This window comes from Rathayibacter sp. AY1F2 (assembly GCF_002930885.1).
Lineage (GTDB): Bacteria > Actinomycetota > Actinomycetes > Actinomycetales > Microbacteriaceae > Rathayibacter.
This window is the reverse complement of the sequence record NZ_PSVG01000023.1, coordinates 1-56,010: the sequence shown is the minus strand read 5'-3', so window position 1 is coordinate 56,010 and position 56,010 is coordinate 1. Positions and strand designations below refer to the sequence as shown.

Genomic DNA, 56,010 nt, shown 5'->3' with positions numbered 1-56,010 from the left:
CCGTTCCTCCGCGGACCGGCTCGGGACTCGCGAGCACCGGCGTCGAGACGGCTCCGGCCCTGCCGCGCCCGTCGCCCCGCAGGCGCCCTCCGAGAGCACCTCTCCCGACACCGAGGACGCCCCCACCGGAAGCTGACACCCGACCACCCGCCCCGCTCGCGCGGGGGAACGCCGACGGCCCGGGGGACACTGTCCCCCGGGCCGTCGGCGTTCGTCAGCGCGCGTCGCGGCGGCGGCGCGTGACTCCGAGCGCGAGCGCTCCGCCGGCGAGCAGGGCGAGGGCCGCCGCGGCGGTCCAGCCCGTCTCGACGCCGGTGCTCGCGAGTCCCGAGCCGGTCCGCGGAGGAACGGCGCCGGCCGGAGCGGGAGCCGGCGTGCGGCTCGGCTCGGCCGAGGGCTGCGCGGTCGGCGCCGTGGTCGGCTCAGTCGTCGGCGCGACCGTGGGCTGCGCGGTCGGCGCCGTTGTCGGCTCAGCCGTCGGCCCGGGAGTCGGTACCGTCCCCGTCCCGAACACGGACTCCGCGGAGCCGAGCGATGCGAGCACCGTCTCGCCGTTCGCGTCGTCCACGCCGTCGTTGTCGGTCACCGCGAACACCTCGCCGGAGCCGGTGATCCCGAGACCCTCGAGCTTCTCCTGGGTCCAGCCGTTCCCGGCCTGCAGCGCGGGCAGCACGTCGACCGCGAGCGTCTTCTCGAGCATCGGCAGCGTCTCGCCGACCGCCGCGCCGGCCTCCGTCGGCAGCGGCACCGTGTACACGGCCTTCAGCGCGGCGTCCGGCCCGTTGAGCTTGTCGCGCTCGATCACCGCGAGCGTGCCCGCCGGGGTGAGCGTGATCTCCGAGAGCCCGTTCCAGTCGCCGTCCGCCCCGGACACGGCCTCCAGCGGGTAGCCGAAGAAGCTCCAGCTGTCGGCGGCGACGTCGTAGCGCCCGATCCGGACCACTCCGTCGGCGTCGATCGAGGCCTCGCGCTGCAGCGCCGTCCAGACGATCTCACCGGCGGCACTGTCCTCGACGGTCACTCCCTCGAAGCCCTGCTTGCCCAGTGCGGAGGCGAGCTCCGCGGGCAGGGCGATCCGCTCGGTCACCGCGGCGTCCGCGTCGAGTCGCAGGAGTGCGTTGCCGTCGCCTGTCCCGCCCTCCGTCACGGCCCAGAAGCCGCCGTCGACGCGGGCGGCGATCCCCTCCAGATCCAGAGCGGCGGGCTCGCCGCCCTCGGTCACCGTGAGCGTCGAGTCGAGCAGCGCCGGCGAGACGGAGGTGTCGATCGAGTGGAGTGTGCTCGGCGCGTAGGCGCTGTCGCTCACCGCGTACAGGCGGTCGGGCGCCGCCGGGTCGGTCGAGAGGCCCGAGAGCGCGCCCCAGGGCAGCGGCGATCCGTCGACGTCGGCCGACAGCACGGTCGGGAACGCGGGGGCGGAGGCGCCGAGCGCGTAGAGCTGCACGCTCGCGCGGACGGCGGCCTCGGCGTCGTCGGTCTCGCTCGAGACGACCAGCAGGTCGCGCTCGGGCAGGGCGAGCAGCCCCTCCGGGCCGGGCGTCGACGGCAGCGCCTGCACGAAGCGCGGCGCGGTCGGCTCCGACACGTCGTAGACGGCCACGAAGTTGGCCCGCTCGGCGCCGACGAACACGTAGGGGACGCCGTCGAAGGTGGCCGAGAGCAGGCCCTCGGGCTCGGAGCCCTTCGCGTCGGAGCGCTTGTCCGGGTAGAGCCCGAGGCGCACCGCGAGGTGGTCGAACGAGTTCCCGGCGTCCCACTGCACGGCCCCGGTCGCGGCGTCGAGGATCGACCAGCCGCGCGTGCCGCCCTTCCAGTCGCCCTCGTTCGCGATCGCGACGTGGTCGTCGCCGACCCAGCCGATCGCGTCGGGCTCGCGCGGGACGTCGGTGATCGAGCCGGTCAGCGAGATCGAGTCGTCGTCGAGCGTGTCGATGCCGCTGACGGAGGCGGTGCCCGCGGTGTACGAGGCGGTGACGGAGCGGGTGGCCAGGTCGACGATCGCGACGGCGTTGTTCTCCTGCAGCGTCACGGCGACGGCCGTGTCGGCCGGGTTGATCGAGACGTACTCGGGCTCCGGGTCCGACGGGGTGTCGAGGCCGGCGAGACCGGTGAGGTCGACGTGCTCCGGCACCCAGGCGGAGGGGTCGCCCGCGAGGTCCATCACCACGAGCTCCCCGGCGGGCGCCTGCGGGAGGTCGCCCTCCTCGCCGCCCTCGGGGGCGAGGTCCTCGTCGCGCTGGTTCTCGATCGCGATGACCGCGGTCGAGCCGTCGGTGGTGACGTCGATGGAGTCGGGCTGGCCGCCGAGCTCGATGCTCGCGACGGGCGCGAGGTCGTCGGCGTGCAGCACGCTGACGTGGCCGGAGGGGTTCGCGAAGTCGCCGTCGCTCGTGTCGACCACCGCGAGCACGTACTCGCCGGTCGCGTAGACCGAGGTCGGCTCGCCGCCCACGCCGACGCCGCCGAGCGGCTCGGGGGCGTCGGGGTCGGAGATGTCGAGGACGTCGATGCGCTGCCCGGCGGAGTCCGTCGAGTAGACCAGGCGGCCGTCGGGCGACGCGCTCGAGATCTCGGCGACGGCGGAGTCGGCGGACGGGTCGGCCGCGTTGAGGTAGGCCGGCACCGTGGCGATGCGGGTGAAGAAGGAGTCGCCCGCGGCGGAGGCGGGCAGGGCCGCGGCTCCGAGGGTGCAGCCGGCGAGGGTGACGGTGAGGGCGAGGGCGGCGGTGCGGGTGCGGGTGTGACGAGAGGACACGGGTCTCCTGAGCGGCTTCGAAGGAACCCGCCCACGCTGGCCGCCCCCGGTGAACGCCCCGCCGCCCGCAGGTGTCCGCCCGGCGAACGCGCGGTGGCGGAGCCGCGACCGGGCGGGGGTCTCGAGACGCCGCGTGCCGCAGTCCGCCGCACGGACGCCTCGAGATCCGCCAGGCGGCGTGGTCAGCGCGCGAGGCCCTCCGCGGCCGAGCCCCAGGAGCCGAGGGCCGCGCGGACTCGCTCGTCGCGCGCGAGCGTCAGCGCCTCCGCGTACCCCTCCTCCAGCACGTCGTCGAGCCGCACCCGCGCACCCGTCTCGGAGGAGCGGACCGCCGCCTCCACCATCGCGAGGCTAAGCACGTTCGAGTGCACCTCGCCCGAGGGCACCGCCCCCGAGCCCAGCACACGCACGAACTCCGCGAGCGAGCCCGCGATCTCCTCGGGCACGGGCTCGAGCGCGGCGGTCCGCACCGCCTCCGACTCGCGCGACTGCCACTCCGGAGCGCCGTCGCCGTCCCAGTGCGCGGTGCCGCCGGCCCCGTTCACGCGCCAGTCGCCGTTCCACGAGGTCTCGAGGCCGTCGGCGCACCAGCTGCCGGTGTAGCTGAAGCGCACTCCGCCGGCGAACTCGAACACGGCGCTCGCCGCGGCTCCGTCGGCGTACCAGCTCCAGCCCGGGTTGTACTCCTCGCAGTAGACCGCGACCGGGTCGCTGTCGAGCAGGTACCGCGCCGCGTCGAAGGCGTGGATCGCCATGTCGACCAGGAGCACGTGGTCCATCTCGTCGCGGAAGCCGCCGAAGCGGGGCGCCTTCGCGAAGTGCACGGAGGCGGTGCCCAGCTGTCCGAGCCCGGCGATCTGCTCGCGGAAGGCGGTGATCGCCGAGTAGTAGCGGCGCGACTGGCTGGTCATCAAGAGCCGGCCCGAGGCCTCTGCCGTCGCCGCGAGCACCAGCGCCTCGGCGATGGTCGGCGCGATCGGCTTCTCGGAGAGCACGGGCAGCCCGGCGAACAGCGCCTCCGAGCTGACGGGGAGGTGCGCCCGCGGCACGGTCACGTTGACCACGGCGTCGGCGCCGGAGCGCGCGGCGACCTCGGCGACGGAGGTGCCGACCGCGACCGGGCCGACCCCCTCCTCCTCCGCGGCAGCCGTGGCGAGGTCGACGTCGAGGTCGACCAGGCCGACGAGCTCGGCGTCCGGGGAGTCGCGGATGGTGCGGATCCAGGCGCGGCCCATCGCGCCGGCGCCGACCTGGACGAGGCGGACCGTCATCGGACGAGCGCTCCCTCGTAGTCCTGGCCGTTGTGGAAGTCCTCGGTCTCGTAGCGCTGCAGCACCGGGAGGCGGCGCTCGGGGCGCGAGGAGCGCACCCACTCGACGCCGTTCGCGATCACGCGGCGCACCTCGGCCTGGTGGTAGACGGGGTAGTCCTGGTCGCCGGGGGAGAAGAAGAAGATGCGCCCGTGGCCGCGCTTCCAGGTCATGCCGGAGCGGAAGACCTCGCCGCCCGTGAAGGTCGAGAGGAACACGAGCTCGTCGGGCGCCGGCACGTCGAAGAACTCGCCGTACATCTCCTGCTGCGGGATCAGGAAGGGGTGCGGGATCCCCTGGGCGATGGGGTGCGTGGGGTCGACGGTCCAGACCAGCTCGCGGTCCTGCTCCGAGCGCCAGCGCAGCGTGCAGGTGGTGCCCATGAGCTTGCCGAAGATCTTCGACCAGTGGCCGGAGTGCAGGACGACGAGGCCCATGCCCGAGAGGACGTGACGCTGGACGCGCTCGACGATCTCGTCGGAGACGTCGCCGTGGGCCATGTGGCCCCACCAGACGAGCACGTCGGTGGCGTCGAGGACGTCCTCGGTGAGGCCGTGCTCGGGCTCGTCGAGCGTGGTGGTGGAGACGGTGGCGCGCTCGCCGAGGTTCTCGCGGATGCCGTCGGCGATCGTGCTGTGCATGCCGTCGGGGTAGATCGCGCGGACCTTCTCCTCGATCTGCTCATGGCGGTTCTCGCCCCAGACGAGGACGCGGACGGGGGAGGAGGGTGTGGTCACGGTGTTCCTTCTTCGACGGTGGAGACGGTGCGGCGGTGGGCGGCCCGACACGGGGTTAACCGCTTTACCGGCCGCGTCTCCTAGGATGCGGGAGACGTCCGCCCCGCGTCAACCACGGCCGGGCGGCGCGAGCGGAGGAGGCGCGGTGGCCACGATGAGGGATGTCGCGCGCCTCGCGGGGGTCTCGATCGCGACGGTGTCGTTCGTGGTCAACGACACCAAGCCCGTCTCGCCCGAGACCCGCGAGCGGGTGCGGGCGGCGATGCACGAGCTCGGCTTCCGGCCGCACGCCCTGGCCCGCGCCCTCGCGCGGCGCCGCTCGGGGATCGTCGCGGTCGTCTATCCGCTCGTGTCGAGCCGGCCGCTCAACACCGCCACCTCGTTCCTGCTCGGAGCCGCCGAGGCCGCGGCGGAGCAGGACCACTCGATCGTCCTGTGGCCGACGGTCGGCGGCTCCGACCGCCTCGCCGACCTGCGCGCCGACGGCCTGATCGACGGCGTCGTGCTGATGCAGGTCACCAGCGAGGACGAGCGCGTGCCGGTCCTGCGGGACTCCGGCACGCCCTTCGCCCTCATCGGGCGCACCCGCGACCCGTCCGCCCTCGACTGGGTCGACATCGACTTCGAGGGCATGGTCGAGGAGGCGCTCGGTCGGCTCGCCGGCCTGGGGCACGCGCGGGTGGCGCTCGTGCTCGGCCCGGACCGCGACGCCGCGGCCGACTTCGGCCCCTACGCGCGCACCCAGGAGGCGTTCGCACTCGCCTGCGCGGCCCGCGGCGTCGAGGGCGTGCTGCTGCGCTGCGAGGAGTCGCCCGCCGGCGGCCGCACCCTCGCCCGCTCGTTCGACCCCGCCTCCGCGACCGCCGTGGTGATCGTCAACGGGGGCGCCGCCGTCGGGTTCGCGCACGAGGTGCGGCACCGCGGGCTGCGCGTGCCCGAGGACCTCTCGATCGTCCTGCTCGCCTCCGACCCCGACGTCGCCGACCTGGCCGACCCGGCGCTCGACCTGCTCGTCGCGCCCGGCCGCGAGCTCGGCCGCCGCGGAGTGGAGGCGCTGCTCGCCCGCCTCGCCGACCCCGCGGCACCGCTCCTCCAGGAGCGCATCGGCGGCCCGTGGCGCCCCGGCGGCTCGGTCGCCCCTCCGCACTGACGGGCGCCCCGGGAAGCCCCGGGAGCGCGCGCTACGGCACGATCGAGTCGATGTAGCCGCCGTCGACGCGCACGGCTGCGCCCGTGGTGGCCGAGGCGAGCGGGGAGGCGAGGTACGCCACCATGTGGGCGATCTCCTCCGGCTCGATGAGGCGCTTCAGCAGCGACTGCGGCCGGTGCAGGCGCATGAACTCGCGCTGCGCCTCCTCCCACGGGAGCTCGCGGTCGACCAGCTCGTAGACGAAGTCCTCGACGCCGCCCGTGTGGGTCGGCCCGGCGAGCACGCTGTTCACCGTCACCCCGGTGCCGGCGGCGGCTTTGGCGAAGCCGCGCGAGACGCCCAGCAGCGCGGTCTTCGACACTCCGTAGTGGATCATCTCGGCGGGCGTGACGACGGCGGAGTCGCTGCCGATGTAGAGGACGCGGCCCCACTCGCGCTCCATCATCCCCGGGAGGTAGGCACGGGTGAGGCGCACGCCGGTGAGCACGTTGACCTCGAAGTAGCGGCGCCACTCGTCGTCGTCGATGGAGAGCGCATCGGCGGAGCCGAAGATCCCGAGGTTGTTGACGAGCACGTCCACCTCCGCGGCCGCGCGCAGGAGGGAGGCCGTGCCCTTCTCCGTCGACACGTCGGCCGCGACTCCGCGCACCCGCGCCTCCGGCACCGCCGCGCCGACCGCCTCGATCGCCCGGCGGATCGACCGCTCGGAGCGGGCGTTCACGATCACCTCGGCGCCCGCCTCCGCGAGCGTCGTCGCGATGGCCAGCCCGATGCCCTGCCCCGACCCCGTGACGAGGGCCGTGCGCCCGGTGAGATCCAACCCGATCATGCCGCTCCGCTCCGCGCCGCCGCCCGCCGGCCGCGCTCGGGGTCGAGCATGCCACCGAGCCCTGACATCCGGCCCGCTTCCGGCTGAGGACGCCCGCGGGTCGCCGCGGCATCGCTCGGAACGGCGGAGACCGTTGCCAACCGGACACTCGTGCGTTACGGTCTAATCAATCGGCAATACGTATTACCCGCGGGTAGTAGGCCGATGACCCAGACTGTCGACGAGGACGAGGCGGACGCGTGACCCCGATGCAAGCAGATGTCGCCGTGATCGGCGGCGGCCTCGGAGGAGTGGCGGCGGCGATCGCCCTCGCCCGCAACGGCCTCTCGGTCGTGCTGACCGAGCAGTACCCGTGGCTGGGCGGCCAGCTCACCTCGCAGGGCGTCCCGCCGGACGAGCACACCTGGGTCGAGCAGTTCGGCGTCACCGCCGACTACCGGCGCCTCCGGGACGGCATCCGCGGCTACTACCGCCGCAACTACCCCCTCACCGCCGAGGCGATGCGCGACGACCGCCTGAACCCCGGCCGCGGACTCGTGAGCCGGCTCTGCGCCGAGCCCCGCGTCGCCGTCGCCGTGCTCGACGAGATGCTCGCCCCCTACCGCTCGAGCGGAGCGATCCGCGTCGTCACCGGCGTCGTCCCCTTCGCCGTCGACGGCGGCCCGGGCCGGATCGAGCGCGTCCTGCTGCGCGACGCGGTCTCGGGCGAGGAGCTCGCCGTCTCCGGACGGTACGTGGTCGACGCGACCGAGACGGGGGAGCTGCTCCCCCTCGCGGAGGTCGACTACGTCACGGGGTCCGAGTCGCGCGACGAGCACGGCGAGCCCAGCGCTCCCGCCGTCGCCGACCCGATGAACGTGCAGGCCGTCACCTGGTGCTTCGGCTTCGACAGCGCGGACGGCGACCACACCATCGAGCGCCCGGCCGACTACGACTACTGGCACGAGTACGAGGTGCCGTTCTGGGGCGGGAAGCTCCTCTCCTTCACCGCGCCGAACCCGAGGACGCTGCGCCCCGAGACCCGCACGATGCACGTCAACGCCGTGGGCGACACCCGCACCGCCGACCAGCGCGCGCAGGGCGGGGACACCGACCTCTGGATGTTCCGCCGGATCCTCGCGACCGAGACCCTCCGGCCGGGCGCGCTCGACAGCGACATCGTGCTCGCGAACTGGCCGATGCTCGACTACCTCGACAGCTCGATCCTCGACGTTCCGGAGCCGGAGAAGCACCTCGCCGGCGCCCGCGCGCTCTCGCTGTCGTACTTCTACTGGCTCCAGACCGAGGCGCCCCGGCCCGACGGCGGCCGCGGCTGGCCCGGGCTCCGGCTCCGCGGCGACGTGATGGGCACCGCCGACGGCCTCGCGCAGGCCCCCTACATCCGCGAGTCCCGCCGGATCCGCGCGCTCACCACCGTGCGCGAGCAGGACGTCTCCGTCGCCGCCCGCGGGACGGGGAGCCCTGCGCGCTTCGACGACTCCGTCGGCGTGGGCATGTACCGGATCGACCTGCACCCGACCACCGGAGGCGACAACTACCTCGACGTGGAGTGCTCGCCGTTCGAGATCCCGCTCGGCGCCCTCGTGCCGCGCACCCCGACGAACCTGCTGCCCGGGGGCAAGAACATCGGGACGACGCACATCACCAACGGCGCGTACCGCCTCCACCCCGTGGAGTGGAACATCGGCGAGGCCGTCGGCGAGCTGGCGGCCCTCGCCCTTGCCGAGGACCTGTCGCCCCACGAGATCGCCGCCGACCCCGCCCTCGTCGCCCGCCTGCAGGCGAGGCTCGAGTCGCGCGGCGTAGAGACCCACTGGCCCGACGTCGTCGGGTACTGACCGGGAACACCGAGAAGACCATTGGAGAAAGAGAGACGATGAGACCAGCGAAGAAGCTGATGGCCTCGCTCGCCGCAGTCGGAGTGATCGCCGCCCTCTCGGGCTGCGGCGCCGCCGGCGGCGGGGACGACTCAGCACCCGTCGCTCTGAGGATGTCCGTCTGGACCTCCGACGAGAAGCAGCTCGCCCTGTTCGACTCGATGGCCGACGAGTACATCGCCGACCACCCCGAGATCGAGTCCGTGACCTTCGAGTCCCTCCCGTTCGCGGACTACAACTCGACCCTGACCACGCAGGCCGCGGGCGGCAACGCCCCCGACCTCGCCTGGGTCGGCGACATCGCGAAGGACCTGATCGACGCCGGAGCGCTCGCTCCGCTGACCGAGACCTTCGAGGGGACCGAGGGCTACGAGTACGACGACATCCTGCCCAGCGTGGCGCAGTCGTTCAGCCAGGACGGCGAGCTCTACGCGTACCCGTTCTCCAACTCGCCGTTCGCGCTGTACGTGAACCAGGACCTCATCGCGCAGGCCGGGCAGACCGTCGACCCCGCGACGCTCAGCTGGGAGGACGTCGACCGCATCGGCGCGGCCGTCAACGAGTCGACCGGCAAGGCCGGCTACATCATCCGCGACTTCGACTTCTCGGGCTGGCTGAGCCTCGCGAACCTCTGGGCGGGCTGGGGAGCCCAGCCGTGGAGCGACGACGGGACCCAGTGCACGATGGACTCGCCCGAGATGGTGGAGGCGTTCCAGTTCTTCCACGACTCGGTCTACGTCAGCGGCGCGACCCCCGGACCCGGCGTGACGGCGGACTTCTTCGCCGGCGACGCCGCGTTCACGACCGCGCAGGTCTCGCGCGCGAGCCTGCTCGACGGCTCGTTCCCGTTCGAGATCTACCCGCTGCCCGTCGGCCCCGCCGGCGAGTACGGCAACATCGGCCAGGCCGGCATGGCCGCGCTCGCAGGCGGCGACCACGTGGAGGAGGCGACCGGCTTCCTCTCGTTCATGACCAACCCGGAGAACTCCGCCAAGCTCGCGCAGTTCTTCCCGCCGCCCCGCGAGTCGCTGCTGTCCGGTGAGGAGCTGGCGAAGGTCAACACGCGCCTCAGCGCCGAGCAGCTCGACCGCGTCGTGGTCGACGAGCTCGCCGACGTGTCCGCCACCCCTCCGGTGACGAGCCCCGCCGAGATCACCTCGGTCGGCAAGACGGCGCTGGACCGCATGTGGTCGGCCGATGCCGACGTCGCCGAGGTGCTCGGAGGCGTCTGCGACGCCATCGCGCCCGTCCTCCAGGGGAAGTGATCCCGTGACCGCGACCTCGACGGACAGCCGCCGATCCGCTCCCGCCGGCGCCTACTGGAACCTCCGGCGCCGCGACGCGCTCGCCGGCTGGCTCTTCATCGCGCCCCAGCTGCTCGGTGTGATCGTGTTCGTGCTGCTGCCCGTCGGGCTCGCGGTCTGGTTCAGCCTCAACGAGTGGAACGTCTTCACCGGCTCCATGACCTTCGTGGGCGGCGAGAACTACGAGCGGGCGATCAACGACCCGAGCATCGGCGCGGTGCTCGGCACGACCGCGGTCTTCTCCGGGGGAGTGGTCGTCCTGAACCTCGCCCTCGGGCTGGGCCTGGCCGTGCTGCTCAACCGGAGGATCCCGGGCGGCGCCCTGTTCCGCACGCTCTTCTTCTCGCCCGTCGTCATCTCGGTGGTCGCCTGGACCCTCGTCTGGGGCTTCCTCCTCCAGGACAACGGCGCGATCAACGGCCTGCTCTCGCTGGTCGGCCTCGACGGGCCGAACTGGCTCCAGGAGGGGCCCACCGCGATGGCGAGCGTCATCGTCACGCAGGTCATCCGCAGCGTCGGCGTCAACATGGTGCTCTTCCTCGCCGCGCTGCAGGGAGTGCCGGGCGACCTCTACGAGGCGGCCCGCCTGGACGGCGCGAGCCCCCGCGCGATCTTCTTCCGGATCACGCTCCCGCTCATCTCGCCCACCCTGCTCCTCACCGCCATCCTCACGATCGTCGGCTCGCTGCAGGCGTTCGCGCAGGTCGCCGTCCTGACCGAGGGCGGGCCGGAGCTGTCGACGACAGTGCTCGTCTACTACGTGTTCCAACAGGCCTTCGAGTTCAGCGACATCGGCTACGGCGCGACGCTCTCGCTGATGCTGCTCCTCTTCGTCCTGATCCTCACGGTCGTGCAGTGGCAGCTGCGCAGGAAATGGGTCTTCTATGAGAACTGACGCCGTCGTCGAGCAGGGGACCCCGCTCACGCCACGCCTCGAAGCCGTCCCGGAGCCGCCCGTCAAGCGCCGCCGCGGCCGCAGCCCGCTCATGACCGCCCTGCTCGTCGTGACGCTGATCCTGCTCGTGCTGCCGTTCGCGGTGCCGACGTTCTGGATGATCGCCTCGTCGTTCAAGCCGGTGAACGAGATCTTCTCGAACCCGCCGACCCTGCTGCCGGACTCGCCGAGCCTGGCGGGCTACGCCGAGGCGTTCCGGTTCCAGCCGTTCGCGCTCCAGTACTGGAACAGCCTCTACATCGCGGTCACGGTCACCGTGGTGACGCTGCTGGTCTCGAGCCTGGCCGGCTACGCCTTCGCCCGGATCCCGTTCCCGGGCCGCAACGCGGTGTTCCTCGTCGTCCTGACCGGCCTGCTGGTGCCGACGGAGGTGACGATCATCCCGCTGTTCCAGATCTTCCGGCAGCTCGGCTTCATCGACACCCACGTGCCGCTGCTGCTGGTGCCGATGGTCGGAGCGCCGGCGGTGCTGGGCACGTTCATCATGCGGCAGTACTTCATCGCGATGCCCGGCGAGCTCGAGGAGGCCGCGCGCCTGGACGGCCTCGGCCGCTTCGGGATCTGGCGGCGCATCTTCCTGCCGCTGTCCAAGCCCGCGCTGTCGGCCGTCGCGATCCTGACCTTCCTCGGGTCCTGGAACATGTACCTCGAGCCGACGGTCTACCTGACCTCGCCCGAGCTCTTCACCCTGCCCCAGGCGCTCACCCGCTTCACCGACGCCTACGGCGGGGAGATGTGGGACGTGCAGCTCGCCGCGGCGACGATGACGGTCGTGCCCGTGCTGGCCGTGTTCCTCCTCGCTCAGCGGCAGTTCGTGGAAGGGCTCGCGCACTCCGGTCTGAAAGGCTGACCCGGTGTTCACGGATCGCCCCCTCGCCGCCCTCCGCGAGTTCCGTGCGGAGGTCGCGGAGCCCGACGACTTCGACGCCTTCTGGCGGGCCACCCTCGCGCTCGGGCGGGAGGGCGGCCCCGGCGTCAGCGCCGTGCCGGTCGACGCGGGCCTCCCGCTGGTGCGGGTGCGGGACGTGCGGTTCCCCGGCTTCGCGGGCGAGCCGATCGCCGCCTGGCTGGTGACCCCCGCGGTCGACCCGGGCGCCCCGCTCCCCGTGGTGATCGAGTACCCCGGGTACGGCAGCGGACGGGGCCGGCCGATCGAGCACCTCTGGATCGCCGCCGCCGGGTACGCGCACCTGGTCGTCGACGCGCGAGGCCAGGGAGCCGGCCGCCTCGCCCGCTCCGGAGCCACCCCCGACCCCCACGGCAGCGGCCCCGCCTACCCCGGGGTCACGACCCGCGGCATCGAGTCGCCCGAGACGTACTACTACCGGCGCCTGATCGCGGACGCGGCGCTCGCCGTCGACGCCGTGGAGGCGCTCCCCGGGCTGGACCCGGACCGGGTGTCGGTCTTCGGCGGCAGCCAGGGCGGAGCGCTCGCGACCGCCGCGGCGGCGCTGCGCCCCCGGATGCGCGCGGCGATCGCCCTGGTGCCCTTCCTCTCCGACGTCCTGCGCGCGACGACCGTCACGAACGAGGCGCCCTACGTCGAGATCGCCCGCTACCTGGCGACCCGCCCCGAGGACCTCGACGCCGTCGAGCGGACCCTCTCCTACGTCGACGGCGTCCACTTCTCGCGGCGCCTGCGCTGCCGGGTGCACCGCTCGGTCGGCCTGATGGACCCGATCTGCCCGCCCTCGACGGTCTTCGCCTCCCACAACGTCTCCGGCGGTGAGACGTCGATCGACGTGTGGCCGTACAGCGGGCACGAGGGCGGCGGGGTCGGCGACCGCGAGCGGGCGCTGGAGGTGCTGCGGGAGGTCCTCGGGTGACCGCGCGGGCGTGACCCCGCGTCTCAGGACGTCGGCGCCTCCTCCATCCCGAGCCGCATCGCCAGGTCCATGGCGCGCAGGCGGGCCGGCGAGACGTCGTAGGGCAGGCTCCGGATGATCTCGCCGGCGCTCCGGGCGCGGGAGCCCTGTGCGGGATCGGGGGCCGGCGCGGGGTCCTCGGGCGGGTGCGCCTCGTCCCACGCGTCGAAGATCGCCTCGTCCTCCTCGAGCTGACCGGACTCCTCGACGACGCGCATCAGCCGGGCCTCGAAGGCGTGCCGCTCCCGCGCCACCTGCTCCACCCGGGGGTCGTCCTCGGCGACCGTGTCGTCGAGGGCCTCCTCGGCGGCGTCGACGCGGTCGGCCTCCGCCCGCAGCGCCGGATCGGCGGCCAGGACGACGAAGCGGCCGGCCTGGGAGACGGCGCCCAGCGGGCCGAACATCCGCTCGGTGACCAGCAGGGTGTCGAGGTCGGCCTGGCGCAGCGAGCCCTCGGGTGCGCCCTCGAGGCGGCGCGAGACGATGTCGTCGAGCAGCCCAAGCCGGCCGCCGAGGGTCCGCATGCGCCGGACCGAGGCCCGCTTCCGCTGCAGCTCCTCCTCCTGCGCGGCGAGCGCGGCGTCCAGCCGCGCGAGGACGCCCGCGACCTCGTCCTCGCGGTCGGCGCTGTCCTCGGCGCCGACCGGGGCTGCGACGGCGAAGGCGTCCCGGATGTCCTCGAGTGCGACCCCGGCGTCGGCCAGGCGGCGGATCCAGAGCAGCCGGATGATGTCGTCGTAGCCGTAGCGCCGACGACCGTCTCCGCCCCGCTCGCGCTCGGGGAGCAGGCCGAGCCGGTGGTAGTGGCGGATCGCCCGCGGAGTGACGCCGGCGAATGCGGCGGCGTCGCCGATCTGCACCTGGCGGGGCGGGGCGGGGAACGACTGCATGGGGGACCTCTCCGATCGGGACGGTGCGCATCGAGCAGACCACATGACGCAGGGGCAGGAGCAAGCCGACCCGGCCTGCTCCCGCCCCCGCGTCCCCTCGCGCTCAGCGCGCCAGGCGCACCGTCGCGATCTCGAACGGGCGCAGCTCGAGCCGCACGTCGGCTGACTCCGCCTCGACGGAGCTCTCGATGCGGACCTGCTCGGTCGGGCGCTCCATCAGGTCGGTGCGGGTGACCGTCCGGACGGCGAAGGCGGCGCGGAGGGTCGCTGCGGCGCGGCGGCCGAGCGACTCGTAGAGCCGCACGATCACGTCGCCGCTCCCGTCGTCCGCCGCCTTCACGGCCTCGACGATCACCGAGGGGTCGTCGATCGACACCAGGGGAGCGACGGGCGCGGCGCCGGTGAGCCTGCGGACCGGGGTGTTCAGCGCGTAGCCGGCCTCGACGGCGTCGGGCAGCTCGGCGCCGACCACGAGCGACACTGCGAGGCGGTGGCGGCCCTGGTCGGCGTCCGGGTCGGGGAACAGCGGCGCGCGCAGGAGCGAGAGCCGGACCGTGGTCGTCGGTGTGCCGGCCGCGGCGCGGTCGCGGGTGATGTCGTGCCCGTAGGTGGAGTCGTTGACGACCGCGACGCCGAAGCCCGGCTCGCCGACGTGCACCCAGCGGTGCGCGACGGTCTCGAAGCGGGCGGCGTCCCACGTCGTGTTCACGTGGGTCGGGCGGTGCACGTGGCCGAACTGGATCTCGGACGTCGCCCGGTCCGAGAGCAGGTCGAGCGGGAAGGCGAGCTTGAGCAGCTTGCGGCGCTCGTACCAGTCGATGTCGAGGTCGAGGTCGACGGCCGCCCGGCCGATCTGCAGCGAGACGGTCTGCACGACTGTGGAGCCGCCGAACGAGCGGGTGATCACGACCGCCGGCACCTCGCGGCCGAGCGGGTCGCTCACGGTGCCGGCGCGGACCGAGTCGACGCCGACGAGGTCCTCCACCGTGCGGCGGTAGTTGTCGTCGAGGTCCCAGGCGTCCCACTTGTTCGGGGTGTCGCGGTGGAGCTGGAGGAGCCCCGCGGCGGCGCCGGCGGGCACGACCTCCCGGCCGCTCGCGAGGTCCACGACCGACTCGAGGAGCCCGGAGGCGCCGATCCGCACCCGGACGAGCCCGTTGTCGAGGACGTGGGCGTCGCCGTCGGAGCGGAGCGTCGGGGCCGAGTGCTCCGCGGCGGGGTCGGCCGCGGCCGCGCCGAGCGCCGGCACGCCCCCGACGGCGAAGGGGGAGGAGTTCACCAGCAGCTCCGCGGAGCCCTCGCCGGCGAGGGCCCGGACGGTCTCGGCGATCATCTCCTCGATCCGCTGCGCGATGCGGGCGTAGTTCTCCTCCGCCTCGCGGTGCACCCAGGCGATGGAGGTGCCGGGCAGGATGTCGTGGAACTGCTGCAGGAGGACCGTCCGCCACATCTCGCGCAGCTCGTCGGCCGGGTACGGGACCCCGGCGCGGACGAGGGCCGTGGTCGCCCACAGCTCGATCTCGCGGAGCAGGTGCTCGCTGCGGCGGTTGCCCTGCTTGGTGCGCGCCTGCGACGTGTAGGTGCCGCGGTGGAACTCGAGGTAGAGCTCGCCCGACCAGGTGGGCGCGTCCGGGTACTCGGCCTGCGCCTCCTCGAAGAAGCGGCGGGGCGTGGACAGCTCGACGGTCGGCGAGCCCTCGAGGCTGCGCGTGCGGCGGGCGGCCGCGATCATCTCGCGGTTGGGGCCTCCTCCGCCGTCGCCGTAGCCGAAGGGCACGAGCGACATGGTGCCGCTGCCCTTCTCGGCGTACTGGCGCTCGGCTCGGGCGAGGTCCTCGCCGGAGAGGTCGGAGTTGTAGAGGTCGACGGGCGGGAAGTGCGTGAACACGCGGGTGCCGTCGATGCCCTCCCACCAGAAGGTGTGGTGGGGCATCGTGTTGGTCTCGTTCCACGAGATCTTCTGCGTGAGGAACCAGCGCCCGCCCGCTCCGGCGATGATCTGCGGCAGCGCGGCGGAGTAGCCGAAGGAGTCCGGGAGCCAGACCTCCTCCGTGTCGATCCCGAACTCGTCGAGGAAGAAGCGCTTGCCCTCGAGCAGCTGGCGCACGAGCGCCTCGCCGCCGGGCATGTTCGTGTCCGACTCGACCCACATCCCGCCGACCGGCACGAAGCGGCCCGCGAGCACGTGGCCGCGGACGCGCTCGAACAGCTCCGGGTGGTCGCGCTTCAGCCACGCGTACTGCTGCGCGGAGGAGGCGGCGAAGACGAAGCCCTCCTCGCGCTCGATCAGGTCGCAGACGTTCGAGAAGGTGCGGGCCACCTTGCGGGCGGTCTCGCGGGCGGGCCAGAGCCAGGCGGAGTCGATGTGGGCGTGGCCGACGGCGTGCAGGTGGTGCGCGCTGGCCGAGGCGGGGCGCTCGAGGACCGTCCGCAGCGCCTCCCGGCCCGCGGCGGCGGTGCCGGACACGTCGTCCGGATCGAGGACGTCGACGGCGCGGTCGAGGGCGCGGACGATCTCGGCGCGGCGCTGGGAGGACTCGGGCAGCTGCCCGATCAGCCCGACGAGCACGGCCATGTCCTGCTCCAGCTCCCAGACCTCCCGGTCGAGCAGCCCGAGCTCGAGGCGGCGGAGGCGGTAGAGCGGGTCGGACGGCAGGGCGCCGTCGGCGGGGCGGCCGCCGAGCGCCGTGGGGGTGAAGGACCAGTCGCCGGTGATGTTCGGGTTGGCGGCGGCCTCGATGTAGAGCTCGACCGTGCGGTCGCCCGCCTCGCGGCCGGGCAGCCGGTCGAGCGGGACCGACTGGTTGAACGGCTCGACGGCCTTCACGACCGTGCCGGTCGCGGTGAAGACGAGCCCCTCCGCCTCGAAGCCGGACTGGGCGCCGGTGTAGCCGAGGTCGACGACGAGCTCGGGCTCGCAGCCGTCGACGCCGACCCAGGAGGCGGGGATCTCGCCGCGCACGTGGAACCACACGGTGCCCCAGGGGGCGCCCCACCGCTCCCCGATGCGGGCGGGCGCGTAGGACGCGGCCCGCGCCTGCTCGAAGGGGACCGGCTCGCCCGGAGCGGTCCACGACTCGATCCCGAGCGGCTCGACCGCCCGGTGGATCGCCGGCCGGAGGCTCTCGGCGCGGAAGCGGGCGATGCGGGCTTCGATGCGGGTGCTGTCGTCATGCATGCGTTCTAGTGCTCGTTCCGTGTGCGGTGGGGGAGGGCGGCGGCGCGGAGGGCGCCGCCGCCCGGGGTCAGGAGGCGATGACGACGCGGTGCCCGTCGGGGAAGACGGCCACCTTCCGCCAGGTGTCGCCGGAGCGCTCCCAGCCCTCGTTGACCTGCCCGGCCGGAGGGGTCGGGATGGTCTCGGGGGCGCGGGCGATCGTGGTGTAGCCGGCCGCGCGCTCCACCCGGCCGCGGCCGAGCTCGAACGAGGTCAGGCGTCCGTCGTCGACGATCAGCGAGCCCTCGTCCACTCCCGCGGCGCCGCGCTCGATGAACGGGTTCACGAGGCGCGTCTGCGAGGAGTCGCTGCCCAGCACGATCGCCTTCTGCTGCGGGAAGCGGCCGAGGCTGAGCCCGTAGAAGCCGCCGAGGACGGTGAGGTTGCGCACCTCGAAGTCCGCTCCGCCGTTCGTCAGGCCGACGCCGAGGCAGTTCGCGCCCGAGGTCGGGAAGAAGTTCGGGTTCACGATCATGTGGCTCGTGCCGGCCTCGATCAGCACCTCCCAGCCGTCGCGGGAGCCCTCCGAGCGGAAGTTGATCAGGGTCAGGCCGGAGTTGACCGAGCGCCGGTTCTCGTTGCGGATCGACCGGAGGCCGACCGTGCCGCCGATGGCCTGGCAGTCGAGTAGCGTCATGTTCGTCGGCGCGAGGAGGAAGCCGCCGAGGCCGGGGCTGATCGCCTCGACGTTGGTCATCGAGCCGCCGATGGAGGCCTTGCCCGAGTCCTCCACGCCCCAGCCCGCGGGGGCGACGATCTTGATCTTGTTCCAGGAGTTGGCGTACGAGTACTCGTCGTCGACGCCCGACACGAAGGTGGCGCGCTCGCGGAAGATGCCCGACTTGCCGGTCTTCTGGATCCACAGGTTGCGGAACTCGCAGTTGACCAGCGAGCGCAGCGACATCCCGTGGCCGCCGGAGGGCGTGCCCGTCATCTCGAAGTCGGCGAGGACGACGCCGGTGGCCTTGTTGTTGTTGGCGGGACCGGCCGCGTCGCCGGTCTGGCCGGAGACGGTGAAGATGTCGCGGGTCGAGCCCTCGATCTGGACGATCCTCGTCTGGCGCATGCCGGCGCCGACGATCTTCGGCCCGGCGTAGCCGTAGGGCGGCCCGTTCTCGGGCTGCACCGGGTAGCCGCGGTAGTCGACCGCGAGGCCCGTCACCCGGATCTCGCCGGCGGGCAGCGACACCTCGCCGCCCGGAGCGGTCATCGCCTTGTCGATGGCCGCCTGCACCGCGCGGGTGTTGTCGGCGCCGGCGCGGTCGTCCCAGCGGAACTCCTTGTCGAGCGGTGAGATCGGCCCCTCGGTGACGCTCAGGCGCTTCTTCTGCCCGGGAGCGTCGGCCGGGGGCGCGGCGGCGGCCGGAGTGGCGGCGCCGACGGCCCCTGCCGCGCCGGCGAGGGCGGCGGCGCCCCCGGCGAGGAAGAGGCGGCGCGAGTTGTCGGGCCTGCGCTGCGGATCGTGCTCGGGCTGCTGATCGGGCTTGTGCTGCCGATCGGGCCTCGGGGAGGCCGTGGTCTGGTTGTCTGGGTCTGCGGGATTCATCATCGTCGACGTTCCGCCCTCTCTCGCCCCGGATGGGCGTACGGCGATCCTTCGTCATCGGTAGCCTGAGGTCAAGACGTAATACCTATTACCAGGATGAAGCGGGGGTGTCCGGGTGCCGCGGATCACGCAGAAGGACATCGCGCGTCTCGCGGGAGTCAGCCAGACGACGGTGTCGTTCGTGCTCAACGACAAGGGCGAGCAGCTCGCCCGGGTCCCGGAGGCGACGCGGGCGCGGATCCTCAAGGCGATCCAGGAGACGGGGTACGTCGCCGACCCCATCGCGCGCCGCCTCAAGCAGGTCGGCACCGGCATGATCGGCGTCTACACCTACGAGAGCCTGTTCCCGCTCGACCGCGAGGACTTCTTCCACCCGTTCCTCGCCGGCATCGAGGAGGAGGCGCAGAACCGCGACATCGACCTCCTCCTGCTGACCAGCGGTCGCGTCGGCGGCCGTCGCGGCGGCCTCAGCGGCGGCACCACCCGGCTGCGCCTGGCCGACTCCTGCATCCTCCTCGGGCAGCGCATGCCCCGCGAGGAGCTCGAGTTCGTCAACGCGAGCGGCTTCTCGTTCGTCAGCATCGGCCGCCGCGACGACGCCGGCGGGCCCGTGCCCTACGTGGCCGCCGACTACGCGTCGATCGTCCGCGAGCTGATCTCCTGCGCGCGCGCCCTCGGCCACACACGCTTCGCCTACGCCGGCCACGGCGAGGGCGTCGAGTCGTACACCGACCGCATGGCCGGCGCGCGGGCCGAGCTCGGCGACGGCTTCCTCCACCTCGTGCCGGGGCCGGAGGCGTCGCCGCGGGAGTGGATCCGCCGGATCGCCACCGAGGGCGTCACGGTCGTCCTCGCCGAGCAGGAGGAGCAGTTCGTCCTCCTGCAGGAGGCCGCCGAGGCCGAGGGGGTGGCGGTGCCGGGCGACCTGTCGCTGGTGTCGCTCTCCGGATCGGCCGACCGCACCGGCTGGCAGGCCGGCTTCGAGCTGCCCCGGCGCGACATGGGCCGCCGCGCCGTGCAGATCCTGATCGAGGGCGACCCCGCGCGACGGGAGCAGCAGCTCCTCCGCTGCACGCTCGTCGACGGCGCCTCCCTGGCCGCGGCCCCGGCCTGACCGCTCAGTCTGACCGGCCGGGCTCAGCCCGAGTGGTGGCGCCCGATCGGCAGCACCAGCGGCGTCCGCGAGACCGGGTCCTCGATCACGCGCGACTCCATCCCGAACACCGCGCGCACCGTCTCCGGCGTCACCACCTCGGCGGGCGTGCCCGAGGCGTACAGGGCTCCGTCGCGCACGGCGACGAGGTGGTCGGCGTAGCGGGCGGCGAGGTTGAGGTCGTGCAGCACGATCACGATGGTCGTCCCGCGCGAGCGGTTGAGGTCGGTGAGCAGGTCGAGCACCTCGACCTGGTGCGACACGTCGAGGTAGGTCGTCGGCTCGTCCAGGAGGAGCACGTCGGTCCGCTGGGCGAGGGCCATCGCGATCCACACCCGCTGGCGCTGCCCGCCCGAGAGCTCGTCCACGGGGCGGTCGGCGAGCTCGAGCGTGCCGGTGTCGCGCAGCGCCTCCTCGACGATCGCGTCGTCGTCCGATCCGGAGCCGCGGCCGAAGAGGCCCCGGTGCGGGTAGCGGCCCCGGGCGACCAGGTCCGAGACGGCGATCCCCTCCGGGGCGATCGGGGTCTGCGGCAGCAGCCCCACCTGCTGCGCGACCTGGCGCGTCGGGAGCCGGTGGATCGCGCGCCCGTCGAGCAGGACGCTCCCCGAGCGCGGGGTGATCAGCCGCGCCATCGCGCGCAGGAGCGTCGACTTGCCGCAGGCGTTCGCGCCGACGATCACCGTGATCCGGCCGGGCGGCACGGCGAGCGAGAGCCCGTCGACCACGACGCGCTCGTCGTAGGCGAGGGTGACCGCGTCGGCGGCGAGGGTGGGCGGGGCGTCGGTCACAGGGAGCCTCCGGAGCGGTTGCGGCGGGCGAGGAGCCAGAGCAGGAAGGGCGCGCCGAGGGCGCCGGTGACGACGCCGACCGGGAAGCGCGCGCCCGAGAACAGCGCGCCGACGACGTACTGGGCGAGCAGGTCGGCGGCGAGCACCACGACCGCGCCGACCAGGGCGGAGGGGATCAGCAGCGTGCGCGCGCTCGGCAGGATCCGCCGCGCGATCGGCCCCGAGACGAAGGCGACGAACGCGATCGGGCCGGTGGCGGCGGTCGCGACGGCCACGAGGCCGACTCCGACCGCGAGCAGGGCCAGCCGGCTGCGCCGCACGTCGAGCCCGAGCGCGGTCGCCGACTCGTCGCCGAGCTGCAGCACGCCGAGCCGGCCCGAGAGCAGCAGCGCCAGCGGCACCAGCACGAGCATCGTCAGCGCGAGCGGCGGGACGGAGGGCCAGGCGGCCGAGTTGAGGCTGCCGGTCAGCCAGCGCAGCGACTCCTGGACGTCCTCGAAGTCGGCGCGGGTCTGCACGTAGGCGATCACGCTCTGGAACATCGCCGCGACGCCGATGCCGATGAGGATCAGCCGCGCCCCGATCACTCCGCCGCCCTCGGCCAGTCCGGCGATGATCAGGGCGGTCGCGAGCCCGGCCGCGACCGCGATCACCGAGACCGCGCCGCCCGAGAGCCCGAAGAACGCGATCGCGACGACGGCCGCCGCGCTCGCCCCCGAGGTGATGCCGATGATGTCGGGGCTGGCGAGGGCGTTGCGCAGCATCGTCTGGAAGATCACGCCGCCCATCCCGAAGCCCACGCCCACCAGGACGGCCGTGATGGTGCGCGGCAGCCGCAGCGTGCCCACGGTGAAGGAGGCGCCCGGCACGGTCTCGCCGAGGATCACGCGGACGACCTCCGGCACCGAGTAGACCGTGCTGCCGACCGTGAGCGAGACGACGACGAGCGCCAGCACGAGCACCGCGAGGACCGCGCAGCCGATGACCGTGCGCCGACGGCGCAGCGTGCGGCCGGCCGCGATGCCGACCGCGGCGGGCGCCTCCGCGGTCCTCACAGCGCCCGCACCTTCGAGCGGCGCACGATCGCGATGAGCACCGGGGCGCCGATCAGCGCGGTCACGATGCCAACCTCGACGTCGCTCGGCCGGGCGACCACGCGGCCGACCACGTCGGCGACGAGCAGCAGCAGGGCGCCGAGCAGAGCGGAGGAGGGCAGCAGCCAGGCGTGCGCGGGGCCGGTGACGCGGCGGGCGAGGTGCGGGACGACCAGGCCGATGAATCCGATCGGTCCGGCGATCGCGGTCGCGGCGCCGCAGAGCAGCACGGCCGCGAGCCCCGCGACCAGGCGGATGCGCCCCACGCGCCGGCCGAGGCCGGTCGCCAGGTCGTCGCCGAGCGCCAGGGCGTCGAGCCCTCGCGCGCTGGAGAGGGCCAGCACCGCGCCGACCGCGAGGAACGGGAGGACCTGCAGGATGCTCGCGGTCTCGGCGCCGCCGACTCCGCCGACCTGCCAGAAGCGGAAGCGGTTCAGCGTGGTCTCCTGGGTGAGCAGGACCGCGCTGATGAGGGAGGTGAGCGCGGCGGCGGTGGCGGCTCCGGCGAGGGCGAGCTTCAGCGGAGTGGCGCCCTCGCGGCCGAGCGACGCGACCGCGTAGACGCACGCCCCGGCGGCGGCGGCTCCGAGGAACGCGAGCCAGATGAACTGCGGCAGGCTCGTCGCGCCGACCCCGGCGATCCCGAGCACGACCGCGAGCGAGGCGCCCGAGTTGAGGCCGAGGATGCCCGGATCGGCGAGCGGGTTGCGGGTCAGGCCCTGCATCACGGCTCCGGCGAGCCCGAGCGCGGCGCCGACCAGGATCGCGAGGACCGTCCGCGGCACCCGCCCCTGCACCGCCGCGTCGACGATGGACGCCGGATCGGGCGAGGTCAGCGCCGGCCAGATCTCGCCGAGCGGGATCTCGCGGGAGCCGTACACGAGCGAGAGGACCGAGGCGACGGCCAGCGCGACGAGGGCGACCGCCAGCGCGGTCGCCCTCGTCTTCCGGGTGGGTGCGGTGCGGGTCACGACACCTTGTCGGCGGCCTCGGCGAGGCCGGCGGTGTACTCGTCGAGCACCCACGGGATGCTGAGCAGGTTCGGCGACGAGGTGGCCATGGCGGCGGAGGAGCCGTCCTCCAGCACGTAGACGGAGCCGCGCTCGACGGCCGGGATCTTGGAGAGCAGCGGGTCGGCCTGCAGCGCGGCGAGGGTCGTGTCGTCGCCGTAGACGACGAGCACGTCGGCGTCGAGCTGGTCGGCGTTCTCGGAGCTGATCGTGCCGCTGAACGCCTCCGAGTCGCCGGAGAGCTCGGCGACGCTCGGGGCGACGTCGAGCCCCAGGTCCTCGACGAACTTCACGCGCGCGTCGTTCGGCGTGTAGTAGGTGAAGGTGCTCGCGTCGGTCGGGTCGTACCAGCCGTACATGAACGTGGTGCCCGCGAGCTGCGGGTAGGACGCGGTGGTCTGCGTGATGTCGCTCTCGATCTCGCCGACCTTCGCGACGGCCTCGTCCTCGAGGCCCAGCGCGGCGCCGTCGAGCTTCGCGGAGTCCTGCCAGGTCGTGCCCCAGGGCAGGCCCGGGTAGGCGACGGTGGGGGCGATCTGGCTGAGGGTGTCGTAGTCCTGCCGGGTGATGCCGGAGTAGGCCGAGAGGATCACGGTCGGGCTGAGGTCCGAGATCGCCTCGAAGGGCACGCCGTCGGTCTCGTCGAACAGGGTCGGGGTCTCGGCGCCGGAGGCGTCGAGCGCCTCCTTCGTCCACACCAGCAGGCCGTCGCCGTCCTCGTCGCCGTAGGAGGCGCGGGTGAAGCCGACCGGGGTCACGCCCAGCGCGAGCGCCACGTCCTGGTTGGTCCAGCTCGTCGCGACGACGCGGTCGGCCGACTCGACGGTGGTGCTGCCGAAGGCGTGGTCGACGGTGACGGGGAAGCCCTCGCCGCTCTCGGCGGCGCTGCTCTCGGACGTGCCCTCGGAGCCGGCGTCGGCTCCTCCCGAGCAGGCGGTGAGCAGCAGCGCGGCGAGGCCGAGCGAGGCGACGGCGGTCAGGCGGAGGGGGGTGCGAGTGGCGGGCACGGCGATCCTTCGAAGGGGGTGGTGGGGGTTGCGAAGGTTAACCTAACCTAACCGCCTGGACGGGGCCAGTGGCCGAGCGGATCAGCGGACGGCTCGCACAGCCACCACCGCACCCATCCGTCGTCTGCGGCCCGTGCCCGCCGCGGGGACGGGCCGCTGCTGACGGATCGATCGCGGGTGCGGCCCAGCGGGAGCATCGTTAGCGTGGAGGTCCGCGCCGATCGCCGGCGCCGAGGGGAGCCCCATGGATCAGACCGTCGAGATCGACGCCCGGGCGGAGGCCCTGCGCGCCGACCCCGAGAGCTTCGCGGCGATGGACGCGCTCTGGCGCAGCGTCTACGCCCTGCCGATGTGGTGCTTCATCGCGCGGGGGCCGGACGACGCGCCCACCCCCTTCGTCGGCGGCCTGGAGTCGGGGCCGATGGTCTTCGCCTTCACCACGGGGGAGCGCGCCCGCGCCGGGGCGCTGCACGCCGGCCTCTCCGACGAGGACGCGTCGCGCGTGCTGAAGGTGCCGATGCCGGCCGCGCTCGAGTGGATCGCGGCGATGGGGTCCTCCGGAGTCGCGGGAGTGGTCTTCGACCTGCCCCGCTTCGGGTACTTCGCGCCTCTCCAGAACCTGCTGCCGATGCGCGACTTCATGGCGGCGAACCCGCCGGCCTGAGCCCCGCCCCGTCGAGACCAGCGGATTCGCCGATACCAGCTGATCCGCCGGTTGTCGCCGCCCCGAACGGGTCACTGGACGACACCCGAGGATGGTGGGCCGGAGGCGCGCCCGTCCTCCGAGGACGAGGCCGGGAGACGCCGATGGGGAAGCTGCACTACGACGGATCGGTCGAGATCGACGTCGAGGACCGGGTGCTCGCCCACCTGCAGATCGTCCTCACCGCGAAGCTGCGCCGGGGGGAGTCGTGCCTGCTCACCTGGCGCGACGAGAACGGGATGAGCGACGGCCGCAGCGCGATCTGGCTGCACCCCTCGCACACGCTCCGCTACACCTACGCCGGCGGCCGCATGCCCCGCATCAACCCCGCCTGGATCTCGGCGCTCACCGATCTCGCGAACTCCGCCGGCGGCCTCCGCTTCGTCCCCGAGCCGCCGGAGCCCGTGCATCCCCCCGGCGGGAGCGCTCGCCGGTGACCGGCGTCCGGCCCCGTTCCCGGCCTCGGGCTCAGCAGCCGGAATCGGCGGCGTCCGCGTCCAGCGCCGCCGCGGTGCCGAGCGCGATCAGCGACTGATCCGTCGCGACCGCGACCCTCGGGAAGCCGAGCGCTCGCAGCAGCCCGGCGCGCTCGCGGTCGCCCGCGTAGGCCCCGGCACCCTTGCCCGCGCGCCGGGCCGCCGCGGCGATCCTCGGCAGCGGGTCGTCCGGTCCGTCCGCGGCGAGCAGGTCGGACAGGTCCCATCCGAGGCCGATCGCGAGGTCGAACGGGCCGACGAAGACTCCGCTCACGCCCGGCACCGCGAGGATCCGATCGACGGCGTCGAGGCCGGCCTGCGTCTCGATCATGACCCAGAGCGCGGTGCGCGCCTCGGCGGCCGACGGGGGAGCGGCGCCCCAGAGATCGGACATCGGACCCCAGCTGCGGCGGCCGAGCGGCGGGTAGTGCGCGGCGCGGACGGCCGCGAGCGCCTCCTCGACCGTCTCGATCATCGGGACGACCACGACGTCCGCTCCGGCGTCGAGCGCCCTGCCGATCAGCGCGTCGGAGAGCCCGGCGACCCGGACGCCGACGGGCGGCCTCCCGCTCACGGCGCCGAGCGCGCGCAGGGAGGCGAGGACCGCGGCGTCGTCGAACGCGCCGTGCTGCGCGTCCAGGCACAGCCACGCGGGCCCGCCGCGAGCGATCTGCGCGACCGTCAGCGGCTCCCCGAGCCGGCACCACACCCCGTCGGCCCGACCGTCTCCGAGAACCCGTTCCGCATCCACGGGTCCGATCCTCGCGCACGGGGCGCCGCCTAGGCGAGGACCGCCAGCACCGTCGACAGGATCCCGAGGACGACGCCCGCCCCGAGCAGGATCAGGCCGGTCAGGCGCAGCGCCCGCACCGCGTCGCTCCAGCGGTGCAGGCGGATGCGGTGCGGATCCTCCTCGCGGTAGTGCACCTCCCGCTGGTCCGACCGCGTCGGCGTCAGCGGGTCCCCGGCGGACAGCGGACGCGCTCGCACCTCGCCGGCCCGGGTCACCCAGTGCAGCGCGAGGGGCGGACCCTCCTCGAGGTAGGCGGTCGTCGTCAGCCAGCGTCCGTCGATCAGCGCCGCGACGAACGCGGCGAGCAGGAACAGCACGCCGAGGGGGAGGGTGACCAGCGAGAGGGCCTCGGAGATCGTCTCCAGCATGCAGCGTCCCTCCGACCGGATCCGGTGCTGAGCGTACCGAGTCGGCGGCCGGCGCGTCCGCAGTGGGACGCGCCCCGCCGCCGAGCCCGCGGGCCTCAGCTCCAGGCGACCTCGAGGTCGACGACGAACGTCACTCCGAAGCGGTCGCGCAGCATCCCGTAGAGGGGCGACCAGGCCGCCGGGGCCAGGGGCACGACGACCGCCGCCCCCTCCGAGAGGCCGTCCCAGAGGCGGTGCAGCTCGTCGGCGTCGGAGCCGCGCAGCGACACGAACACCGGGATCGTGCCCGGGTCGTAAGCCGTGTGCGCGGGGACGTCGTACGCCATGACGCGGAAGCCGGCCTCGGAGACGACCTGGCCCCACATCAGCTGGTCGGCCTCGTCGGGCGCGGTGACAGCGTTCGCGTCCGCGTAGGACATCGCGTCGACCCGGCCTCCCGTGACCGAGGCGTAGAACTCCAGTGCCTCGCGGGCCTGTCCGCGGAAGTTGAGGTGGGTCGTCGTGGTGATGCTCATGGTGCGCTCCTCGCAGTCGTGCCGGGTCGATCACCCGGTGCCCCGACGCTCCCAGGAGAAGAGGACGGTGACGGTCCTCTTCTCGGAATACCCTCGGGACGTGCCCACGACGACCGAGCGGCTCCTCCTGCTCCTCTCCCTCCTGCAGACCCGCCGCGACTGGCCGGGCGGAGTGCTCGCCGAGCGCCTGGGGATCGCGCCGCGCACGGTGCGTCGCGACGTCGACCGACTCCGCACGATGGGCTACCGGATCGACGCGGCGAAGGGCCCCGACGGCGGGTACCGGCTCGAGGCCGGCGCCGAGCTCCCGCCGCTGCTCTTCGACGACGAGCAGGTGCTCGCCCTCACCGCCGCCCTGCGCGCGCCGATCGCGGGGCTCGAGGAGGCGTCGGCCCGTGCGCTGGCGACGGTGCGGCAGGTCCTGCCCGCCCGGCTCCGGCCCCGAGCTGATGCGCTGCGCTTCACGGTCGCGGCGGCGCCGGCTCCCGCGGTCCCCTCGGAGCGGCTGGTCGCTGTCGCGGCGGCCGTCCGGGCCTCGGAGGTGCTCCGCTTCGCGCACGCGGAGGCGGTGCGCCGCGTCGAGCCCCACCACCTGGTCGCGCGTCAGGGCCGCTGGTACCTCATCGGCTTCGACCTCGACCGCGACGACTGGCGGGTGTTCCGCGTCGACCGGCTCGAGCCGCGCTCACCCCGCGGTGCCCGCTTCCGCCGCCGGGCGCTGCCGGTCCGGAGTCCCGCCGAGTTCCTGGAGGCGCGGTTCCGCGGCGGAGCGCCCGGGGAGGGGTGGCCGTGCCGCGGCTCGGTGGTGCTGGAGGCGCCCGCCGCCGAGGTCCTGCCCTACGCGGGCGACGGGGAGGTGGAGGACCTCGGCGACGCGGGCTGCCGACTCGCCCTCGGCGCCTGGTCGTGGGAGGCGCTCGCCGCGTCGTTCGGCCGGTTCGACGCTCCGATGGCCGGGGCCGAGCCGCCCGAGCTGGCCGCCGCGTTCCGCGTGCTCGCGGAGCGGTACGCCGCGGCGGGAGCCTGACCGGACCGCGGCGGCCGTCCTCCGCCGCTACTTCACCGAGTACCGGGCGCTCCCCGTGCTGCCGTCCGCCGTCGTGACCGTCAGCGTCCAGCAGGTGCCCCGCTTCGCGGGCACCGTCCACGCCTTCACGTAGCGGTTCGTCGCGGTGTCGTAGCGGAGGCGTCCGGTCAGGGTGGTCGTCGGCGCTCCGGTGAGGACGGCGCCGGCGGTGCAGGAGGTCTGCTTCTGCGTGACGCTGCGCACGTCGGCGAGGGCGGAGTGGCGGAACGTTCCCGCGGAGGACGTCGAGGTCACCTGGAACGTCATGCCGGTCGCGGCTCCGGCGGCCACGCTCTTCACCGAGGTGCTGAGCCCGCCGATCGTCCACGGGGTCACGGTGTAGGACGCGGTGAAGGTCGAGACGTTGCCCGCCCGGTCGGTCGCGGTCGCCCGGTACACGTGCGGACCGACGGAGCGGCCGCCGCCCGTGATCACGCAGTCGCCGGTGAGGCCCGAGAGCGCGTCGTCCGCGAGGCAGCGCGCCTCCGGGAGCACCGTGCCGTAGGGGTAGGACCCCTCGGGCCTCGACGTGAACGAGAGCCGCGGCTTCGTGGTGTCGATGGCGATGCCGCTGCGGGTCGTCGTGGCGCGGTTGCCCGCGTTGTCGACGGCGGTGCCGGTGACGCTCTGGCCGGGGCCCTCGCGCAGGATCCGCGCGGGGGTGCAGCTGCGGACCCCGGAGCCGCTGCCGTCGGCGCAGGAGAAGCCGACGGAGACGGGGGAGCGGAACCAGCCCGCGGCGTTCGGAGCCGTCGGCGCGGTCGTCGCGGCGATGGTGGGGACGCCGGTGTCGACGATCCGGTAGGTCGCGGCGGCGGTCGTGGTCAGTCCTCCGGGGTCGGTCCAGGTGCAGGTCGCCGTGCGGGTGCCGAGGCCGTTCACGAGCGTGCCGGTGACGACGGCCTCCTCGCTGAACGTTCCGCTCTCCGCATCCGTGATCGCGCAGGCGGCCCTCGGCTCCGAGCCCTTCTCGTAGGAGGCGCCGTCGGTGGCGGAGGCGACCGTCACGACGGGCGGGGTGTTCGCGGGGACCACGGTGACCGTGTGCGGCACGCCGGCCGTGGTGCCGTACGCGTTCCGCGCGCTCACCGTGAAGGTGGAGTCGCCTGCGGTGGTCGGCCTGCCCGAGACGACGCCCTCCGGCGAGAGGGTCACCCCCGCGGGAAGGGCGCCGGACGAGACCTCGAAGGTCGCGGCCGGGCCGGACGCCGTGAAGGTCGCGGAGTAGCGGGTCCCGGTCTTGACGAGCGTCTCGGCGGTGTCGGCGGTGAGGGTCGGCAGCGGGCCGATCGCGAAGGCGTGGTTGAAGCCGACCGCGATGCCGGTGGCGCCGGTGATCCCGGCCGGGACGTCCAGCTCCGTGTCGCCGTCGGGGTGAAGGGAGACGACGGTGCCGTCGGACGTCAGCAGGACGCTGAAGCCGATGCCGGCGGCGATCGCGGTGATGCCGCCGAGATCGGCGGGGACCCGCGGCAAGCCGGAGTCGGCGGGGTCGCCCCAGGTGACGACGGTGCCGTCCCGCTTCAGGGCGAGGCTGTGGGAGTAGCTGACCGAGACGGCGACGACGTCGCGGAGGCCTGCCGGGGCGGTGTACGCGCCCCTGTCGTCGCCGCCCCACGCCACGACCGTCCCGTCGGCGCGCAGCGCGAGGCTGTTCCAGCCGCCCGCGGCGATCGCGACCACTCCGGAGAGACCCGCCGGCACGTCGGTCGCTCCGAACTGATCGGAGCCCCAGGCCGCCACGGTCCCGTCGCCCCGCAGAGCGAGGGTGTGGTAGCTGCCCGCGGCGACGGCGGTCACGCCGCCGAGTCCGGCCGGGACGTCGGTCTGGCCCTGACGGTCGTCGCCCCACGCGACGACCGTCCCCTCCATCGTGAGGGCGATGCTGTGGAGGTACCCGGTCGAGATCGCGGTCACCTCGCGGAGCCCGGCCGGCACGTCCCGCTCGCCCTCCAGATCCGCTCCCCAGGCCTCGACCGTCCCGTCGGTGTGGAGCGCGAGGGTGTGGCTGTAGCTGCTCGCGACGTCCGTGAGGTCGGACATGCCCGCCGGCACGTCCCACTCCCCGTTGAGGTAGCGCCCCCAGGCGGCGACGCCGTTGGCGAGGTGGTCGTTCCCGACCGGCACCGGGTCCGGCTCGGCGGAGGCGAGGGGAGCCGCGGTGCCGGCGAGCAGCGCGACGGTCGCGGTCAGAGCGAGCAGAGTGCGGCGCAGACCCGCGGCGGTGCGGGCGGGGCGCGGAGAAGCGGGGTCGGTCACGGGCTCACGCTAGGGGCCGGCTCTCCTCCGCGGCGGGGGCGGGGGCGCCCTGTAGCGGACATGTCCTCTAGAGGGCGGAGCGCCGCTCCTCCAGGGCGGAGCCCGTCCCCTCCAGGGCGGAGCCTGGCCCCTTGAGGCCCGCGGCGGAAGGGCTTGCCCGGATCCGCGGCGGGGGATTGGCTGGAGGACAGGAGAGAGAGGTGTCACCATGACGCAGACCTTCCCCGCCTGGTTGCGGGATCAGCAGAAGAGGGACGACGAGGTCGGCCGCTTCGCGCAGGCCTTCGGCGGTCGCGACGACCTGCCCGAGCACGGCGGCCGCGCGATCTACGACGGCTACTTCGCCAGCGAGCCCGAGTCGGCGCAGGCCGATCTGGACCGCGCCTGGATGGAGTTCGAGGCGCACCCCGAGCCGTCCGCCACGTCCGACGAGCCGGAGGGACTCCGATGAGCGACCAGACCCCGAGCCCCGTCGAGGACCCGGACGACCAGTCCGACAAGCCGTCGCAGGCCGAGGGCGAGGACGAGCGCGACACCCCGCACGAGGTCCTGCCCGCCGAGGGCAAGCCCTCGAAGGCCGAGGGCTGAGCCGACGCACTGAGCCGACGCACTCCCCGGAGGGGCGAATCCTGCAGAGGGTGCGCCCCTCCGTCGCGTCAGCGCCCGGTGACCGCCAGCAGCTCGTGCGCCGCGGCGCTGTCCGGGTAGCGGGAGAGCACGCGCTCCAGATCGCGCCGAGCAGGAGCCGTGCGCCCGTCCGAGAGGAGCGTGCTCGCGCGCTCGAGCAGCGCCTCCGCCCGCAGCTCCACGGGACGCGCGCTGGTGACGGTCGGGCGCACCACGCGGTCGAACGCCTCGAGGGCGCCCTCGATCGGGCCGAGCTCGCGGAGAGCGACGCCGCGGCGGATGAGCACCGCGGCGGAGGCGGCGTCCACGTTCTCGACGGGCGCCGAGAACTCGGCCACGTCGCTCCAGCGGCGGCGGGCGGAGTAGAGGGAGGCGAGCGTCGACGCCGCGAGGGTCGACGGCTCCAGGGTCTCGACCGCCACGACAGCCGCGGTCGGATCCATCGGTGCTGCCAGCTCGGCGTAGAGCAGGCGCAGCGCCGGGGCGTCGAGCGGCACCTCCACGTCGAGGCCGCCGCTCAGCGGCAGGCGGACGGTCAGCGCGATCCCGTAGCGGCGGAGGAAGGAGTCGGCCGACGGGTCGTAGCGGATGCGCACCAGCCAGCCGGTGAGCCGCAGAGCGCGATCGTCGTCCGCGGAGTGCAGGGCGTCGCGGACGAGCTCGACGACGGCCGCGAGGCGCGAGCCCTCGGGGGAGCCGGTGGTCGCCTCGTGCAGGTCCTCCGCCGGCGCCCCGGCGCGCACGAGCCGGAGCAGGGGCGCCTCCCACGCCGGAGCGAGGGCGGAGGGGCGCACGAGACCCGGCCCGCCGGGCATGCTGAGCCAACCGGACAGCCGGGAGCGGTGGTCCTCGGGGGAGAGCGGGTCGCCGGCCGCCCGGAGCCGGGGGCGCGCGAGGGCACGGAGCTCACCGCTCCGCCGGAAGCCGACTGCCACGGCCGATCCCCCTCCGCGTGCGGCGGCGGCTGAGGACCGTCGATCCGCCGAGTCTACGGCGTCGCCCCCCGCCGTCACCCCCGAACGGGGAGCGACGCGCTGGCGGCGATCCCCCGCCTCCCGTCGTCGCCCCCCGGCGCTGTCAGGCGCCGATCGAGCCCGCCGTGCGCAGCGGCATCACGTCGGGCTTCTCGGCGGTGCTCGCGATCGTCACGACCGCGTTCTCCTCGTTCGAGCGGAGCACGGCGTCCATGATCTCGAGCACGTGCAGGGCCACGCGGCCGGAGGCGCGGTGCGGGCGGTCCTCCGCGATCGCCTCCGCGAGGTCGGCCAGTCCCACTCCGCGACCGGTGTCGATCACGCCGGCGGAGTCGGGGACGACCCGCCAGTCCTCGTCGCGGACGGCGACCTCGATCGGGTCCGAGAACATGTTCGGATCCGGGACCGAGATGGTGCCCTCGGTGCCGTAGACCTCGAACTTCGGGGCCCGGCTGCGCCAGACCTCGAAGCTCACGGTGACGGTGGTGGCGACTCCGCTCGCGTGCTCGAGCAGCGCGGTGATGTGCGTGTCGATCGTCACCTCGATCGGCGTGCCCGCCTTCGGCCCGGTCTCGATCGTGCGCGGGCGGTCGGAGCGGGTGGCCAGGCCCGTGACGCGGACGACCGGCCCGAAGAAGTGCACGAGCGCCGTCAGGTAGTACGGGCCCATGTCCAGCAGCGGGCCGCCGCCGGGCTGGTAGTAGAACTCGGGCGCCGGGTGCCAGCGCTCGTGGCCGGGAGCGGCCCAGTGCACCTGCGCGGCGATCGGGGTGCCGATCGCTCCGGAGTCGAGGGCGAGGCGCGCGGTCTGCACGCCGGTCCCGAGCACCGTGTCCGGGGCGCTCGCGAAGCGCAGGCCCAGCTCGTCCGCGAGGTCGAGCATCGGCGCGGCCTCGGCCGGGTTCAGCCCGAGCGGCTTCTCGGCGAAGACGTGCTTGCCCGCCTTCAAGGCGCGGGTGCCGATCTCGACGTGCGCCGCCGGGATCGTGAGGTTCAGCACCGCGTCGATCTCCGGGTCGTCGATCAGCGCGTCGACGGTGAGGGCGCGGACGCCCTGCTCGTCGGCGACCTGCTGCGCCCGCTCCTGGTTCAGGTCGGCGACCGCGACGAGGCGGAGGCCGGGGAAGGTCGGGAGGTTCGCGAGGTACTGCTCGCTGATCTTCCCGACGCCGATGATGCCGACTCTCAGCGGGACGCCCACAGCATTCCCCTCTCGATGATCGTGCGGACGTTGTCGTCCTGGAGGATCTCGACGCGGTGGCCCGGCGTCGAGACGAAGATGCGGCCCTCGCCCCAGAGGCGGGTCCAGATCGCGGGGGAGGTGATGGGGCGCTTCCACGGGTCCCACGGGCGGACGGCCTGCGTGGTCGTGGCGAGCACGTCGTTGTAGTCGTCGTGCAGCACCCAGTACTGCTCCGTGACCAGCTCGAAGTCGGAGATGCCCTGCGTGATCGGGTGGTCGGCGGCGAGGGCCGTCATCTCGATCGTGTGCGGCATGTAGTTGTCCGACTGCTCGCCGGTGCGCTCGTCCGGGTGCTTGCCGGGGTGCGAGGCGAACTGGCCGCCGATCAGCTGCAGGTAGTCGGAGTTGTCGCGGTAGGAGTCGGCGATCCCGCCGTGCCAGCCGGCGAGGCCTGTGCCGCGCTCGACCGCCGCGCGGAGGCCCAGGAACTCCTCCCACTGGATGGAGGTCATCGTGTTCGACTGCACGATCAGGTCGACCGTCCGCATGTAGGCCTCGTCGGCGTACACGGCGGTCGACTCCTCGACGCGCACGTCGTAGCCGTTGTCGCGGAGGAACGGCAGGAACAGCTCGGTCGCCTCGACCGGTTGGTGGCCGTCCCAGCCCCCTCGGACGACGAGGGCCGTCTTGCCGGGAGTGGTCGGGGAGTGGTCGGTCATCGTCGTCCTCACGTGCGGGCGGATCGCTCCGCGGTTCGTCATCGAACAGGACTTGCGCAACTTCTGTGCGGGAGCCCCGGCGTCCGACCATCATGCACCGCGGTTCCCGGCGGAGCAAGCCGTCCTGGCGCAGGGCTAGTTGCGAAAGTCGGTATCCGCTACGGTGAGCACATGCCCGACCACGACGACGTCTCCGGAGCGACCACCCGCCCGACCATGGCGCTGATCGCCGAGCGCGCCGGGACGAGCGTCCCCACCGTCTCGAAGGTGCTCAACGGCGGCACCGACGTCTCGGAGGCGACCCGCCTGCGCGTGATGGAGGCGGCGCACGCGCTCGGCTACCGCCGCCGCCCGCGCCTGCGCCCGCCGGTCGAGGATCCGCACTCCGCCCAGATCGTCGACGTCGTCGTCGGCCACATCGGCGGCACCTGGATCGGACCGGTCCTCGAGGGGATCGAGGCCGAGGCCTCCGCCGCCGGGGTCGACCTGGTGCTCACCCGCGCCCGCGACGACGGCGCCTGGATCAGCCGCCTCCTCCGCCGCCCCTCGCTCGGCGCCATCGTGGTGCTGGTCAACGTCTCGGCCGCGCAGCTGCACCTGCTGACCACCGCCGAGCTGCCCGTCGTCGTCGTCGACCCCAGCACGCGGCCGCCGGCCGACGTCGCGAGCGTCGGCGCGACCAACTGGGACGGGGGCCGCATGGCCGCCGAGCACCTCCTCGACGCCGGCCACACCCGCTTCGGCGTCCTCGGCGGCACCCGCACCCAGCTCTACAGCAGCGCCCGGATCGACGGCTTCACCACCGCGCTCCGCGCCGCCGGGGTCGAGGATCCGCGCGTCGCCTACTGCGACTGGGACCGCGAGCTGGCCCGCGAGGCCGCCGGGCTGATGCTCGCCGAGCCGGACGCGCCGACCGCCTTCTTCGCCTGCTCCGACGTGATGGCGCTCGGCGTCTACGAGGCCGCCGACGACGCCGGCCTCCGCATCCCGCGAGACCTCAGCGTCATCGGCTTCGACGACGTCGAGGAGTCGGCCTGGGCGACCCCGCCGATGACCACGATCCAGCAGCCCATCGGCGAGATGGGCGCCATCGCCTTCCGGATGCTGCACCAGGCGCACCGGTCGGCGACCCCGCTCGCCTCGGGAGCCTCGGCCACCCGCATGGAGCTGGAGACGCGGCTGATCCGCCGCGCCTCCGTCGCACCCGTGCGCGTCTAGCGCCGCCCGCGGGCCCTCCCGCCTCCCGCCCTCCCCGAGATCGATGCGTCACGATCGGCCCCTCTCCCGCGCCCGTGACGACCGTTCGTGACGCATCGACCCCGGCGGGCGCCGCGGTCGGTGGCGACCCGGGTCGCACCGCCTATGCTGCCCGGATGCGCAGCGCGACCGGGGGGATGGTGGTCGCGTCGTTCGTCTCGCGGATCCTCGGGTTCGTCCGGCTGGCGCTCCTGGTCGTGGCGGTCGGCGGCACGAGCGCGTCGGTCGGCGGGCAGGTGTTCGAGGTCGCGAACTCCGCGCCCACCTACCTGTACGGGCTCATCGCGGGCGGGGTGCTCGGCGCGGTGCTCGTGCCGCAGATGGTCCGGGCGCGGGCCGACGGACCGGAGGGCGTGCGGACCCTCGAGCGGCTGCTCACCGTGTGCCTCGGCGGAGCGGCGCTCCTCACGGCCGCCTGCACGCTCGCGGCGCCGCTGATCGTCGGGCTCTACGCCGGGGGCTGGTCGGCCGACTGGGCTCTGCTCGCCACCCAGATGGCCTACTGGTGCCTGCCGCAGATCTTCTTCTACATCGTCTTCGCCGTCTTCTCGCAGCTGCTCAACTCCGCCGAGAAGTACGGGCCGGGCGCGTGGGCGCCCGCCTGCGCGAACGTGATCTCGGTGCTCGGGATCGCGGTGTTCCTCCTGATCCACCCCGAGGCGGCGTCGACACCCGCCGACGAGTGGACGCCGGAGATGGTGGCGCTCCTGTGCGGCACTGCCACTACGGCGATCGTGGTGCAGGGGGTGATCGCGGTCGCGTTCTCGCGGTCCGTCGGCGTCCGCCTGCGGCCGCGCTTCGGCGTCGCCGGGCTCGGCGGAGTGTCGCGGGACGCGGTCTGGGTGTTCCTCGGCGCCCTCGTCGCAGAGGTGTCGTACATCGTCGTCTCGAACGCGGCGACGGCGGCCGGCCAGGCCATGAACCGCGCCGGCGTCGACGGGCCGAGCCTCAACTCCTTCTCGAGCGCGCAGCTGCTGCTCCTGCTGCCGCACGGCATCCTGGTCGTCTCCGTCGCCACGGCGATGTTCACGCCGCTCAGCCGGGACCTGCACCGCGGCGATCGGGCGGCCGCGGCGGTGAACCTCCGACGGACCGAGGACGCGGTGCTCGCCGTCACTCTGCTCGCGACGCTCCTGTTCGTCGCGGCGGCGCCACTGCTCACGCAGCTCGTCTTCGGCACACCGGTGATCGGCGGAGTCCTGCAGCTGCTCGCCCTGAGCCTGGTCGGCTTCAGCCAGACCTACGTCCTCAACCGGGCGATGTTCGCGCTGGGTCGGGCCCGCGACTCGCTGGCGACCCAGGTCGTCTCGGCCGTCGGCGTCGCGGTGGGGGCGCTCGTCGGCGGGCTCCTCCTGCCTGCCGAACTCGTCGTGCCGGCGATCGCGGGCGGCACCGCCCTCGGGACCACGGCCGCGTGGGCCCTCGCCCACTGGCTGGTCCGGCGCCGGATCGGCGTCGTGCCGCAGCCGACCCGGGACCGCCGCGCCGCTCTCGTCGCGGCGCTGGTCACAGCCTGCGCGTCGGTGCCGCTCGGCCTGCTGCTCGCCGTGCCCGCCGACCGCCTCGCGGCCGGCGCCGTGCTGCTGCCGGTCGGACTCGCGATCACCGCCCTGTTCGTGGTCGTGCACCGGGTCGTCGGCGGGCGCTGGCTCTGGTCGCTGGTGCTCGCGCCGCTCTGAGGGGCTGCGCGTGCGGTCCCGCAGCCCCGACCCTCAGTGCCCCGCGCCGAGATTCCCGGCGAGGCGGCCGTGCATCCGGGTGGAGGCGTCGTTCATGCCCGCGATCACGGCGCGGGTGCCGTGGCGCTCGTACTTGGTGGTGACGGCGTCCAGCGCGGCGACGGTCGAGGCGTCCCAGATGTGGGAGCCGGAGAGGTCGATCACGACGTGCGCAGGGTCCTCCGCGTAGGAGAACTGCGTGGTGAGGTCGTTGCTGGAGGCGAAGAACAGCTCGCCGGTGACCGTGTAGTGGGCCGTCGATCCGTCGGCCGAGAGGGTGCGCTCGACGGTGGCGAAGTGGGCGACCCGGCGGGCGAAGACGACCATGGCGGCCAGGACGCCGATGACGACTCCGATCGCCAGGTTGTGGGTGAGGACGACCACGACGACCGTGGCGATCATGACGACCGTCTCGCCCACGGGCATCCGCTTCAGGGTCGACGGGCGGATGCTGTGCCAGTCGAAGGTCGCCACCGAGACCATCACCATCACCGCGACCAGCGCGGCCATCGGGATGATCGCGACGAGGTCGCCGAGCGCGACGACGAGGATCAGGAGGAACACGCCGGCGAGGAAGGTCGAGATGCGGGTGCGGGCGCCGGACGCCTTCACGTTGATCATCGTCTGGCCGATCATCGCGCAGCCGCCCATGCCGCCGAACAGGCCGGAGAGCACGTTCGCGGCGCCCTGCCCGAGCGACTCGCGGGTCTTGCGGGAGGGGGTGTCGGTGATGTCGTCGACGAGCTTCGCGGTCATCAGCGACTCCAGGAGTCCGACGAGCGCCATCGCGACGGCGTACGGCGCGATGGTCGTGAAGGTCTCCCAGGTCAGCGGTACGTTCGGCACGAACAGCTCGGGGAGGCTGCGGGGCAGCTCGCCCTGATCGCCCACGGTGGGGACGGCGACCGCCGTGACGACGACCGCCGCGGTGATGAGGACGATGGCGACGAGAGGCGCCGGAACGGCCTTCGTCAGGCGCGGCATCACTACCATGATCACGATGCCGACGGCGACCAGCGGGTAGACCAGCCAGGGCACGCCGATCAGGTTGGGGATCTGCGCCGAGAAGATCAGGATCGCCAGCGCGTTCACGAATCCGACCATCACGCTGCGGGGGATGAAGCGCATGAGCTTCGCCACTCCGAGCAGCCCGAGCACGATCTGGAACACGCCCGCGAGGATCACCGTCGCGATGAAGTAGTCCATCCCGTAGTCGCGGGCGACGGGGGCGATCACCAGGGCGACGGCGCCCGTGGCGGCGGTGATCATCGCGGGGCGTCCGCCGAGGAACGCGATCGACACGGCCATCACGAACGACGAGAAGAGGCCGACCCGCGGATCCACGCCCGCGATGATCGAGAACGAGATCGCCTCGGGGATGAGCGCGAGCGCGACCACGAGGCCGGCGAGGACCTCGCGGGTCAGGATGCGGGGGGTGCGCAGCGCCGTCATCACTGTGGGCTCGGCGTGCGGGCGGGCAGGGGTCTTCGAGGCGAGGGCCATCGCGGCGGCTCCAGGGAGTGGGAGGGGTGCTCGACGAGGAGCGCGGAGGGCTGCGGCATCGGGTCGGCGGAAGCGGGCGGGGATGCCAAGCTTGCAGAGGCGTGTCAGCAGCACGGGCAACCCTACCCTCACGTAAGGGTAGATCTGAAGGGGTGAGCAGGATCGGCACCATGCACATCGGCGAGCTCGCCGAGCGGACCGGCCTCTCGCTCCGGACCCTGCGCCACTACGACGAGATCGGCCTCGTGAAGGCGTCCGGCCGCACCGAGGGCGGCTTCCGCCTCTACACGTCCACCGACTACGACCGCCTGATCCTCATCCGCCGCATGAAGCCGCTCGGCTTCTCGCTGGAGGAGATGGCCGCGCTGCTCCGCGTGATCGACACCCTCGAGGCCGAGGGCGACGACGCCCCGGCCGAGGTCCGCGCGCAGCTCGACGGCTTCGTCGCGCAGGCCCGCGAGCGCCGCGAGGCGCTGAGCGCCCAGCTCGCGATGGCCGACGAGTTCGTCGAGCTGCTCACCAGCCGCTGAGCCCGGCCGCCTGGGCGATCGATGCGTCGCGAACGGCTCCCACGCGGCTCCGATGACGACCCTTCGCGACGCATCGGATCCTCGGGAGCGCGGGAGAGCCGCTCAGGTCGCGCTCGCGTCGGGGAGCTGCTCCGGGCAGTCGCCGCCCGGCTCGGTGGCGAGCTCGAAGTGCCAGATCTCGTTCGCGTAGATCTGGCAGAGCCCGTAGTCGGTGCCGTGCTGCGCGAGCCGGCTGTCCGCGTCCGTGTAGCCGATGTCGACCGCGCCGCCGGTGAGGTGGGCGGAGGAGGTGACGGATGCGACGCGGCGGCCGCGGTCCGACGGCGGCCGTCAGCCGCGCGGACCGCGGGCCAGCAGGGCGTGCAGCAGCGGCAGCGCCGACGCGATCATCAGCACGGTCCCGAAGCCGCTGTCGTCCGGGCGCACGACGGCGCCCGCGATCAGCAGGCCCGCGAACAGCACGGCCGAGATCACGCGGCGGACGGTGCCCTCGAGCCGGTTCAGCCGGCGCTCGATGGTGGGGACGGTGACCGCGAGCTCGCCGTCGTCGAGGGTCGTGACGAGCTCGTCGAGCCGGCGCGGCAGGCGCCAGATCAGGCCGAGCGTGTCGACGGCCTGCTTGCCGACGTCCTGCACGACGGAGCCGCGCTCCTCGCGGATCAGCTGCTGCGCGTAGGGCTCGACCGAGTCCCACAGGTTGAAGGCCGGGTCGAGCGCGCTGCAGACGCCCGAGGTCAGCGACATCGCGCGGATGACGAGCAGGAAGTTCTCGGGGAGCTGGAACGGCAGCGCGCGCACGACGTCGCCGAACTGCACGGCGAAGTCGCGGAACTCGCGCGGATCCACCTCCCGCAGCTCGGCGAAGCCCATGCCGCCGAAGCGGGCGAAGAGCTGCGTGAGCGCCCGCTCCAGCTCGCGGGAGTCGGCCGAGGGGAGGAGGACGCCGACCGCGCGGGCCGCGTCGACGAGACCCTTGCCGTCGCGGGAGGCGGCGGCGATCAGCATCCGGCGCAGGCCCGCGCGGGTGCTCGGCGGCACCTCGCCCATCATCCCGAAGTCGATGAAGGTGAGGCGCCAGGGCAGCTCGCCCCCGGGGGTCGGCGTGACGAAGACGTTGCCGGGGTGCGGATCCGCGTGGAAGTAGCCGTTGGTGAAGAGCTGGTCGAACATCACGGCCGCGAAGACCGGAGCGACCTCCCGCGGGTCGATCCCGGCGGCCAGCAGCGCGGCGTGGTCGGTGATCTTGATCGCGGTGACGTCCTCGAGCGTGAGGACCTTGCGGGTCGAGCGCTCCCAGACCACGTCCGGGACGGCCACCCGGGCGTCGCCCGCGAAGTCGGCGGCGAAGCGGACGGAGTTGGCCGCCTCCTGCAGGTAGTCGATCTCCTCGAGACTGGTGACCGCGAACTCCTCGACGAGCGCCGGGGCGTCGACGCGGTCCGAGACGAGGCGCACGTGGCTGAGCCAGCCGCCGACGCGGCGCAGAGCCGCGAGGTCGACCTCGACTATCTGGTCGATCCCCGGCCGCTGCACCTTCATGATGGCGGCCGAGTAGCCGGTGTCCTCGGCGTCGACGGGGGAGAGCCGGGCGCGGTGGGCCTGCCCGAGAGAGGCGGCGGCGACGGGCGACTCGTCCACTCCGGCGTAGGCGCGCTCGAGCGGCAGCCCGAGCTCGGACTCGGCCAGCGCCCGGATCCGCGGGAACAGGACGGGCGGGACCTCGTCCTGCAGCCCCTCCAGCTCGCGGGTGATCTCGGGCGGCAGCACGTCCAGGCGCGACGACATGAACTGGCCGACCTTGATCATCAGGCCGCCGAGGTCGACCGCGAGCACGTGGAAGCTGCGGGCGAAGCGGCGCATCCGGCCGGGCCGGGTGCGGAGCGCGACGCGCGTGAGCCCCACCCGCGGCAGGAGCAGGTCGAAGAACCAGGTGATCGCGAGATGCCACGCGGCGAAGCGGAGGATCCGGCGGTAGCGCCGCCGGTCCTCCCGCTCTCGGTGGCCCGGGGCGGCAGGACCCGGGCTGACCGAGGCCACCCGGGTCAGTCCTGCGCGAGGATCGCGTACAGGCGGCGGCGCACGTCCTCGAGTTCGGCGACGGCCTTGCGGATCTGCTCGGGGGTGCCCGAGCGTCCGACCTGGGCCGCGGCCTGGGCGAGCTCGAGGCCCGCCTTGGGCAGGGCGCCGAAGTCGACGTGGTCGGAGTCGTTCCACGGGGTCGAGGTGCCGTGCTCGGCGACCGTCGCGCGGCCGGCGTCGGTCAGCGTGTAGGTCTTGCGGCCGTTCTGCTCGTCGGCCGTGATGAGGCCCTCGTCCGCGAGGAGCTGGAGGGTCGGGTAGACGGAGCCGGGGCTCGGCTTCCAGTCGCCTCCGCTGCGCTCCTCGATCTCGCGGATGATCTGGTAGCCGTGCATGGGCTGCTCGGCGAGGAGCGCGAGCACCGCGGTGCGCACGTCCCCGCGGCCGACCCGGGAGCCGACGCGCTTCTCCATGCGGGAGCGGGCCTGCTCCATCGCGCGCCAGATGCTCTCGATGGGCGTGCCGGTGCCGAACGCGCCGGTCGATGACGATCCGTTCATGATGACCTCCTGTTTCTCCGAACGATACTCAGCGATATGGGTGGCGACTGTGAACGACTGCCGCGTCGGCTCAGAGCTTCGCGAGCTTCGCCCGGGCGACGAGGAACAGCCCGTACATGACCAGTCCCGCGCTGACCAGGGTCAGGGCGATCGTGCCGTACGGAGGGACGTCGAGGAAGCGGATGGCCCCGTCGAGCCCGGTCGCCTGGCGGGCGTCGCCGGTCAGCGCCGCGACCACGAAGATCCCGCCGGCCAGGCCCAGAGCGAGCCCCTTCGTGATGTAGCCGGTCGCGCCGAGGATCAGCACTGCCGTCCCCGTCGGGCCCTCGGGGATGCGGACGAGCTTGCGGAAGCCGCGCCGGATCCCGATCGCGACGAAGCCGATCCCGCTGCCCAGCACGATCCCGCCGACGATCACGAGGATCACGACGCCGACCGTGCTCGTCAGCAGCTCGGTGTTGATGCGGCGGATCGTGGCCGAGGAGCTCGTCGAGCCGCCGAGCGCGAAGACGAGCGTGGTGCCCGCGAGCGTGAGCGAGGCGAAGCCTTTGCCCGACTCGACGATCCGGCGGCCCAGGCGGGCGGGGAGCCCCGGCGCGGAGGAGCGCCCGCCGAGGGAGAGCTGCCAGAGGCCGAGCGCGACCAGCCCGACCAGCGCAGCCCAGACCACCACGAGCCCGACGGGGGAGTCGGCCATGCGCCCGATCGCTCCGGACGCGTCCGCCTCCCGCGAGGTCTCGTCGCTGACCGCGACGCGCAGGGCGAGGCCGCCGATCAGGAGGTGGATCAGTCCGTTGACGGCGAAGCCCGTGCGGGCGAGGCGCCGGAAGCGCCGGGTCCGGACTCCGGCGCGCGGCGACGGCACGCTCGCAGTGGACATCGCGCAACCCTCTCATCCCCGGCGGCCCCGGCGCCTCCTGACCCGCCGACGCGCGCGTGGCAACCCTCTCCCCGGCCGGGGTGCCCGAGTCGTGGGATGGAGGTGCGGCGCGGTTCGCACCGCAGCAGGACGAGAGAAGGAACCCCATGCGTGCACGCCGACGTCGCGCGGGCGGTCGCCGAGGGCCGAGGCGGGGCGGACGTCCCGGACCGGTCCCGGGCAGGGGAGGGCGGCGACGATGACCGGAGCGACGCTCCTCGTCCGCCGCCCGTCGAGCCCGGCCTCGCGGGTGCTGGTGCTCTACGCGACGGCGGTCGAGCTGGAGCTGCTGGTGGCCGCGCTGCTCGGACTCGCCGAGGCGACGCCGTGCCTCGACGTGCGGGTGGCGGCGAGGTCGCGGGCGGCGGTCCTGCTGGCGACCGTCGATCCGGAGGCGGTGCTGCCGCTGGCCGAGGCGCGGCGGGTCCGCGTCGGGCTCCGCCGCGAGCGCGAGGAGCTGGAGCGCGGCGGGATCGGGTGCCGGCACGTCGTCGAGGCGCGGGCCGGCCGTCGGTAGCTCCGGAGCGGGTCCGATCGGCCGCCGGCCTCGCGACGAAGTCCTGACGGAGGTCGTCCACCGCCGATGTGCACCGCGCCGTCCCGCCCCCGTCAGCAGCAGCCGCAGGCCTCGGAGTCCTCGCTCGTGAGCGCGGAGATCGGCGTCGTGCAGGACTCGCCGCGCCAGGCCTCCAGGCCCTCGCGGACGGCGACCGCGGCGATCACGAGGCCGGCGACGGGGTCGGCCCACGTCCATCCGAGCGTGCTGTTCAGCAGCAGGCCCACCAGGACGGCGGCGGAGAGGTACGAGCAGAGGAGCGTCTGCTTCGAGTCCGCGACGGCCGAGGCCGAGCCGAGCTCGCGGCCGGTCCGGCGCTCGAGCAGGGAGAACGCGGGCATCACCAGCAGGCTGACGGCGGCCAGCACGATGCCGACGGGGGAGTGCTGGGCCTCCGAGAATCCGAGCAGCGCCCGGACCGAGTCGACGGCGACGAACGCGGCCAGGCCGAGGAACGAGACGGCGATCACCCGCAGCGCGGTGCGCTCGCGCGCCTCCGGATCGCGGCCCGAGAACTGCCAGGCGACGGCCGCGGCGGAGAGCACCTCCACCACGGAGTCGAGGCCGAAGGCGACGAGCGCGGTGGACGAGGCGACCGTCCCGGCGGCGAGGGCCACGATCGCCTCCACCACGTTGTAGCCGATCGTCGCGCCGACGATCCAGCGGATGCGCCTCTGCAGCACGCGGCGGCGGGCGGGGAGGAGCGGAGCGCGCAGGGCGGTCATGCGCAGCGGCAGTCGTCGCCGGAGCAGCAGTCCGGATCGACGACCAGGGCCAGGCGGAGCAGGTGGTCGAGCGCCCCGGCGATCCGGGTCTCGGCCAGCCGGTACCAGGTGTACCGGCCGTCCTTCACGGCCTCGACCAGCCCGCATCCGCGCAGGCACGCGAGCTGATTCGACATCACCTGCCGCGAGACCCCGAGCGCGTCCGCGAGGTCGGAGGGGACGGCCGGAGCCCCGCGGAGCGCGAGCAGGATCCGGGACCGGGTCTCGTCCGCCAGGGCGGATCCGAGGCGCGCGAGAGCAGCGGAGTGGGTGAGGGTCGCGGAGGCGGGCACGGGAGCGACGGTACACGCGATGCTGTATCGAGCGCGAGGGCGGTGGTCTCTCCTCGAACGTGCGAGCCCCCCCCCTCCTGCTCCCCCCGTCGGGTGGGCGGACGGGCCGCACTGCCGCGGATCCCCGGGGCCGGCCTCCACGGCGCGCCCCGAGCGGCCCGCGCGCCGTGCCAGGATCCCCTTGATCACGGCGCCCGTCCGCCGCTCCGCCGCTCGGTCTCCTGGAAGGGCCACGGACCCGCCTTGCTCGATGCCACGGCCCTCCGCGTCGCCTTCGGGGTCACCGCCCTCACCCTCTTCCTGCTGTTCGCGCTGGTCACCTACCGGTCGACACGCTCGTCCTTCAGCTTCTGGTGGTGCACGGCGCTCGCGCTGTTCATGGGCGGCTCGCTCGCCTACCTCCGCGACGGCACGGCCGACCAGGTGTGGGCGAATCCGCTCGGCAACGGGCTCATCGTGGCCGGCGCCGCCGCGGTCTGGGCGGCGAGCCGCTCCCTCCGCGGCCGGCCGACGCCGTGGTGGCTGGTGGTCGCTCCGACCGTGGTGGTGACGGGCGTGTCCAGCCTCGACTCTCCCGCCGTCAACGACTGGTCGGGAGGGCCGCTCTACCTCGCGTCGATGGCGCTCCTCATCGGACTGTCGACCCGCGAGATCGCGCTGCTCGGCGCCGGACGCTCGCGCACGCGCTGGCCGCTGCTGCTGAGCTCCGGCGCCCTCTCCCTCTACTACGCGCTCCGGTTCGCCGTGTTCCTGGCCGCGGGGCTGCGCAGCGAGCTGTTCGCGACCTGGTTCGGGACCCCGACCACCACGCTGATCACGCTGGTGCTGCTGGTCGTGGTGTCGTTCAGCATGGCGTCGCTCAGCGGCGAGCAGGTCGCGCAGATGCTCACCGCCGGCGCCGCCCGCTCGCGGCAGGAGCTCGCCGACGGCGAGAGGGTGCAGCGGCGGCTCGAGCCCCGCTCGGTCCCGGACCTCCCGGGCTACGACGTCGCCGGCGCCTGCGTGCCCAGCGGGACGGTGAGCGGCGACTTCTTCGACTGGCGCTGCACGCCCGACGGGCTCGCCGTCACCGTCGCCGACGTCATGGGCAAGGGGGTCGGCGCCGCGATGATCGCGGCCACGGTCCGCGCCGCCCTGCGCGTCACTCCTCCGGCCCTCGGCCCCGCGGCGACGATGGCGCTCATCGACCGGGTCGTCGAGCCGGATCTGTCGGCGAACGACGCGTTCGTCACGCTCCTCCACCTGCGGCTCAGCGCCTCGACCGGCGACATCGCCCTCGTCGACGCCGGGCACGGACTCGGGATCGTCTGCCGCGCCGACGGGTCGCGCGAGCGCATCCCCTCCGCCCACCTGCCGCTCGGCCTCCTCGGCACGCAGGAGTGGGAGCCGACCGGCCTCCGGCTCCACCCCGGCGACCTGCTGCTGATCTGCAGCGACGGCGTGCTGGACCTCTTCGACGGCTCCCTCGCCGCCCTCGACCGGGTGGCCGACGCGGCCGTCGCCGCCCCTGCGACCGCCGCCGCCGCGGTCGCCGGCGTCACCCGCCTGGCGGCCGAGGGGCTGCTGGCGGACGACGTTACCGTGGTCGCGATCCGGCGGACCTCGGGGAGCTGACCCGGCCTCAGCCCCGCCCCGCCTGCAGCCGGAGCCCGGCCAGCAGCAGGTCGAGGCCGGAGCGGAACACGTCGAGGTCGTCGTGCGTCGCCATGACGTCGGCCGCGTGGTGGCCGAAGGGGAACTCCTCCGGATCGAGGGCGCGCCAGCGGTCGGCCAGGTGCTCGAGGAACTCGCCCCTCTCCATCCCGCTCTCGAGGAACTCGCGGGGCGGCGGCTGCGCCAGGTCGGCCGCGACTCCGACGACGTAGCTGACGATGGACGACACGGCGTGGAACCGCTGCCGGGGCGTCAGGTCGAGAGCCATGAGCTGCTGCCCGAGGCGCTCGTACATCGCCATCGAGTTGGGCTGCACCCCGGTCGTGCGGAGCATGTAGAGGCCGAACCAGGGTCGGCGGACGCACTCGTCGAAGAGGGCCAGTGCGACGGCGCGGACGTTGTCGATCGGGTCCGGCCCGTGGGTGAGCGGCTCGCTGTCTGCGAGGACCCGACCCATGACCTCGTCGGTCGCCCGCTCCAGCAGCTCGTCGCGGCTGCCGACGTACCAGTAGATGCTCGCCACACCGCCGCCGAGTCGGGCCGCGAGCGCGCGGAACGTGAGGGCCGACTCCCCGGACTCGTCGAGGATCGCGATCGCCTCGGCCAGCACGGTGTCGAGCGAGTGCGACGCTCGGCGGCGGCCCCGGGCGGGGGAGGGCGCGGCAGCGGTCTCCGTCGGGCGATCTGCAGGCATGGCTTGCATCTTACCGAACGGCGTTCCATACTATCGAACGCCGTACGAGAGTCGAACGGCGTTCGATAGGAAGGCGCCTCGATGTCCGCTCCGACGACCACCTCCGCCGAGTCCCGCGCTCACACCTCCCTCCGCTCCGCGGCACTCCCGCTCGCCGCTCTCTGCCTCGCGTTCTTCGTCGAGATGGTCGACAACACGCTGCTCTCGATCGCCCTCCCGACGATCGGACGCTCACTCGACGGGTCGACCGCCGGACTGCAGTGGGTGACCGGTGCCTACTCCCTGACCTTCGGCGGGCTGCTGCTGACAGCCGGGTCCGCCGCCGACCGGTTCGGCCGCCGCCGCGTGCTCCTCACCGGCCTCGCCGCGTTCGGGCTGATCAGCCTCGCCGTCGTCCTCGTCACCGACATCGGCCAGCTGATCGCCCTCCGCGCGGCGCTCGGCTGCGCCGCGGCCGCCATGGCGCCCGTCACGATGTCGCTGGTGTTCCGGCTCTTCGACGACGAGAGGCTCCGCATGCGGTCGATCACGATCGTGATGATCGTCGGGATGTCCGGCATGGTCCTCGGCCCCCTCCTCGGCGGCTCGATCCTCAGCACCGTCAGCTGGCAGTGGCTGCTCGTCGTCAACGCCCCGATCGCGCTGTTGGTCTGGATCGGCGTGCGCCTCGGAGTCCCCGCGGACCAGCGCGCCGACCTCACCTCCGGTCGGCTCGACCTGCCGGGGACCGCCCTCACCGTCGCGGCGGTGGGGCTCGGCTGCTACACGCTCACCAGCGGAGTCGAGAACGGCTGGCTGTCGCTCCTCACGATCGCCTGCGCCGCGGGGACCGTCGCGGCCGTCGCGGGATTCGTCGTCCGCGAGCGCCGCGCCGTCTCGCCCATGATCGACCTCGCGATCTTCCGCGCCGGCCCCGCGCGGGGAGCGGCGCTCACGCAGCTCGGCGCCTCGGTCGCCTTCGCGAGCGTCCTGTTCGGCCTGATCCTGCACTTCCAGTACGCCTACGGCTGGAGTCCGGTGCGCGCCGGCCTCGCGAACCTGCCCGTCATCGTCACGATGCTCGCCGCCACTCCGATCACCGAGCGCCTCGCCGCGAAGCTGGGGCACCGCGCGGCCTGCCTGATCGGCACCGGGCTCCTGGTCGGCGCGCTGCTCGGGATGTCCTGGGCGGTGGACCGGGGCTACCTCGCGATCGCCGTGATGATGGTCGTGATGACGGTGGGCCTGCGGACGATCATGACCATCTGCGCCGTCGCCCTCGTCGAGGCGATGCCCGCGAACCGCACGTCGATCGGTGCGGCGCTCAACGACACGGCCCAGGAGATCGGCACCAGCATCGGCACGGCCGTCGTCGGCACGCTGATCGCCGCACTGGTGGCGACCACCCTCCCGGCGGGCGCGTGGAGCGCGGACCTCGTCCGGAGCTTCTTCGCGGGTGAGCGGGTCGCCTTCCTGGTCGTGGCGGTCCTCGTCGGCGTGATCGCGACGATCGGCTCGCTGTCACTCAGCGACTCCCGCTCCACCGAGGAGCCGGCGGCGGCCTAGTTCATCGGGTCGCGCCGGGCGTCCTCGAGGTCGGCGATGTCCGTGTACTCGAGGAAGTCCAGCGGCGGGATGTCCGTCATCTCCTCGCTCCAGGAGGGGCGCGCCGGCTGCATGCGGCGCGTCTCGAGCTCGATGTGGGCGATGACCTCCGCGTCGTCCGGCTCCTCCACCTCGCTGCTGTCGATCGGCAGCGACCAGAGCTGGCTCGCCGGCCCGATCAGCAGGTGGGCGTAGGCGCGGCCGCCGCCCTCGGTCAGGACCGGCACCGAGACGACGTCCGACTTGTTGACGTCCGCGAGGGCCCGGGCGTACCGGAGGACCGCCTTGCAGGTCAGGTCGCCGACGAGGAGGTGGCCGCTGGAGTAGTGCAGTTTCCGCATGCGACCAGCCTCCGCGCGCCGCCCGCGGGACCTCAAGAGGGTTGCCGCGGGGAGGCGGCTCCCCTAATGGGCCGGGAGGTCCCGCCCGGTCGGGATCACCGCTCGGGGCGCCCGGCGCTCTCGCGGAGCTCGCGGCCGTCGGCGACGTCCTCGGCGTGCTTCTCCGCCTTCTTCTCGCTCTGCCGGGTGTCGCGGGGCGGGAGCTGGATGTGCTCCTCCGCCGGGATGCCCGCCTGCAGCTGGCGGCCTCGCTCGAGCTCGGCGTCGAACTCGGCCCCGAAGAGCAGGGCGAGGTTCGTGATCCAGAGCCAGAGGAGGAAGACGATCACACCGCCCAGGGCGCCGTAGGTCTTGTTGTAGTTGCTGAAGTTGGCGACGTAGAACGCGAAGCCGGCCGACGCCAGCGCCCAGACGGCGAGGGCGAGGATCGAGCCCATGCTGGTCCAGCGGAACTTCGGCTGCCGCACGTTCGGCGACCAGTGGTAGAGGACCGCGACGATCACGACCATGATCGCGATCAGAACCGGCCACTTGGCGATGCTCCACACGGTCAGGGCGACCTCGCCGAGGCCGACGGCGTCGCCGATGGTCTGCGCGACGGGTCCGCTGAGCACGAGGATCAGGCCGGCGATCACGAGCAGGAGGACCGTCACGAGGGTGACGGCGAGCATCGTGGGGCGCAGCTTCCAGATCGGGCGGCCCTCGTCGATCTCGTAGACGCGGTTCATGCCGCGCCCGAACGCGCCGACGTAGCCGGAGGCGGACCAGAGGGCGCCGAGGACACCGGTGACGAAGGCCAGACCGGCGGCGGGGCTGGAGGTGAGCTCCTGGATCGGGCCGCGGACCGTGTCGAGGACGTCGGCCGACACGAATCCGCCGGCGATCTCGAGCACAGTGTCGGTCGTGGTCTCGGCCTGGCCGAAGAGGCCGAGGATCGAGACGATCGCGAGCAGCCCGGGGAACAGCGCGAGGACGGCGTAGTAGGTGAGGCCGGCCGCGATGTCGGTGCACTGGTCGGCGCCGAATTCACGGAGCGTCTTCTTGAGGACGTAGCCCCAGGAGCGCTTGGTGACCTCGGTCGGTCCGTCGGGCTTGCGGGAGTCGTCGGGGTCGGGCGCGGTGCGGTCGCGCTCGGTGCTGGTCTGGGCCACGGTCGTCCTCCATCTCGAGCGTCTGCGGATCGTCGGGGACGGAAGGACCGCCTGCGATCGCTCCGGCGCCCCGGCGACGCCGTGCTCGCCACCGACCGTAGAAGCGCCGGACGCTCAGGGCAGGACGGTTGACAGCCGCCCGTCGAATCCGGTGGGGGAGATGTCCCGCGGTGGCGCCCGCGCTCAGAGCTGCGCGAGCAGCCTCTCGCACGCCTGCTCGCAGCGGCGGCAGGCCTCGGCGCAGATCCGGCAGTGCTCGTGCATTTCGGCGTGCTGCTCGCAGTCGTCGGCGCAGGCGCGGCAGGCCAGGAGGCAGGCCTCGACGAGGGCGCGGACGGCCGCGGATCCGACGACGCCGCGGCGCGAGAGCACGGCGCCGGTCGCGGCGCACACGTCGGCGCAGGCGAGGTCGGTGCGGATGCAGTGGACCAGCTCGGCGACCGACTCCTCGCCGAGGCACGCGTCGGCGCAGGCGGTGCAGGTGAGCGCGCAGGCGCCGCACGCGTCGATGCACTCGGCCAGGACCTCCGGATCGACGCCGCGCAGCTCCTCGGGGTGGCTCCGGATCATGTCGCTCGTGCTGCTCATGGCGCGTCCTCTCGTCGTGACCCCGGCGGGTCGATCGGTCCGGGCGACGCTACGGGCCCGCCCGCCGCCGGGCGAGGGCCTGGCCAGGCACCGCGGCCGGTGGTAGCCGGGCCGTCAGCCCCTCACGACGAAGGCGTCGTGGATCAGGTTGCCCCCGGTCGCCGCCGGATTCCGTGTGCTGCCGCGGGTGATCGTGACGGTGTGGGTGCCGGCGGGCAGGGTCCCGCTGGTCCAGACGGTCTGGGCGGAGCGGGTGGTGGCGCTGTAGCGGTCGACCGAGGCCACGAGGACGCCGTCGAGGCGGACCTCGTCGATCCCGGACGTGCTGGACCGGCGGCTCACCCACGAGACTCCGGTGCCGGTGAAGCGGAGGGTCGCCGAGGCGCCCCCCGTCGACGAGAAGGAGACGCCGCCGCCGCTGTCCGCGGAGGAGGAGGTCGTGGACCAGGTGCCCGTGACGGCGACGGCCGGCGAGCCGTTCTGGTGGGTGCCGGCTCCGACGGCGGCGAGCGGAGTCGCCGTGGCGGTCGGCGTGGAGGTCGAGGTCGGCGCGGCGGTCGAGGTCGGCGTGGGCGTGGCCGTCGGCGCCGGAGTGGCGGCCCTCTTCGCGAGCACGATGGACGCCGTCGCTCCCTTCAGCCCGCTCGGCCGGAACGTGATCGTCGTCGCGGTGCTCGTCCTGCTCGTCACGCTCAGGGCGGCGCTCGAGGACACCGTGCCCGCGGTCGGCCGCGCGAGCGTCACGGTGAGCGCGCTCGTCGAGACCTGCGTCGGGTCGACGGTCGAGACGGTCACCGTGTCCGCGTCCTCCCGGATCGAGACCAGTCCGGCGCCGGTGATGCTCGCGACCCGGGTGCCTCCGACGAGGACGGGGCTCGTGGTCCCGGCCTTCCACGACACGGCGCTCACGGTGCCGGTCGAGCGGTCGCGGGCGGCGCTCAGCTGGGGTGTGTTGCTGAGCACGGTCACGTCCGGGTCCGCCGCGTACGCGGCGGTCGCCGCCTCGGAGGCGCCGGGGAGGACCGTGTACGCGTACGAGGCGCCGGTCGGGTTCGTGCCGTGGCTCGTCGTGAGGGAGTAGTAGTGGCCGGTCACCGGCGCCGTCGGACCGGCGGCGCTCACGGCGCTCCAGGCTCCGGTGCGGGTCCGTCCCTGCGCGGTCAGGGCGATCGGCGACGGGAAGACGTAGCCCACCGACTCCGCGGAGCCGGTGATCGAGGCCCAGCGGGCGGTGCTCGTGGCGGTCGCCTCCGCACCGCGGAGGACGCCGTCGACGCGGAGCCTCGCATCGGGAGCGACGTCGCGGCGGTCGTCGATCACCGTCTCCGCGCGCCGGCGCGCCCCGTCCCAGCCGGTCCCGGACATGTCGGTCGCCGTGATCCCGGAGCCGAGCGCGAGGATCTCGTCGTCGAAGGTGAACCAGGCCTTCTTCGCGACCAGGCTCACCGACGCCGCGTCGAAGTCGAGCGCCGCGATCCCCGTCCGCCGCGACGGGCTCTCGAGGCTCCCGGTGAAGGTCGTCGTCGGGCGGGACGACGCGCCCTCGCCCGCGCTCCGGACGATCGTGTCCTCGGTGGTGCCGGGCATCCGGTACGGGTTCGCCGTGGCCCAGTAGCCGTCGTCGTACTGGCGCCCGCTGCCCAGGTGGAGCGACGTCGCTCCGTCGCCGGTGTACCAGCCGCTGCGGTTCTCGCCGTTGAGCGACTCGTAGCGGGCGATCCGCGTGCTCGACAGGCCGACGGCGAAGCCCGAGGTCGCCGTGGTCCGCGTGAAGCGGTCCATCCCGGCGAAGGCCCGGACGCCCGAGCCGATCGGGGTCGCGATCAGGCCCGTGTCGGCGAGGACGAGCCGCGCGCGCACGACGTCGCTGACGGACCCGGCCGTCTCGATGCTCACGGGGCTGCCGGCGTTGCAGGCCAGCCAGCTCTTCGCCAGCGCGTTCGTCCGTGTCCTGGCCGAGGGAGGGGCGCTGTCGGCGAGGCGCAGCACCGCCGCCTGCAGCTGGACGCCGACGTCGCCGTCCTCCGACTCCGCCCGCGCCGTCTCGCGGCCGCGGACCGTCGACATCACGGCGCCGCACCAGGTGACGGGGGCGAAGGAGGAGGCGAGCCGGTCGTACACGCCGAGCCCCTCCGGGCTCGTGATCTCCCAGCGGGAGCCGTCGAGCAACGCGTAGAGGTCGTCGAGGGTGTCGAGCATCGAGAGCCCGTACCCGCCGCTGTAGGCGAAGACGCTGTGCTGCACGAAGGAGCCGTCGGCGTGGAAGCCGTCGCCGGACGCCACCGTCCGCAGCGCCGGGTCGATGCCGGCGGCCGCCTCCGCGATCTTCGCAGGCTGCTTCAGCAGCACCGCCCGCCCGGCGATGACCGCCGCCGTCCAGACGCGGTTGGCGCCGGTCCGGGTGACGGTGTCGGCGAAGCGCGTCGAGGCCGACAGGTAGGCCTGCACCTGCGCCGCCGAGAGGTCGGGGTAGAGGAGGGCGGTGATGCTGTTCAGCTCGAGCGGGATGCCGATCTGCTGCTCCCACCAGCGGGAGGTGCCGGTGGTGGAGCGGTTGTAGCGGTTCGCCGAGAGCCAGTCGGCGGTCGTGACGACGTCGCGGAGGAGCGCCGGGTCGCCGCTGAGGGCGGTGCCGGGGGTCTTCAGCGCGGTCGCGAGGACGGTGACCCGCTTGTAGGCGGTCCACACCTCCACCGCCGAGGTGCCCGTGACCAGATCGGGCCAGGGCTCGCCGCCGTCGGTCTCGAGCGTCGACCAGTAGCCCTCGGCCTCGGCGACGAGGCGGCCCTTCGCCGCGGCGAGGCCGCCGACGCTCGCGCTGCCCGGGATCGTGCCTGTCAGGTCGGCGACGAGGCCGAGGCGCATCGCGTCGTACTCGTCGCCCGCCGAGTCGACGGCGGACGCTGTCGGCGCGGCGGCGAGCGGGAGGATCAGGGCGGTCACCAGCAGGAGCGCCGCAGCGAGCGGGCTCCCGCGCCGGGGCGCGTCGGATCGAGAGGGTCGGTTCGTCTCCGCGCGCGTTCGGCGGAGGGGACGCGGCTGGGTGGGCACGGGCGCTCCTCAGGCGACGCCCACGAGCCTGCGGGCTTCGGGTGCTCGCGGGTCGCCGGGGGAGCGTCGGGTGAAGAGTAGGGGTCCGCTCCGTCCGGCGGCAAGAGACGGAGGCGAGGACGGCCGGGATCGGCCACCGCCGACGCTCCCGACCGCGCGATCTGCGACAGCCGTACCCCGTGAGGGGTACAGAGGCGCCGAAGGTCCCCCACCCGTCAAGCGGGGCGATACGGTCGGAGGTGCGTGTGCGCTCCGGGGAGTCCCGGCGCGGCGCGCAGGGGGAAGGGGGCACGGATGATCGAGGCCGAGCAGGATCCGCGGCTGGTGGCGCTCGAGGCGCTCGAGATGATGGGGTCGGCTCCGGAGGAGCGCTTCGACCGGATCACGCGGATGGCCGAGGAGCTGTTCCGCGTGCCCGTGGCCGAGATCCACTTCCTCGACGACACCACGCTGTTCACGAAGTCCCCGCAGCGTCCGGACGCCGTGCTCGCCTACCCGCGCGCCGGCACCTTCTGCGACGCGACGCTCGAGAAGCGCACCACCTTCGTCGTGCCGGACCTCGGCGCCGACGAGGCGTGGGCCGGGCACGAGCACGTCGCGGGGTACCCGCACGTCCGCTTCTACGCCGGGCGGCCGCTGTCGGTCGAGGGCGACCTGCAGCTGGGCACCCTCTGCCTCATCGACTTCGTGCCCCGGAGCCTCACCCCGGACGAGCGGCAGCTGCTCGAGGAGTTCGGCGAGTGGGTCGAGCGCGAGCTGCGCGACACGGCGGAGCGCGACCGCGCCGCCGACATGCAGACGCAGATGGCTCCCTCCTCCCTCCACCACCCTGCCGGCTACGAGCTCTCGGGGCTCTCGCTGCCGCGGTGGACGATCACCGGCGACTTCTACAGCTGGCGCGGCGACGACGAGACGGTCGACCTGACCCTCGTGGACGTGATGGGCAAGGGGACGGCGGCGGCGATCGTGGCCGCGTCGATCCGCTCCGCGTTCCGGGCGCGCCTGGGCGGCGACCCCGACGCGGTCGTCAGCGCGGTGAGCGCCCAGCTGCACGACGACTTCACGGCCACCGAGACCTTCGCGACCCTCTTCCACGGGCGCCTCGACACCGCGTCCGGCCGGATCGACTTCGTCGACGCGGGCCACGGGCTCACCGTCCTCCTCCGCGCCGACGGCTCGTTCCAGCGGCTCGCGGCACTGGGCCTCCCGCTGGGCATCGCGGAGGACGGCGGCTGGATCACCCAGACCGTGGAGCTCGCGGTCGGCGACTCGCTCCTGGCCTTCACCGACGGCGTCCTCGACCTCTACGACGGGACGCTGCAGTCGCTGGCGCGCGCGGTCGATCTCGCCCGCGACTCCGCCGACACCGCCGAGTTCCTGCAGGCGCTGAGGGCGCTCGCCGCCTCCGGCTCCGCGTCCGACGACATCACCGCCCTCGTGCTGACCCGCACGGGCGCCGACCGCTCCGCCGAGAAGGACCCCGCATGACGTTCACGACCGAGACGACCGCCCCCGACATCGCCGTGCTGCGGGGGGAGGGGCGGCTCAACGCGGCCTCGGCTCCGGAGCTGCGCTCGGCCGTCCGCCGGGCGATCGACGAGGGCAGCCCCCGCATCGTCGTCGAGCTCAGCGCGGTGACGTTCATGGACTCCTCCGGTCTCGGCGCCCTGGTCGGCGCTCTCAAGACCGCGCGGCAGGCGGGCGGCGACCTGCGGATCGCGGCGCCCAGCGAGCAGGTCGTGATGGTGCTGCAGCTGTCCAATCTGGACCGGGTGCTCACCCTCTTCGACACGGCCGGCGACGCGTACCGTGACTGAGCGCAGCGTCGGGTTCCGCACGCCCCCGGACGACACCGAGGTCGTCCACGAGATGCTCGCCGGGCTCTGGGGCGAGCGGCCGGACCTGCCGGCCCGCGACCGCATGGCCGTCGAGACGGCGCTGGTCGAGCTGGTCGACAACGTCATCCAGCACGCGACGTCGACGACGACGATCGTCTGCCGCCTCGTCGTGCGCGTCGAGGGAGACGCGATCCACGCGGAGCTGGTCGACACGGCCGATCCGCCGGACATCGGCACGGGGCCGCGGGAGATGCCGGACGTCTTCGCGGAGTCGGGCCGCGGGCTCGCTCTCATCCAGGCTCTGACGACCACGTTCGAGCACGAGCGCTCGGAGGGGCGCAACGTCTGGACCCTGACCCGGGCGCTGGACTCCTAGCGACTGGCGCGGATCAGCGGATCGTGTGCGCGGTGATGACCGCGGCGGCACGCGCCAGGTCGTCCGCCATGCCGTTCAGCCCGGGGGAGGCCTTCAGCACCTCCGCGCTGACCTCGTCGTAGCGCTCGTCCACCTGCGCGAGCAGCTGCTCCCCGGAGGCGGTGAGGCGCAGGAGGACGCTGCGGCGGTCCTGCGGGTTGGCGAGCCGGTCGACGTGGCCGGCGGTCGCCAGCCGGTCGAGGAGCGCGGTCACGGCGCCCGTCGAGAGGGAGAGCTCGAGGCCCAGCCACTTCGGCGTGAGGTCGGGCGACTCGCCGAGGACCTCGAGCGCGGTGAGCTCCGAGATGCCCACGCCCACGCCCGCGGCGATGCTCGCGCGGAGGTGCCGCTGCGCGTTCTCGAGCAGGCGGAGCGACTGCCGCAGCTGCACGGCGGGCGCGTCCTGGTCGACGTCGCGCGGGGTCGGTCTCTCGGTGGTCATTCGTCCTTCTCGGGGTAGGGCTGGGGTCATCGTACGGGTCGCCCTCGGGGGTCCCGGCCTGTCACCCGGACAGGGGGTGAAAGAACGATTGCAATGTATCTTTGCCATCAAGTAACTTAGCGGTCAATCGAGTTCGGCGGAACACCAGCCGGACCCTCCCCCTTCAGCATCAGCCCGCCCCACCCGATCAGGAGTCCTGCCATGTCGACCCACACCGCCAAGTCCAAGCGCGTCCGCTTCGCTCCCCTCGCCATCGCGACGAGCATCGCCGCCGCCGCTCTCCTCTCCGTCTCGATGTCCGGCACCCTGTCCGGCTTCGTCGCGAGCATCTCCAACACCGGCAACACCGCCGCCTCCGGCTCGCTCGTCATGGAGGAGAAGTCGACCGGCGCCAGCCCCATCACCTGCCTCAGCACCGACGGCGGCTCGATCAGCACCAACACCGCGACCTGCGCGACCATCAACAAGTTCGGCGGATCGACCACGATGGTCCCCGGCCAGACCGTCACCACCGCGATCACGCTGAAGAACACCGGCACCGTCGCCGCCAACACCTTCACGCTGACCCCCGGCGCCACCTGCTCGCAGAGCAACAACGTCGCGGCCGGCGCCTCCGGCTCCGCCACCGACTTCTGCGGCAAGCTCAACGTCGTGATCACCTCCGGCGGGACCACCGTCTTCACGGGCACCGCCGCGACCCTCGCCGGCTCCGCCGTCAAGACCCTCAACACCGCCCCGGTCACCCCCGGCACCTCCACCCCCTTCTCCATCGCCGTGACCCTCGACTCGTCGGCCACCAACGCCTACCAGGGCCTGTCCGCCTCGCTCCCGCTCACCTGGACCTTCGCGAGCTGATCCCCTCTCCACCCGGCCCGGAGCGCCCCCGCGCGACGGGCCGGGGGAGGAGCGTCCCGCAGCGCTCCTCCTGCACCGCCCCCGAGAACCCCCCTCTCCCCCGAGA

Annotated in this window: 52 protein-coding genes; 22 read left to right on the top strand and 30 right to left on the bottom strand. The window is 73.6% G+C overall.

The genetic code is table 11. The features are described 5' to 3' along the window. Window positions 1-214: 214 nt before the first annotated feature. From C5C54_RS15000 to C5C54_RS14990, 3 genes are all read right to left on the bottom strand, one after another. Window positions 215-2,755 carry an esterase-like activity of phytase family protein gene (locus tag C5C54_RS15000; protein ID WP_104288680.1) on the bottom strand — a complete coding sequence of 847 codons (2,541 nt, stop codon included), beginning with the start codon at window positions 2,753-2,755 and terminating at the stop codon, window positions 215-217. A gap of 182 nt (window positions 2,756-2,937) precedes the next feature. Beyond that, window positions 2,938-4,026 carry a Gfo/Idh/MocA family protein gene (locus C5C54_RS14995; protein ID WP_104288679.1) on the bottom strand — a complete coding sequence of 363 codons (1,089 nt, stop codon included), beginning with the start codon at window positions 4,024-4,026 and terminating at the stop codon, window positions 2,938-2,940. After that, on the bottom strand, window positions 4,023-4,802 hold the full coding sequence (locus C5C54_RS14990) for a ThuA domain-containing protein (protein WP_104224317.1): 780 nt from the start codon (window positions 4,800-4,802) through the stop codon (window positions 4,023-4,025). The genes C5C54_RS14995 and C5C54_RS14990 overlap by 4 nt, the downstream gene beginning before the upstream one ends. A gap of 154 nt (window positions 4,803-4,956) precedes the next feature. Here C5C54_RS14990 and C5C54_RS14985 point away from each other — a divergent pair, with 154 nt between their 5' ends. Then, the gene (locus C5C54_RS14985) at window positions 4,957-5,952 is read left to right on the top strand and encodes a LacI family DNA-binding transcriptional regulator (RefSeq protein ID WP_258063345.1); all 996 of its coding nucleotides are present in this window, start codon (window positions 4,957-4,959) and stop codon (window positions 5,950-5,952) included. Between the two features lie 31 nt (window positions 5,953-5,983). Here C5C54_RS14985 and C5C54_RS14980 read toward each other — a convergent pair whose 3' ends face one another. Further along, the gene (locus C5C54_RS14980; RefSeq protein WP_104224325.1) at window positions 5,984-6,778 is read right to left on the bottom strand and encodes an SDR family NAD(P)-dependent oxidoreductase; all 795 of its coding nucleotides are present in this window, start codon (window positions 6,776-6,778) and stop codon (window positions 5,984-5,986) included. A gap of 251 nt (window positions 6,779-7,029) precedes the next feature. On the opposite strand from C5C54_RS14980, the gene C5C54_RS14975 reads away from it, so the two are divergent. From C5C54_RS14975 to C5C54_RS14955, 5 genes are read left to right on the top strand one after another with little or no spacing between them, the layout of a single operon-like run. Then, a complete protein-coding gene (locus tag C5C54_RS14975) occupies window positions 7,030-8,619 on the top strand; it encodes an FAD-dependent oxidoreductase (protein WP_104234052.1) in 1,590 nt (529 codons plus the stop codon). 38 nt (window positions 8,620-8,657) lie between these two features. Further along, complete coding sequence (locus C5C54_RS14970) at window positions 8,658-9,923, top strand: sugar ABC transporter substrate-binding protein (RefSeq protein ID WP_104224315.1); 1,266 nt, start codon at window positions 8,658-8,660, stop codon at window positions 9,921-9,923. Window positions 9,924-9,927: 4 nt separating this feature from the next. Further along, window positions 9,928-10,857, top strand: a complete 930-nt coding sequence (locus tag C5C54_RS14965) for a carbohydrate ABC transporter permease (protein WP_104234014.1) — start codon at window positions 9,928-9,930, stop codon at window positions 10,855-10,857. Then, window positions 10,847-11,767: a carbohydrate ABC transporter permease gene (locus tag C5C54_RS14960; RefSeq protein ID WP_244229554.1), complete on the top strand. Its 921-nt coding sequence runs from the start codon at window positions 10,847-10,849 to the stop codon at window positions 11,765-11,767. The genes C5C54_RS14965 and C5C54_RS14960 overlap by 11 nt, the downstream gene beginning before the upstream one ends. Before the next feature lie 4 nt (window positions 11,768-11,771). Beyond that, window positions 11,772-12,743 carry an acetylxylan esterase gene (locus C5C54_RS14955; protein ID WP_104263299.1) on the top strand — a complete coding sequence of 324 codons (972 nt, stop codon included), beginning with the start codon at window positions 11,772-11,774 and terminating at the stop codon, window positions 12,741-12,743. A 23-nt stretch (window positions 12,744-12,766) separates the two neighbouring features. Here the strand turns inward: C5C54_RS14955 and C5C54_RS14950 are convergent, their stop codons facing one another. The 3 genes from C5C54_RS14950 to C5C54_RS14940 all read right to left on the bottom strand — a co-directional run bounded on the left by C5C54_RS14950 (window position 12,767) and on the right by C5C54_RS14940 (window position 18,438). After that, window positions 12,767-13,672 carry a MerR family transcriptional regulator gene (locus C5C54_RS14950; RefSeq protein ID WP_104288677.1) on the bottom strand — a complete coding sequence of 302 codons (906 nt, stop codon included), beginning with the start codon at window positions 13,670-13,672 and terminating at the stop codon, window positions 12,767-12,769. 103 nt (window positions 13,673-13,775) lie between these two features. Then, window positions 13,776-16,850 carry a glycoside hydrolase family 38 C-terminal domain-containing protein gene (locus C5C54_RS14945; protein WP_104288676.1) on the bottom strand — a complete coding sequence of 1,025 codons (3,075 nt, stop codon included), beginning with the start codon at window positions 16,848-16,850 and terminating at the stop codon, window positions 13,776-13,778. 67 nt (window positions 16,851-16,917) lie between these two features. Then, complete coding sequence (locus C5C54_RS14940; RefSeq protein ID WP_104288675.1) at window positions 16,918-18,438, bottom strand: hypothetical protein; 1,521 nt, start codon at window positions 18,436-18,438, stop codon at window positions 16,918-16,920. 112 nt (window positions 18,439-18,550) lie between these two features. Here C5C54_RS14940 and C5C54_RS14935 point away from each other — a divergent pair, with 112 nt between their 5' ends. Further along, window positions 18,551-19,549 (top strand): LacI family DNA-binding transcriptional regulator, encoded by a 999-nt coding sequence (locus C5C54_RS14935; protein WP_104288674.1) that lies wholly within the window; start codon window positions 18,551-18,553, stop codon window positions 19,547-19,549. Window positions 19,550-19,572: 23 nt separating this feature from the next. On the opposite strand, the gene C5C54_RS14930 is transcribed toward C5C54_RS14935, so the two are convergent. From C5C54_RS14930 to C5C54_RS14915, 4 genes are read right to left on the bottom strand one after another with little or no spacing between them, the layout of a single operon-like run. Continuing rightward, window positions 19,573-20,379, bottom strand: a complete 807-nt coding sequence (locus tag C5C54_RS14930; RefSeq protein WP_104224308.1) for an ABC transporter ATP-binding protein — start codon at window positions 20,377-20,379, stop codon at window positions 19,573-19,575. Continuing rightward, the gene (locus C5C54_RS14925; RefSeq protein ID WP_104261585.1) at window positions 20,376-21,434 is read right to left on the bottom strand and encodes an iron chelate uptake ABC transporter family permease subunit; all 1,059 of its coding nucleotides are present in this window, start codon (window positions 21,432-21,434) and stop codon (window positions 20,376-20,378) included. The genes C5C54_RS14930 and C5C54_RS14925 overlap by 4 nt, the downstream gene beginning before the upstream one ends. Continuing rightward, a complete protein-coding gene (locus C5C54_RS14920) occupies window positions 21,431-22,444 on the bottom strand; it encodes an iron ABC transporter permease (RefSeq protein ID WP_104288673.1) in 1,014 nt (337 codons plus the stop codon). Before C5C54_RS14920 ends, C5C54_RS14925 begins: the two co-directional genes overlap by 4 nt. Then, window positions 22,441-23,490 (bottom strand): iron-siderophore ABC transporter substrate-binding protein, encoded by a 1,050-nt coding sequence (locus C5C54_RS14915; protein ID WP_181127910.1) that lies wholly within the window; start codon window positions 23,488-23,490, stop codon window positions 22,441-22,443. Before C5C54_RS14915 ends, C5C54_RS14920 begins: the two co-directional genes overlap by 4 nt. Window positions 23,491-23,734: 244 nt before the next feature. On the opposite strand from C5C54_RS14915, the gene C5C54_RS14910 reads away from it, so the two are divergent. Next, entirely contained in the window at window positions 23,735-24,154 is a 420-nt protein-coding gene (locus C5C54_RS14910) for a hypothetical protein (RefSeq protein ID WP_104224305.1), read from the top strand. Between the two features lie 143 nt (window positions 24,155-24,297). Continuing rightward, on the top strand, window positions 24,298-24,630 hold the full coding sequence (locus C5C54_RS14905; RefSeq protein WP_104224304.1) for an ATP-dependent DNA ligase: 333 nt from the start codon (window positions 24,298-24,300) through the stop codon (window positions 24,628-24,630). Window positions 24,631-24,661: 31 nt separating this feature from the next. Here the strand turns inward: C5C54_RS14905 and C5C54_RS18060 are convergent, their stop codons facing one another. The 3 genes from C5C54_RS18060 to C5C54_RS14895 form a co-directional block, all read right to left on the bottom strand. Continuing rightward, window positions 24,662-25,420: an HpcH/HpaI aldolase/citrate lyase family protein gene (locus tag C5C54_RS18060; RefSeq protein WP_181127909.1), complete on the bottom strand. Its 759-nt coding sequence runs from the start codon at window positions 25,418-25,420 to the stop codon at window positions 24,662-24,664. 29 nt (window positions 25,421-25,449) lie between these two features. Continuing rightward, entirely contained in the window at window positions 25,450-25,830 is a 381-nt protein-coding gene (locus C5C54_RS18055) for a hypothetical protein (protein WP_181127908.1), read from the bottom strand. 95 nt (window positions 25,831-25,925) lie between these two features. Continuing rightward, window positions 25,926-26,345, bottom strand: a complete 420-nt coding sequence (locus tag C5C54_RS14895; protein ID WP_104288671.1) for a VOC family protein — start codon at window positions 26,343-26,345, stop codon at window positions 25,926-25,928. Between the two features lie 100 nt (window positions 26,346-26,445). Between C5C54_RS14895 and C5C54_RS14890 the strand changes: the two genes are divergently transcribed. Beyond that, window positions 26,446-27,372: a YafY family protein gene (locus tag C5C54_RS14890; protein ID WP_258063344.1), complete on the top strand. Its 927-nt coding sequence runs from the start codon at window positions 26,446-26,448 to the stop codon at window positions 27,370-27,372. Between the two features lie 27 nt (window positions 27,373-27,399). Here C5C54_RS14890 and C5C54_RS14885 read toward each other — a convergent pair whose 3' ends face one another. Further along, window positions 27,400-29,670 (bottom strand): PxKF domain-containing protein, encoded by a 2,271-nt coding sequence (locus tag C5C54_RS14885; protein ID WP_104247746.1) that lies wholly within the window; start codon window positions 29,668-29,670, stop codon window positions 27,400-27,402. Between the two features lie 208 nt (window positions 29,671-29,878). Between C5C54_RS14885 and C5C54_RS14880 the strand changes: the two genes are divergently transcribed. Then, window positions 29,879-30,121: a hypothetical protein gene (locus C5C54_RS14880; protein ID WP_104227148.1), complete on the top strand. Its 243-nt coding sequence runs from the start codon at window positions 29,879-29,881 to the stop codon at window positions 30,119-30,121. Next, window positions 30,118-30,258, top strand: coding sequence for a hypothetical protein (locus tag C5C54_RS18050; protein WP_159940045.1), 141 nt, complete (start codon window positions 30,118-30,120; stop codon window positions 30,256-30,258). The genes C5C54_RS14880 and C5C54_RS18050 overlap by 4 nt, the downstream gene beginning before the upstream one ends. 68 nt (window positions 30,259-30,326) lie before the next feature. Here C5C54_RS18050 and C5C54_RS14875 read toward each other — a convergent pair whose 3' ends face one another. The 3 genes from C5C54_RS14875 to C5C54_RS14865 form a co-directional block, all read right to left on the bottom strand. Continuing rightward, window positions 30,327-31,232, bottom strand: coding sequence for a tol-pal system YbgF family protein (locus C5C54_RS14875; protein ID WP_104288670.1), 906 nt, complete (start codon window positions 31,230-31,232; stop codon window positions 30,327-30,329). Window positions 31,233-31,374: 142 nt separating this feature from the next. Continuing rightward, window positions 31,375-32,472, bottom strand: a complete 1,098-nt coding sequence (locus C5C54_RS14870) for a Gfo/Idh/MocA family protein (protein WP_104288669.1) — start codon at window positions 32,470-32,472, stop codon at window positions 31,375-31,377. After that, complete coding sequence (locus C5C54_RS14865) at window positions 32,457-33,173, bottom strand: ThuA domain-containing protein (protein ID WP_104224320.1); 717 nt, start codon at window positions 33,171-33,173, stop codon at window positions 32,457-32,459. Before C5C54_RS14865 ends, C5C54_RS14870 begins: the two co-directional genes overlap by 16 nt. A gap of 171 nt (window positions 33,174-33,344) precedes the next feature. On the opposite strand from C5C54_RS14865, the gene C5C54_RS14860 reads away from it, so the two are divergent. Both C5C54_RS14860 and murJ read left to right on the top strand, forming a co-directional pair. Continuing rightward, the gene (locus C5C54_RS14860) at window positions 33,345-34,391 is read left to right on the top strand and encodes a LacI family DNA-binding transcriptional regulator (RefSeq protein ID WP_104224297.1); all 1,047 of its coding nucleotides are present in this window, start codon (window positions 33,345-33,347) and stop codon (window positions 34,389-34,391) included. Between the two features lie 155 nt (window positions 34,392-34,546). After that, window positions 34,547-36,109, top strand: coding sequence for a murein biosynthesis integral membrane protein MurJ (murJ, locus tag C5C54_RS14855; protein WP_104288668.1), 1,563 nt, complete (start codon window positions 34,547-34,549; stop codon window positions 36,107-36,109). 33 nt (window positions 36,110-36,142) lie between these two features. On the opposite strand, the gene C5C54_RS14850 is transcribed toward murJ, so the two are convergent. Beyond that, entirely contained in the window at window positions 36,143-37,651 is a 1,509-nt protein-coding gene (locus C5C54_RS14850; RefSeq protein ID WP_104288667.1) for a SulP family inorganic anion transporter, read from the bottom strand. A 170-nt stretch (window positions 37,652-37,821) separates the two neighbouring features. On the opposite strand from C5C54_RS14850, the gene C5C54_RS14845 reads away from it, so the two are divergent. Further along, window positions 37,822-38,181, top strand: coding sequence for a MerR family DNA-binding transcriptional regulator (locus C5C54_RS14845; protein WP_104224294.1), 360 nt, complete (start codon window positions 37,822-37,824; stop codon window positions 38,179-38,181). A gap of 330 nt (window positions 38,182-38,511) precedes the next feature. On the opposite strand, the gene C5C54_RS14840 is transcribed toward C5C54_RS14845, so the two are convergent. The 3 genes from C5C54_RS14840 to C5C54_RS14830 form a co-directional block, all read right to left on the bottom strand. Then, the gene (locus C5C54_RS14840) at window positions 38,512-40,218 is read right to left on the bottom strand and encodes an AarF/ABC1/UbiB kinase family protein (RefSeq protein ID WP_104247740.1); all 1,707 of its coding nucleotides are present in this window, start codon (window positions 40,216-40,218) and stop codon (window positions 38,512-38,514) included. 5 nt (window positions 40,219-40,223) lie between these two features. Then, on the bottom strand, window positions 40,224-40,760 hold the full coding sequence (locus C5C54_RS14835; protein WP_104224292.1) for a PadR family transcriptional regulator: 537 nt from the start codon (window positions 40,758-40,760) through the stop codon (window positions 40,224-40,226). Between the two features lie 70 nt (window positions 40,761-40,830). After that, window positions 40,831-41,640 (bottom strand): DUF1206 domain-containing protein, encoded by an 810-nt coding sequence (locus tag C5C54_RS14830; protein WP_104227140.1) that lies wholly within the window; start codon window positions 41,638-41,640, stop codon window positions 40,831-40,833. A gap of 238 nt (window positions 41,641-41,878) precedes the next feature. Here C5C54_RS14830 and C5C54_RS14825 point away from each other — a divergent pair, with 238 nt between their 5' ends. Continuing rightward, window positions 41,879-42,196 (top strand): hypothetical protein, encoded by a 318-nt coding sequence (locus C5C54_RS14825; protein WP_104247739.1) that lies wholly within the window; start codon window positions 41,879-41,881, stop codon window positions 42,194-42,196. 92 nt (window positions 42,197-42,288) lie between these two features. On the opposite strand, the gene C5C54_RS14820 is transcribed toward C5C54_RS14825, so the two are convergent. Both C5C54_RS14820 and C5C54_RS14815 read right to left on the bottom strand, forming a co-directional pair. Beyond that, window positions 42,289-42,960 (bottom strand): cation diffusion facilitator family transporter, encoded by a 672-nt coding sequence (locus tag C5C54_RS14820; RefSeq protein WP_104288666.1) that lies wholly within the window; start codon window positions 42,958-42,960, stop codon window positions 42,289-42,291. After that, the gene (locus tag C5C54_RS14815; protein WP_104288665.1) at window positions 42,957-43,292 is read right to left on the bottom strand and encodes a helix-turn-helix transcriptional regulator; all 336 of its coding nucleotides are present in this window, start codon (window positions 43,290-43,292) and stop codon (window positions 42,957-42,959) included. Before C5C54_RS14815 ends, C5C54_RS14820 begins: the two co-directional genes overlap by 4 nt. A gap of 243 nt (window positions 43,293-43,535) precedes the next feature. On the opposite strand from C5C54_RS14815, the gene C5C54_RS14810 reads away from it, so the two are divergent. Then, complete coding sequence (locus tag C5C54_RS14810) at window positions 43,536-44,906, top strand: PP2C family protein-serine/threonine phosphatase (RefSeq protein ID WP_104288664.1); 1,371 nt, start codon at window positions 43,536-43,538, stop codon at window positions 44,904-44,906. Window positions 44,907-44,913: 7 nt separating this feature from the next. Here the strand turns inward: C5C54_RS14810 and C5C54_RS14805 are convergent, their stop codons facing one another. After that, window positions 44,914-45,639 carry a TetR/AcrR family transcriptional regulator gene (locus C5C54_RS14805; protein ID WP_219812210.1) on the bottom strand — a complete coding sequence of 242 codons (726 nt, stop codon included), beginning with the start codon at window positions 45,637-45,639 and terminating at the stop codon, window positions 44,914-44,916. 81 nt (window positions 45,640-45,720) lie between these two features. Here C5C54_RS14805 and C5C54_RS14800 point away from each other — a divergent pair, with 81 nt between their 5' ends. Beyond that, window positions 45,721-47,184, top strand: a complete 1,464-nt coding sequence (locus C5C54_RS14800) for an MFS transporter (RefSeq protein WP_104269623.1) — start codon at window positions 45,721-45,723, stop codon at window positions 47,182-47,184. Here the strand turns inward: C5C54_RS14800 and C5C54_RS14795 are convergent. The 4 genes from C5C54_RS14795 to C5C54_RS14780 all read right to left on the bottom strand — a co-directional run bounded on the left by C5C54_RS14795 (window position 47,181) and on the right by C5C54_RS14780 (window position 52,246). Continuing rightward, window positions 47,181-47,564: a hypothetical protein gene (locus C5C54_RS14795; protein ID WP_104269624.1), complete on the bottom strand. Its 384-nt coding sequence runs from the start codon at window positions 47,562-47,564 to the stop codon at window positions 47,181-47,183. The genes C5C54_RS14800 and C5C54_RS14795 overlap by 4 nt on opposite strands. A gap of 95 nt (window positions 47,565-47,659) precedes the next feature. Continuing rightward, on the bottom strand, window positions 47,660-48,715 hold the full coding sequence (locus C5C54_RS14790) for a YihY/virulence factor BrkB family protein (protein ID WP_104288663.1): 1,056 nt from the start codon (window positions 48,713-48,715) through the stop codon (window positions 47,660-47,662). Between the two features lie 183 nt (window positions 48,716-48,898). After that, window positions 48,899-49,303: a four-helix bundle copper-binding protein gene (locus C5C54_RS14785; RefSeq protein WP_104227130.1), complete on the bottom strand. Its 405-nt coding sequence runs from the start codon at window positions 49,301-49,303 to the stop codon at window positions 48,899-48,901. Window positions 49,304-49,417: 114 nt separating this feature from the next. Then, window positions 49,418-52,246, bottom strand: a complete 2,829-nt coding sequence (locus tag C5C54_RS14780; RefSeq protein WP_104288662.1) for a polysaccharide lyase 8 family protein — start codon at window positions 52,244-52,246, stop codon at window positions 49,418-49,420. A gap of 402 nt (window positions 52,247-52,648) precedes the next feature. Here C5C54_RS14780 and C5C54_RS14775 point away from each other — a divergent pair, with 402 nt between their 5' ends. The 3 genes from C5C54_RS14775 to C5C54_RS14765 are packed head-to-tail and all read left to right on the top strand — an operon-like array spanning window position 52,649 to window position 54,568. Further along, on the top strand, window positions 52,649-53,842 hold the full coding sequence (locus C5C54_RS14775; RefSeq protein WP_104224280.1) for a PP2C family protein-serine/threonine phosphatase: 1,194 nt from the start codon (window positions 52,649-52,651) through the stop codon (window positions 53,840-53,842). Then, the gene (locus C5C54_RS14770; RefSeq protein ID WP_104227127.1) at window positions 53,839-54,171 is read left to right on the top strand and encodes an STAS domain-containing protein; all 333 of its coding nucleotides are present in this window, start codon (window positions 53,839-53,841) and stop codon (window positions 54,169-54,171) included. The genes C5C54_RS14775 and C5C54_RS14770 overlap by 4 nt, the downstream gene beginning before the upstream one ends. Continuing rightward, window positions 54,164-54,568: an ATP-binding protein gene (locus C5C54_RS14765; protein ID WP_104227126.1), complete on the top strand. Its 405-nt coding sequence runs from the start codon at window positions 54,164-54,166 to the stop codon at window positions 54,566-54,568. The genes C5C54_RS14770 and C5C54_RS14765 overlap by 8 nt, the downstream gene beginning before the upstream one ends. A 13-nt stretch (window positions 54,569-54,581) precedes the next feature. Here the strand turns inward: C5C54_RS14765 and C5C54_RS14760 are convergent, their stop codons facing one another. After that, window positions 54,582-55,049 (bottom strand): MarR family transcriptional regulator, encoded by a 468-nt coding sequence (locus C5C54_RS14760; RefSeq protein WP_104224277.1) that lies wholly within the window; start codon window positions 55,047-55,049, stop codon window positions 54,582-54,584. A gap of 201 nt (window positions 55,050-55,250) precedes the next feature. Between C5C54_RS14760 and C5C54_RS14755 the strand changes: the two genes are divergently transcribed. Beyond that, window positions 55,251-55,904, top strand: coding sequence for a hypothetical protein (locus C5C54_RS14755; protein WP_104234050.1), 654 nt, complete (start codon window positions 55,251-55,253; stop codon window positions 55,902-55,904). The last annotated feature ends 106 nt before the right edge of the window (window positions 55,905-56,010 follow it).

Coding starts and splice junctions, on each gene's coding strand:
- C5C54_RS14985 (WP_258063345.1), top strand. CDS start 4,957: ATGAGGGATGTCGCGCGCCTCGCGGGGGTCTCGATCGCGACGGTGTCG.
- C5C54_RS14880 (WP_104227148.1), top strand. CDS start 29,879: ATGACGCAGACCTTCCCCGCCTGGTTGCGGGATCAGCAGAAGAGGGAC.
- murJ (WP_104288668.1), top strand. CDS start 34,547: ATGCGCAGCGCGACCGGGGGGATGGTGGTCGCGTCGTTCGTCTCGCGG.
- C5C54_RS14850 (WP_104288667.1), bottom strand. CDS start 37,651: ATGGCCCTCGCCTCGAAGACCCCTGCCCGCCCGCACGCCGAGCCCACA.
- C5C54_RS14795 (WP_104269624.1), bottom strand. CDS start 47,564: ATGCGGAAACTGCACTACTCCAGCGGCCACCTCCTCGTCGGCGACCTG.
- C5C54_RS14975 (WP_104234052.1), top strand. CDS start 7,030: ATGCAAGCAGATGTCGCCGTGATCGGCGGCGGCCTCGGAGGAGTGGCG.
- C5C54_RS14910 (WP_104224305.1), top strand. CDS start 23,735: ATGGATCAGACCGTCGAGATCGACGCCCGGGCGGAGGCCCTGCGCGCC.
- C5C54_RS14845 (WP_104224294.1), top strand. CDS start 37,822: ATGCACATCGGCGAGCTCGCCGAGCGGACCGGCCTCTCGCTCCGGACC.
- C5C54_RS14805 (WP_219812210.1), bottom strand. CDS start 45,639: ATGCCTGCAGATCGCCCGACGGAGACCGCTGCCGCGCCCTCCCCCGCC.
- C5C54_RS14760 (WP_104224277.1), bottom strand. CDS start 55,049: ATGACCACCGAGAGACCGACCCCGCGCGACGTCGACCAGGACGCGCCC.
- C5C54_RS14800 (WP_104269623.1), top strand. CDS start 45,721: ATGTCCGCTCCGACGACCACCTCCGCCGAGTCCCGCGCTCACACCTCC.
- C5C54_RS14865 (WP_104224320.1), bottom strand. CDS start 33,173: ATGACCGACCACTCCCCGACCACTCCCGGCAAGACGGCCCTCGTCGTC.
- C5C54_RS14945 (WP_104288676.1), bottom strand. CDS start 16,850: ATGCATGACGACAGCACCCGCATCGAAGCCCGCATCGCCCGCTTCCGC.
- C5C54_RS14995 (WP_104288679.1), bottom strand. CDS start 4,026: ATGACGGTCCGCCTCGTCCAGGTCGGCGCCGGCGCGATGGGCCGCGCC.
- C5C54_RS18050 (WP_159940045.1), top strand. CDS start 30,118: ATGAGCGACCAGACCCCGAGCCCCGTCGAGGACCCGGACGACCAGTCC.
- C5C54_RS14835 (WP_104224292.1), bottom strand. CDS start 40,760: ATGAACGGATCGTCATCGACCGGCGCGTTCGGCACCGGCACGCCCATC.
- C5C54_RS14970 (WP_104224315.1), top strand. CDS start 8,658: ATGAGACCAGCGAAGAAGCTGATGGCCTCGCTCGCCGCAGTCGGAGTG.
- C5C54_RS14905 (WP_104224304.1), top strand. CDS start 24,298: ATGGGGAAGCTGCACTACGACGGATCGGTCGAGATCGACGTCGAGGAC.
- C5C54_RS14770 (WP_104227127.1), top strand. CDS start 53,839: ATGACGTTCACGACCGAGACGACCGCCCCCGACATCGCCGTGCTGCGG.
- C5C54_RS14820 (WP_104288666.1), bottom strand. CDS start 42,960: ATGACCGCCCTGCGCGCTCCGCTCCTCCCCGCCCGCCGCCGCGTGCTG.
- C5C54_RS14830 (WP_104227140.1), bottom strand. CDS start 41,640: ATGTCCACTGCGAGCGTGCCGTCGCCGCGCGCCGGAGTCCGGACCCGG.
- C5C54_RS14860 (WP_104224297.1), top strand. CDS start 33,345: ATGCCCGACCACGACGACGTCTCCGGAGCGACCACCCGCCCGACCATG.
- C5C54_RS14785 (WP_104227130.1), bottom strand. CDS start 49,303: ATGAGCAGCACGAGCGACATGATCCGGAGCCACCCCGAGGAGCTGCGC.
- C5C54_RS14825 (WP_104247739.1), top strand. CDS start 41,879: ATGACCGGAGCGACGCTCCTCGTCCGCCGCCCGTCGAGCCCGGCCTCG.
- C5C54_RS14775 (WP_104224280.1), top strand. CDS start 52,649: ATGATCGAGGCCGAGCAGGATCCGCGGCTGGTGGCGCTCGAGGCGCTC.
- C5C54_RS18055 (WP_181127908.1), bottom strand. CDS start 25,830: ATGCTGGAGACGATCTCCGAGGCCCTCTCGCTGGTCACCCTCCCCCTC.
- C5C54_RS14895 (WP_104288671.1), bottom strand. CDS start 26,345: ATGAGCATCACCACGACGACCCACCTCAACTTCCGCGGACAGGCCCGC.
- C5C54_RS14960 (WP_244229554.1), top strand. CDS start 10,847: ATGAGAACTGACGCCGTCGTCGAGCAGGGGACCCCGCTCACGCCACGC.
- C5C54_RS14755 (WP_104234050.1), top strand. CDS start 55,251: ATGTCGACCCACACCGCCAAGTCCAAGCGCGTCCGCTTCGCTCCCCTC.
- C5C54_RS14950 (WP_104288677.1), bottom strand. CDS start 13,672: ATGCAGTCGTTCCCCGCCCCGCCCCGCCAGGTGCAGATCGGCGACGCC.
- C5C54_RS14940 (WP_104288675.1), bottom strand. CDS start 18,438: ATGATGAATCCCGCAGACCCAGACAACCAGACCACGGCCTCCCCGAGG.